Source organism: Puniceibacterium confluentis (assembly GCF_007923445.1).
Taxonomy (GTDB): Bacteria; Pseudomonadota; Alphaproteobacteria; order Rhodobacterales; family Rhodobacteraceae; genus Puniceibacterium; species Puniceibacterium confluentis.
The window spans coordinates 1-56,510 of record NZ_VOJI01000010.1 but is presented as its reverse complement, the minus strand read 5'-3'; the positions used below and the strand labels follow the sequence as shown (position 1 = coordinate 56,510).

The window sequence follows — 56,510 nt, the reverse complement described above, 5'->3', positions numbered from 1 at the left end:
GGCTCTTGCCGGCCCTTGGGTGCGGTTGTCGTGGGTGTCTGCCTCTATTCTGCGGCCACCATGTCGGCATAGGTTTCATCGGCGGCGGCCAGGCCGTAGCCGCCACCGCCGGGGGTGATGACCTCGAGCCATTCTCCGGCGCGCAGCACGCCCTGGCCGCGGTCGAATGCCGGAGTTTCGGCACCGGTGACATAGCCACCGTGCCCGCCCGGCCCGCCGCCCTGAAGACCCCAGGAGCGGGAGAGGTTGCGCGAGATGTCGACGCGGACCATGCAATCCTCGGTCGCACGGTAGACCCGGCGCAGGCCCATGCCGCCCCGGTGCCTGCCCGTGCCGGCCGAGCCGTCGACCAGTTCATAACGCTCGAGGATCAGCGGATATTCCACCTCAAGAGCCTCGACCGGCAAGTTGGATGTGTTTGTGGCGTGTACGTGGATTCCGTCCAGCCCGTCGGCGTCGGGGCGCGCGCCGCCGCCGCCGCCTATGGTTTCAAGGTAGACCCAATAGGTGCCCTTGTCCGGGCCGCTTTGCCGGGTGCCGGAGAACAGCGCCACGGTGCAGGTCGAATTGGTGCAGGCCGACACCCGTTCGGGCACGGCCTGCGCGATGGCACCCAGGATCAGGTCGGCGACCCGCTGGCAGGTCTGCACCCGGCCGTTGACCGCCGCTGGATGCACACAGCTCAGGATCGAGCCCTGTGGTGCCGTGACGGTGATCGGACGGGCCAGCCCGGCATTGGGCAGCACGGTTGGATCGACCACGGATTTCACGATGTAATAGACCGTGGCCAGCAGCGCCGTGCGGGTCATGTTGATGCCCGAGCGCACCTGCGGCGGTGCGTCGAAGGCCAGCGTGATGTCACTGCCCGAAATCGTCACCGTGACCGACAATGGAATGGTTTCGTCAAAATCCAGCGTGTCAAAGACATCGTCAAAGCGCCAGCACCCATCCGGCAGCGCCGCGATCCCGGCCCGCATCTTGCGTTCGGCATATTCCAGCAACGCCTCGCCCGAAGCGAGCACGGTGTCCAGCCCGTGGCGGGCGCAGAGTTCCTGAAACCGTTGCACACCGACACGGTTCGCCGCCATCTGCGCGCGCAGGTCGGACAGTCGTTCGCGCGGCACCTGGCAGTTGAGCAGGATGAGCTCCTGCACGTCCTTTTGCAGCACCCCTTCGCGGTACAGCCGGATCGGCGGAATCCTCAGGCCTTCCTGATAGATATGGGCATGGGCGCGGTCGACGAAATCCGAGTGGTGCGCCAGGTTGACCGTCCAGGCGACCAGCGCGCCCTCAATGAAGATCGGCTCGGCCAGCACGATGTCGGGCAGGTGGGTGCCGCCGCCGCGATAGGCGTCATTGCCGATGAACACGTCGCCGGGACGCATGTCGGCGGGATCGTGATCGGCCAGCAGCATCGGGATGAAATCCAGAAAACTGCCCAGATGCACCGGGATATGTTCGGCCTGGCACAGCGTGCGTCCCTGGCGGTCGAACAGCGCGGTCGAGCAGTCGCGGCGTTCCTTGATGTTGGTGGAATACGAGGCCCGCACCAGGGCCTCTCCGGTTTCCTCGACGATGGAGGAGAGGGCGGCGCCGATGACTTCGACCGTGATCGGGTCCAGCGCGGGTGTGGCGTTATCTGACATCGGAAAGCTCCAGCACGAGGTTGTCGATCTCGTCCACGCGGACGGTCACGCCCGGGGGCACAAGGGTTGTGGTGTCCATCTGCTCGACGATCGCCGGGCCGGCAAACACCATGCCCGGCGCAAGGCGGTCGCGGGCGTACAGCGTGCTGTCGGTGAAGGCACGGGTTTCGGGAAACCAGACCGCGCGGCTGCCGGCGACGGCGCCCGACGCATCGGCGCCCCCCAGCGGCCGCACAGGCAGCTCGGCCTTTTGCACCAGCCCCAGCGCCTCGGCGCGGAAGGTCACGCACAGGATGCGTTCCTCGGGCACCGCGAAGCCGTACATGCGCTCGTGCGCGGCGGCAAAGCCCTGCTTGAGCCTGACAATCGTGTCGGCGGTGATCGCGCCGTCGGGCACGGCGATCGACAGTTCGTAGTTCTGCCCTTCGTACCGCAAATCGACCCTGCGGTTGCTGCGCCGCTGATCCTCGGGAAGCCCCTCGCTTTCGAACCATTTCGCCGCTTCGGCGCCGACATGCGCGACCGCATCGCTGATCGCGGAGAGTTCGCTGTCCTGCAGCGGGATCAGCCTTGTGGTCGAAAAATCAGCGCGCAGGTCCGTCAACAGCAGTCCCATCGCACAGAGGATGCCGGGGTTGCGCGGGATGATCACCCGCGCCATCCCCAATTCCTGCGCCAGCCGCACGGCGTGCAGCGGCCCGGCGCCGCCAAAGGCCATCAGCGCGTAGCCGCGCGGGTCATGCCCCCGCTGGACCGAGATCACCCGGATCGCCTTGGCCATGTTGGCGGTCACCACCGAGATGATGCCCTGCGCCGTGTCCATCACGTCCATGCCCAGACGTTCGGCCATGGCGCTGATCGCCGCGACGGCCAGATCGCGCCGGACCTCCATCCGCCCGTCCAGAAGGTGCGTGGGGTTCAGCACCTGCAACACGATGTTGGCGTCGGTCACGGTGGGTTCGCTCGCACCGCGCCCGTAGCAGACCGGCCCGGGATCGGCGCCGGCGCTTTCCGGTCCGACCTTGAGCAGGCCGCCGGAATCGATCGAGGCGATCGAGCCGCCACCGGCGCCGACGGTATGGATGTCCAGCATCGGCGCCTTGATCGGGTAGCCGTGCACGGTGGCTTCGTTCACCTGCGCTGTACGGCCCTGCGCCATCAGCGCCACGTCGGACGAGGTGCCGCCCATGTCAAAGGTGATGATATCTGGGTATCCGGCCTGTGCGCCGATGGCCTGGGCGGCAACCACACCGGTGGACGGCCCCGAGAGCACGGCCCTCACCGGGGTCTGCGCCGCCACCTCGAACCGTACGACACCGCCGTTCGACTGGGTCAGATGCGGAGGCACCGGCAGGCCGAGGTCCTGCAGTCGCGGCGTCAGACGGCTGATATACCGGTGCATGATCGGACCCAGATAGGCGTTGACCGTCGCCGTCGAAAGCCGCTCGAATTCGCGGAACTCCGGCGCAATTTCATGGCTGGCACAGATAAAGGCGTCGGGCAGTTCCTGTTCGACGATGCGCCGCGCCTGCTGTTCGTGCACCGGATTGACAAAGGCATAGAGGAAACAGATTGCGACCGCCTCGACCCCGGCCGCTTTCAGGGCGCGGGCTGCGGAGCGGACGGCGTCCTCGTCCAGCGGTCGGGCAATTTCGCCATCCTGAAGAATGCGTTCGGGAAGTTCGAACCGCAGGGCGCGCGGTACCAGGGTCGGTGGCTTGCTGGCGAAGAGGTCATAGAGGTCCGGCCGTTTCTGGCGGCCGATTTCCAGCAGGTCGCGGAAACCTTCCGTGGTGAGCAGCCCCACCCGTGCACCACGCTGGGTGATCAGGGCGTTTGTCGCGACGGTCGTGCCGTGCCCCAGATACGAGATGGCCGCGGCCGCATTGTCGGCGCCGCAGGCGTCCATGCCTTCCTCGACGCCCTGTGCGATGCCGCGGGACGGATCGTCCGGGGTCGAAGAGACTTTCCAGACGGCGATCCGGCCCGTGTTCTGGTTGAACATGCAGACGTCGGTGAATGTGCCGCCGGAATCGACTCCGACCCGCCAGACGCCGTCCCCTCCGATTTTCTGCGATCCGTCCATCATTTCCCGGTTGCCTCTTTCGTGTGTTCCTGAAGTATACAAGAAGAATACGTCGCGTCTGTCCAGAAGAAAGCTATCTCGGGGCTATGTGCGGTGTCGATTTCCCGGCGAGGTGATGAATGTATAGACATGACAAGAAAATTCCCGACGACAGCGGGACCCAACCGGCCTCGGCTGCGGACACCGCAACCGGGGTGACCGCGCGCGAACGTGCTTATGACGGGATTCGCACCGGCATACTCAGCGGCACCTTCGCCCCCGGCCGCTTTATCGAAGAGGCGATCGCCTGTGAGCTGACCGGGGTGTCCCGCTCGCCGGTCCGCGAGGCCCTGAGCAGGCTTGCCGCCGAGGGCTATCTGGAATTGCATCCGCGACGGGGCGCGATGGTCAAACTGCTGTCCGCAGCCGAGTTCGAGGATCTTTGCGAAGTCCGCCACATGATCGAAAGCCGCGCAGTCAGGCGCATCTGCCGCGACCGCCGTCCGGTTCCGGACGAGTTGAACATGCTGTGTGACGCGCAGACCGCGTTGCCCGATGACGACCTTCTGGCCAGTGTCGAGATCAACAGGCGATTTCACCAGGCGATTGTCGCGGCCTCTGGCAACAGCGTTCTGGTGCAGGTGTTTGACAATTTGCAGGCCAACCTGACCCGGGTCGCCATGATGTCGCTGAAGCTCGGGATCGGTCAGAATGACGTGATCGTCCGCGAACACCGGGCGCTTGTTGCGGCATTGAGGGATCATGACGAAGACCGCGCCCAGAGCATCCTCGACCGGCACCTCATCGGCATGCCGCAACTCAAGGCGTCGCTGCCGGGCTGATGCCCGTGTGTGAGACGAGGCGTTTTTCGGCAAGGTCCGGGAATCTCCAGTGCTGCGGCCAGGGTTCGGCATGACAAATGCTCCACCGCAACGGACACCTGCATCGGGGGCAGCGTCCAATCCAAAAAACTTTGCCGGCACGAGAAAAAACTTATCAATCTCCGGAACCCGTCCCACCGGCCAGATCAGGCGCAATGGTCCGGAAAGCTCGCAGGGCTGGTCGCCGGAAATCGGCGGGCGTGCCTCGGGAACGACCCCCGGCACAGGAGCCGTGGTGTTAGCGCCGCGCGCCTGGAACCCTGCGGCGCTCCGGTCCGTCGACCGGAACCCCCTGGTCAGTGATTGAAGTTAGATGCCCGGCTTCGCCAGTTGGATTCGCGGTTCAATGCCACTGGCTCCCGGGTGTCGCCAGATTCACGGTTGCCATCGCCACCGGTCTTGCAGACCGCTGCGCGCAGGTCCGCGCCATGGATCAGTGAGGGCAGGGTGGGGCGGTGTCGCTCAGGCACGGGGCCGGTCGGAGCCGGCCCCGCGACGTCTCAGCCGAACAGGAAGTCGCCTGCGTCCAGTTGCGTCGCGGTGACGCCGGCGAGCTGGATGATATGGCCCGATACGCTGATTTCGACACCGACGCCGTCGTAGATCTCGATCGCGCTCAGGTTCAGCGCGGCAAAGGACTGGACCCCTGTCAGGCGGATCTGATCTTCGCCGACCGTGAAATCGTCGATGGTGTCGATCTCGCCGACGCGCAGCGCATTGAAGATGAACAGGTCCCTGCCTTCGCCGCCGAACAGCGTGTCATTGCCGGTGCCGCCATTGATGCTGTCGGTGCCGGTGCCTCCGATGATCAGATCGTTGCGGCCACCGCCAGCCAGGAAGTTCGACCCGGCCACGCCGTAGAGCACATCGTCGCCCTCGCCGCCGCCGAGGGTGTCGTCGCCTTCGCCTGCATAAAGTGTATCGCGCCCGGTGCCGCCACCCAGCGAATCGTCACCCGCACCGCCATAGACAACGTCGTTGCCAAAGCTTCCGGCAACCGTGTCGTTGCCCGACATCCCGTCCAGCACGTCGTCGTCCGCGCCGCCGCTGACGGCATCCGCGCCCGCGCCTGCCTGCACACTGTCCCGGCCCTCGCCGCCGCCGATCACATCGTTGCCCAGGCCGCCAATGATGACATCGTCGCCAAGGCCGCCGCCCAGCGAATCATTGCCTTCGCCGCCGTCGACAAGGTCGTTCCCCGACCCGCCGCCCAGTTGGTCACTGCCAAAGCCGCCCCGGACGGTGTCGTTGCCATCGCCGCCCGCCAGCCTGTCGTTGCCTTCGCCACCGTCAATCCTGTCATTGCCGTCGCCGCCGTTGATCAGATCGCCGGCGGACCCGCCGGTGATCGTCTCGTCGCCAGCGGAGCCGGTGAGGATGACGGGGGGATCGGTCAGGGTTCCGACGGTCGCCACCTGAACGGTGCCATCGACCGCCGTCACCACAAACTCTGCCCGGCTGAAGTCACCGACAAGAGTGGTCACCGCCTCGGCCGTGCCATCGCCGTCGGTATCGACGGTCAGAACGGCGGTGCGCGCATCCGACTCGATGCGGAGTGCCGAAACGTCGAAGCTCTGGGTGTAGATCAGTCTGTCGTCGTCCGCCCAGCCGGTGATCACGTCCTTGTCGACCTGGGCCAGCGTGCCGCTGACAGTGTCGCGTCCACCCGCCAGTTCGACGATCTCCGGCGTGGTGCCCAGTCGGATCTGATCCGCCCGGCTGGTGCCGGTGACATTGACGAAGCTGCCAAAGGTGCGAACATCGGATGCCGCCAGATTGCCGACAAACAGGCCGGAATCGTAAGCGCTGTCGCCGGTGTCGGCGATGCCGATGACCACGGTGTTCGTCCCCTGCTGCACCGGCGCCAGCACCGTCAGAAGCCCGGTAAAGCCGTCATATTCGGTGTCAAAGGTCTTGTCGGCATTGCTAATATAGGCACCCGGGGTGGTGGTGCTGTCGTTTATGGTGGCCAGGTTCCGGTCAGGGTCATTGATGTAGGGGCCGTAGTTCACGCCGTTGACGATGATGGCGGTGAAATCGACGAACAGTCCCTGCACAGGTCCGAGGTATTCGTCCGACCCGATGAACAGATCAAGGCTCAGGGTGGACAGCCCGCCCAGTTCGTGCCCCTCGAAGGTGAAGGTCAGGACGGCGGCGTCGTTGGTGGTGGGTGCTGTGGCAAAGATCTCTGCGGCAGCCTGGTCAAGCAGGTCGCTGCCGGCGGTGCGGTTGTTGATGCTATAGCTGCCGGTCGTGTTCTGCCAGCCGGGCCCGCCGCCGGTGGACAGGAAGATGCCGTTGTCGATCCCGACCGAGGTGGTGCCGTCGGTGATGAGATACCCCCCGGGCAGCAGTCCGATCGCGTCCGGCGCACCGACATATGCGATGCTGTCCAGCGTGACGCCGCCCTGGGCGAACAGCGCGCTAGCAATCGCCGGATCGCTGCGGCTGGTGATGGCGTCTCCGACCGGAGCGAGCACATCCTCCAACGGACTGGCGTCAACGGTGTCGCTGCCCGAACCGGTGCCCGGAGAGTTGAAGTCGTTCTCGGGCGCGGCGATCTGGGTGATATCGGTGATGTCCAGCGATACGTCGTCAAAGATGAATGTCTCGATCCCGGAATAGCGGTCGTCGCCCTGCGCCGAGACGATGCGAAAGCCCGAGTCGGTGCTGTAAATGTCCGCGTCCAGCAGGTCCACGCCGATCACCGCCACGTCGCTGCCTGCGCCACCGTCGATGACGTCGTTGCCCAGGCCGCCCAGGAAGGTGTCGGCGCCCGCGCCGCCGGTCAGCGTGTCGCCAAAATCCGAGCCCTCGAACACTTCGATCCCGGTGAAAAGTCCGGTCGCGGTCCCGAATGTATAACTGCCCGCCTGTGGGTCGGACTGGGACACGGTCAGGGTCAGCGGCCCGGTCAGTTGCGCGCCCGAGAACATGTCGCGTCCCGCGCCGCCCAACAGGCTGTCGGCGCCAGAGCCGACATACAGCGTGTCGTTGCCCGCACCACCGTCCAGCAGATCGGCCCCGGCGCCAGCGCTCAGCACATCGTCACCCGATGCGCCGCGCAGCGTTTCGCTGCCGACATTGCCGGTGATGGTGTCGCCATTGGCCGAGCCGAGCACGACCTCGATTCCCTCGAAGCTGCTGATCGTGTCGGCCAAGGGTGACAGGTCGGAGGTTCCGTTGGCAATCACCGTGCCGTCGCCGTCGGCGCTGAAGGTGATCTGCAGGCCCATGCCCCCCAGAACCGCGCCAAGCCCGGCGCCTCCGCCATCAAGGGTGTCGATGCCCGCATCCGCGACATCCACCGCCAGATCGCCAAACAGCCTGTCTTCGCCCCGGCTCAGGATCAGCAGGTCGTTGCCCAGGCCGCCGAACAGCGTGTCCGCCCCGTCCTGTCCGTCCAGAGTGTCATTGCCGCTGCCACCGATCAGCACGTCCCCGCCACTGTCGCCGCGGATCAGGTCGTTGCCGCCGGCACCGTCTATCTGGTCGAACAGGTCCGTCCCGGTCAGGGTATCGTCGCTGTTGGTGCCGCTGATGTAATTGTCGGGCACCGGGACAAAGCTGCCGTCATCCGGATCCGGCAGCGCCACCTGCAGTATGTCGGCGAGCCCGAGTGTCACATTGCGGAAGGCAAAGGTTTCGAACCCGGTGTAGAGGTCATTGCCCTGGTCCGAGACGATGCGCAGTCCGGTTTCCGTGCGGTAGATCGAACTTTGCAGAAAGCTGGCACCGATCACCGCCACGTCGGTGCCGGCCCCGCCGGACAGGGTGTCGTCGCCGGCGCCGCCGATCATCGTCTCGTTGGCCGCGCCGCCGGTCATTCTGTCGGCGAGCGAGGAACCTTCAAAGATTTCGATCCCCGAAAAGGTATTGACGGCGTCGCCGGTGGCAAAGCTGCCGGAACTGCCCACCGCGGTGTTGCCCGACGTGACCGTGACCACCAGCCCCTGTTCCAGCAACGAGCCGCTCATCTGGTCGATACCGTCGCCGCCAAGCACGGTGTCCAACCCCTCGCCCAGACGCAGGGTGTCGTTGCCGGCACCGCCGTCCAGCAGGTCATCCCCTGCACCTGCGGTCAGCAGATCGTCGCCCGCGCCACCGCGCAGGGTTTCAGAGCCGTCGTGACCGGTGAGCGTGTCGTCGTGGACGGTGCCAAGCACCACCTCGATGCCGCGCAGACTGGCCAGCGTTTCGACCCGTTCCGGCACGGGGCCGGTGCCGTCGTCCACCATCACGTAGGTCGGCGCCTCGACCAGCCCGTCACCGTCCCCGGTAAAGGTGACCTGAATCCCGGCCGTGTTGCCGTTCAGGTCGTGGCCGTTTTCGAGCAGGGCCTGAAGTTCGGCCGAGGTGGCATCCAGCGTGTCGATGCCCTCGTCCTGCGGCGGCAGGGGCAGGGGCAGATCACCGTACAGCACGTCGCTGCCGGTGCTCAGCAGCAGGGTGTCGTCACCCAGGCCGCCAAAGAGCGAATCCGATCCGCCGCCGCCATCCAGACGGTCGTTGCCCGCGCCGCCGATCAGAAAATCATTGTTGGCCGCGCCGGTGATCAGGTCGTCGCCACCGTCACCGGATATGGTGTCCGCCGCAGCGGTGCCGGTCAGCGTGTCGCTTTCTGCGGTTCCGCTGATTGTCGGCTGCGGGGTGAGGTTGCCGTTGACCGGGGCGGGCCTTGCGATCAGATCCATCGCCAGGACATCCAGGCTGGCGGTCAGAATATCGCCGACCATGAAATCAAACTGTTCGATGCCGTCAAACAGATCGTCGCCGTCGACCGAAAGAACCCGGTATCCCCCGGTTTCGGTGTGGTAGATGGTGACAGACTGTATATCGGCGGCGATGATAACCCGGTCCGCGCCGGCTCCGCCGCGGATCACGTCATCGCCCAGCCCGCCGGTCAGGATATCCGCACCGCGCCCACCGGTCAGAGTATCGGCCGAGACGGTGCCCACCAACGCCTCGATCCCGGTGAACGTCCCCGAGGCCGTTCCAGATACATAGCTGCCCGCGCCATAGTCGTCGCTGTTGGGGTCGCTGTCGTCCAGCGTGATCACCACGCCTTCGGTCAGTTCGAAGGCCGAAAGGGTGTCGCTGCCCGTTCCGCCGGACAGTGTGTCCATCCCCTGGCTGAGATACAGCAGATCGTTGCCGCTCCAGCCCGATACAAAGTCATCCCCCAGCCCGCCGGACAGGGTATCGTCCTGCGCGTCACCGAATATCTGGTCGTTTTCATCGCCGCCGATCAGACTGTCCGCCTGACTGGTGCCCAGAAACAGCGCCTGCTTCACCAGGGCACCGTCCGGTGTCCCGGGATCAGGTTCCGGAGACCGGTCATCTGCATTGTCGGCGGTTACGGATTTCGAAAGACCAGAGGCGGTATGGGCGGTGATGCGGGACATGGCTGCTCTCTTTGCTCGGGCCGCCCGGTGCCGAATGCAGAACGGCGCGCCATTGGCCGCCATCCCGTCTGTCGACCGGACACGATGTTTTTATGCCCTAAGTCGTAGAAAGGAAGGTGAGGTTCTGTCAAACTCCAAAACGGTCACGGCATTGAAATTCGGGCGCCGACACCTACAGGACACAGCATGCCGCCAGCCGCTCCTATGGGCCGCCGGGGGTCCGTTGCATGTGCCAGTGAACCGCAACCCATTGATATACATGGGCAATAGGGTGGAGCGCGCCCCGTGATCACCGGCTGTTGCACCGCGAAACCCGGCAGAACGATGCAGGCCGTTCCGCACCCTGCCACCTCTGTCGAAACCGATCCACCGGTGCATCGGCTGCGGGAAGGTGCCAAGGCTCATCGCTTTTCGGCCCGAGCCGGCAGCGCTTGCAGAATGGGCTGTTGGCCATGTCCGGTCGGGGAAATGGCCAAAAAGACCGGTGTCTGCGACCGTGCCCCGCGCGCAGGTGCGCCATGCTTCGTGCATGTCACCCGGGGGGGGGCGGTCGCCTGCGACCGGGTTCAGCTCATGCCCTGTTTCCAGCGGCCTTTGAGCAGGCGCAGATGGAAGGGCGGGAACTTGACCAGTTCCTCCATCAGGGCCAGAGAAAAGACCCAGCCGACCGGCGCACCGATGAAGACCAGCGCGGCGGTCGCCGGCACCCGGAACAGCCACTGCGACCAGACAAAGATGTGCATCACATAGATCGTTTCGCCGCCCGCGCGCAGGGTGTTGCCGCAAATTGCGTTTGACCCCTTGGGAAAGGGCAGGAGCAGCAACGTCGGCAGAAACAACATCAGTGCGGCGCGGGTCTGCGGCTGAAGATCGCTGTAGATCCACCCCGAGGCCAGACAGACACCAAGATAGATCGCCGCCACCACCGCAGAGGCCACAAAGGCGCCTCTCCAGGCCTGGCGCAGGAAATGATCCAGAATGTCGCCCTTTGCGCCACGGCCGAGGAACTGCGCCACCAGGATGCCGGTGGCCTGCGCCCAGCAGATGCCAAAGGTGCCCGCCACCTGAATCCACGGCTGGATCAGGGTCATGGCGGCAAAGTCGGTGACGCTGAGGCGGGCATAGATCAGCGTGCAGACGCTGTTGGCAAGGTGGGCGCTGATAAAGGTCGCCGCGACAGGCAGCGAAAACGCCAGATGGCGACGCAGGGCACACCAGAGCGTGCCATGCAGCCAGCCCGGCACCCGCAGGGACCGGCCGTTCATCCGCATCAGGTGGTGTGCGAGATACCAGGTGCGGAACAGGGCGGAAACCGCGCTGCCCAGGGCGGCGCCCATCACGCCGAGGGCGGGAAACCCGAACAGTCCGTAGATCAGCACAAGGCTGACGACGATGTTGACCGGGACCGCGAAAAGATAGCTGTAGAACGGCTGCCTTGTCTCGCCGCAGCCGTTGAAATGCGCCGACAGGCTTTGCCCGGCGGCCTCGGCCAGCACGACGAGGGTGAAGGCCGCCAGATAGCGTTTCGCCTCGGATCCGATCCAGGGCGTATGCGCGCCGCCGTCGATGATCGGCGCCGCAAGCACCAGCGCCGCGCCCAGCCCGATCAGCGCGGCGCCAAGGTTGATGATCAGCCCGCACCAGAACCCGGTCTTGAGCGCGACCGGCTGGCCGGTGCCAAAGCCCTGTGCCACGAGGATCTGCGTGGCCTGCGAAAACGCCAGCAGAACACCCAGAAGCAGCCCGCCGATGGCACCGGCAAGCCCCATCGCCGCCAGCGCCTCTTCCCCCAGGCCGGCGATCAGCAGGGCGTCGATCACAACGATCCCGTGCAACATCATCGCCCGCAGGGTCATCGGCCAGGCCATGTCAAAGATGGCCCGGACCGGCGACAGCGGTTGTCCCGCGTCAGCCGTGGTCAAGGTGCAATTCCTTTTGGTCAGAGGTCAGCGGCACTGTGGCCTCACTGGGGCACAGATGTCGGCGATCAGCACGTCCAGCGCCACAGCGGCAATGCTCATGCAGAGGCGGCGGACGATTTCGAGCCGGGACTCGATGGTGCGGACAAAGCGTGATCGCGGCGTCATCTAGGCCCTCAGCGGCTGGGAAACATCGCCAAAGGCCATCGGAACGGCGTTGCCGCACGTCGCCTCGACCATCGTCACGGACCGTTTGTTGCTCAGGACGCGGACTTTCATGCCGTCGACATTGTGGTCGGTCTGAGCGCCCGGAGCGCCGTTGGGATAGGTCCTGGCGGTGATCCTGCCTCCGGTCCTGCCCGCGACTTCGCTGGCAAAGCCCTTCATCGTGACGGACACCGGATCACCCGCGACATGGATGTTCCGGTCGCGCTGCTCGGTCGGCGATGTGGCAGTCGCAAAAACGTCAGTGCCGCACCAAAAGCGGCGAGATTTACCCGAGTTTTACAAAAGTTCATGGTTGCTCCCTGATCCCTTTTTCGCGCTCGCGGCCCCGGTGGGGTGCAGCGGGCGGACCGGGTCGGCACAGCCGAAACGACACGTTCTGCAATCTGGTATACTAGTATTGTAATGTTTGGAAGGCAAAATTCCGTCCGCGGACAGGTTTTCCGGTGCGCAGAGTGCTGATGTGCAACGCGCAGCGCGTCCGCTGCCGCGAATGTCGGCGCATCCGCTGCAAACGTGGCAAAAGCGCAGGACGGGCGCCCGGCGGGGGTCGTCTAGTCTTCGTCGGACTCGAAATAGGCGGCGTTGTGCTGCTGGATCGACTCGATCGTTGAATCAAGGCGGGACAGATGCAGCATGCCGATCTCCACCGCCTCTTCGGCCTTGCCAGCGATGACCATGGCCGCGATTTTTTCATGGTCGTCGATCAGGGTGGGCAGCCGGTCCTCTTGTGACAGACCGAGCACACAGAGCCGGTCGACCTTGGCCTTTGCCTCGGTGATGATGTCAAAGGCGTAACCGACTCCGGCGATTTCACACAGCAACTTGTGAAACTCGTAGTCAAGCGCGTTGAACGCGCGGTGATCGGACCGGGTGGTCAGCAGGGCGCGCTGCCGGTCAAGGCTGGTCTCAAGCTGTTTGGCGCCCTTGTCATCGCAGAGCCGTGACGCACGGCGCAGGACCTCGGAATCCACCGCGGCGCGGACAAAACGGGCCTTTTCGATCGAGCGCATCGAAAACCGCTTTACCTCGGTCGCCTTTTGCGGACGGATCAGCAGCAGGTCCAGATTTGCAAGGCGGCTGAATGCGTCCCGCACCGGTTGACGCGACACTCCGAAACGGGCCGCGATGTCAGCCTCGGATATCTTTGTTCCGGGGAGCAGGCGCAGCGACGTGATTTCTTCGTACAGGTGATTGGCGACCACATCCACACCGGTCCGCCGATCCCAATTCTGTGTCGTATCTGCCATCTCACTCACTCCAACGCTGAAATATTGTAGCCAGATATCCGGGCACTGGCCAGCCTTCCGACGGGTCGCATCGCATCCAACTTACCATCTTGGCACCTTTCGCACGTAGTCCGGAACGTACTTCTTCATCTCGTCGGTGTCGTCACGGTCGGCAACCATCGCGCGGTTGTAGAGGCTGTTCAGATCGGCCAGTGCCTCCCGGTCCAATTCGACGCCCAGCCCGGGGGTCTTGGGCACCTGCAGCCTGCCGTCCACGAACACCGGGCGCCCGCCCTTGACGATTTCCCGCGATGACCAGGGGTAATGTGTGTCGCAGTCATAGCTCAGCCCCGGTGTCGCGGCGGCCACATGAATCATCGCCGCCAGCGATATGCCAAGATGCGAGTTGGAATGCATCGACACGCCCAGACCGGCGGCACGGCAGATCTCGCCCAAGCGGATCGATCCGGTTGCGCCCCGCCAGTAGTGCGGGTCCGACAACACGATCTGTACTGCATCCTTCCTGACCGCTTCGATCACCTGTTCGAATTCCACCACCACCAGATTGGTGGCCAGCGGCATGTCGGTCCGGGCCGACAACTCGGCCATCGCGTCCATGCCCCGCACCGGATCTTCCAGATATTCCAGAACACCGGCAAGCTTGTCGATCACCCGCAGGGCGGTGGGGACAGTCCAGGCGCCCATCGGGTCGATGCGCAGGGGATGCTGCGGAAAGGCCTCGCGCAGCTTCAGCATGGTCTCGATTTCCTGATCCGGGTCCAGCACCCCGCCCTTGAGCTTGAGCGATTGGAAGCCGTGGTCATCAACCAGCCAGCGCGCCTGCGCGACCAGCGCATCGGGGGTCATGACCTCGCCCAAAATGTCGGGGCCGAACGTCAGGTCCCGCTTGGCGAACTTGAAAAACAGATACCCCCCAAAGGAGACGGTGTCGCGCACCGCGCCCCCCAGCAGATCGTGCAGCGGTCGCCCGGCCTGCTGCCCCTGCAGGTCCAGGCAGGCGATCTCGAAGGCGCTGTAGACCACGTCGACCACCCGGTGGTCGGCCAGCGCCGTGGGCGCGTTGACGCCGCCGGCATCAGGCAGTGCCATCTCAACCCGGCGCCGCAGATCGTTCAGGTGCCACGGGTCCAGCCCGTCGAGGGTGGGGGCCACGGCCTTCAGCCCATTCAGGGTGCGTGTGGCACCATAGGTTTCCCCAAGTCCGACCCGTCCGCAATCCGTGTGCAGCTCGATGACAGAGCGCAGAAATACCGATTGATGCACCCCCTTGGTGTTGGCCAGCGGCACGTCCGGCACGGCAATCGGCGTCACCCTGATTTCGACAATTCGCATGCGTTCCCTCCCGCGGAAGCTTTCGAGTCTCACCTTCGTTATATTAATACTAGTATCCCAGTTTGTAAACTAGTATACCAGAATGATCGGGAGAGCGAATCGCAGACAGGCTCCTCCGGTTCCGATTGCTGCCGGATGGCGGCGGGGGCTGGTGGGCAGATGCGACAATTCAAAGGGAGGGGCACCATGTCTGGGGTTCGATTGGACGGCATCGTCAAGGCGTATGGGGCGTTGCAGGTTGTGCATGGCATTGATCTTGAAATCGCGGACAAGGAGTTTGTCGTTCTCGTCGGGCCGTCGGGCTGTGGCAAGTCCACAACCCTGCGGATGATTGCCGGGCTCGAGGAAATCTCGGACGGCACGCTGAGCATCGACGACCGGGTGGTGAACCGGGTTGCCCCCAAGGATCGCGATGTCGCGATGGTGTTTCAGAACTACGCGCTTTACCCGCATCTGAACGTCGCCGAAAACATCGCGTTCGGCCTGCGGATCCGCAAGGAAAGCAAGGAAGTCATCGCCTCTTCGGTCGATGAAGTCGGCACCATCCTGGGCCTTACCCCCTATCTTGAACGCCGCCCCGCCGATCTTTCCGGCGGCCAGCGCCAGCGGGTCGCCATGGGCCGCGCCATCGTGCGCCGCCCCAAGGTGTTCCTGTTCGACGAACCGCTGTCCAATCTGGATGCCAAGCTGCGCACCCAGATGCGCGCGGAAATCAAGCGCCTGCACAAACGCCTGGGCGCAACCAGCATATATGTGACCCACGATCAGGTCGAGGCGATGACCCTGGCCGACCGCATCGTCGTCATGCACGACGGACGGATCGAACAGATCGGCTCTCCGATGGAGCTGTTCCTGAACCCGGCGAACACCTTTGTCGCGGGGTTCCTGGGTTCACCGCCGATGAACATGGTCGAGGCAAAGATCGTCGCCGGCGATCAGGGCCCGGTGGCAGAGTTTGACGGTCAGCGCGTGCCACTGGCAAAGGTTCCGTCGCTGCAGAACGCGGTGGGGCAGGAGGTCATCCTGGGCATCCGCCCCGAATTCGTCACCGTCGCCGATGAAACCGTCCCCGGGCGCATCGGCATCGACGTCGATCTGGTGGAAACACTGGGCTCCGAGGCCCTGATCCACGCCAGCCTGATGGGCGCCCCGTTTGTCATCCGCACCGAAACGGTCGGGCAGGGGGGCGTACTGGAGGCCATTTCCGGCTTTACCATCAAACCGCACCTGATCCGCGTGTTTGACGCCAAAACCGGTGTGGCGCTGCCCGGTCAGGTGCACGAGCAATGACCACCGAACTGGATCCAACCGTCGGCCAGACGGAAGAACTGGTCATCGAGGCGCGCGAAGCGCAGCGTCAACGCCGCTCGGGCCGCATCCAGCGCGTCGGCGACCATCTGAGACGCGAATGGCAGCTCTATGTCCTGCTGTTGCCGACCATCATCTGGCTGCTCGTCTTCCTGTACAAGCCGATGTACGGCCTGCAGATCGCGTTCAAGGACTACAGTGTGTTCCGTGGAGTCGCGGGCAGCCCCTGGGTCGGCCTGGAACATTTCCACACCCTGTTCGGAAACGACCAGTTCCTGCGCGCGTTGCGCAACACCATCTACCTCAGCATGTTGAGCCTGCTGTTCGGCTTTCCCATGCCGATCCTGCTGGCGCTGATGTTCAACGAGGTGCTGAACCAGACCTTCAAGAAGACTGCGCAGACCATCGTCTATCTGCCGCACTTTATCTCGTCCGTGATCATCGCGGGCATCGTCATCACGGCGTTCTCGCCAAGCGCGGGCATCGTCAACACGATCATGGGCTGGTTCGGTCTGGACCCGATCTATTTCCTGACCAAGTCTGAATGGTTCCGGCCGATCTTTGTCGGCACCACCATCTGGCAGGAGGCGGGCTTTCAATCCATCGTCTATCTGGCCGCGATCGCCGGTATCTCGCCCACGCTCTATGAAAGCGCGGTCGTGGACGGCGCCAGCCGCTGGCAGATGATGTGGAAGATCACCCTGCCGTCGATCCTGCCCACGATCATCATCATGCTGATCATCCGCATCGGCAACATGCTCGAAATCAGCTTCGAGATGATCATCCTGCTCTATCAGCCTGCCACCTACGAGACGGCGGATGTGGTCAACACCTTCATCTACCGGCAGGGCATCCAGGGCGGACAATACGATCTTGCCGCCGCCGCGGGCCTGTTCAACGCCGTTGTCGCCTTTGTCCTCGTGATGAGCGCCAACACCATTTCCAAGCGCTATTCGCGCACATCGCTGTGGTGAGGAGGCAGACCAATGCTGAACATGAATCTCTATTCGCGCGGCGACAAGGCCTTTGTGATCCTGAACATGGTGCTGCTTGCACTGTTCACCCTCTCGACCCTGTACCCGTTCATCTACATCGCGTCATTGTCGATGAGCACAGGGTTCGAGGCCCGGGCCGGCAACGTGATCCTGACTCCGGTGGGCTTTACCCTCGAGGCCTACAAGCAGGTGCTGTCCGAACCGATGTTCTGGATCAGCTACAAGAACACCTTCATCTACACGATCTTCGGCACGCTGATGAGCCTCGCCTTCATCATCCCCGGCGCCTATGCGCTGTCGCGTTCCCAGCTGTACGGGCGGCGGTTCTGGAACCTGATGGTGGCCTTCACCATGTGGTTCAACGCCGGTCTGATCCCGTTCTTCCTGAACATGCGGGATCTGGGCCTGCTCGACAGTTACATCGGCATCATCATCGGCTTTGCGGTCAACGGCTTCAACATCATCCTGCTGCGCAATTTCTTCGAAGGCATTCCGCAGTCGTTCGAGGAAGCGGCCCGGATGGACGGCGCCAACGAATTCCAGGTGCTCTGGAAGGTCTACATGCCGCTGAGCAAACCGGCCATCGCCACCGTCGCGCTGTTCTGCATCGTGTCGCGCTGGAACGGCTTCTTCTGGGCGATGGTGCTGCTGCAGGACGAGGAAAAGATCCCGCTTCAGGTCTATCTGCGCCATGTCATCGTCGAACTGTCCGATGACGAGGAATTCGCCAACACCCTTCTGACCTCGGCCTATTCGTTCGAAACGGTCAGCGCCGCGATCATCGTCTGCTCGATCATCCCGATCCTGCTGATTTACCCGTTCCTGCAGAAATACTTCAACAAGGGCATTCTTCTCGGAGGAGTGAAGGAATGACCAACATGCGCAACAGGGAGGACACCATGCGTAAACTGACCCTCACCACCGCCATCCTGGCCACCACTGCACTGACCGCACCGGCCTTTGCCGACAGCCACCTGAAAGTTGTCGACAAGCCGCTGGAACTGAGCATTCACATGCACTGGCCCCGCGCTCAGGGTTACGGTGTCGGCGGCTCGCCGAGCGAGATCTATCCGGTCGAACAAGCCGCGCGCGAAATGACCAACGTGTCTCTGGTCGACGCGACCGCGGGACGCAACAGCACCGACAGCAACGAAGCGATGAACCTGCTGATCGCACAGGGCAACATGCCCGACATCGTCGGCGGTCACCTGATCCAGCAACCGGTGAACCAGTACGGCCCCGAGGGCGCGTTCGTGCCGCTCAACGATCTGGTCAAAGAGCACGCACCGCACATCCAGGCCTTCTGGGATGCCAACCCCGATCTGGTGCAGGCGATCTCGGCCTATGACGGCAACTATTATTACATCCCCTACCTGCCCGATGGCAAATTCGGCCGGGCCTGGTACATCCGTCAGGACTGGCTTGACGCACTGGGGCTTGAGCAGCCGCAGAATGTCGACGAGCTGCACGCCGTTCTTACCGCCTTTCGCAATGACGACCCGAACGGCAACGGCCTGAAGGACGAAATCCCCTATTTTGCCCGCCAGTGGGAAGAGGTGAACCGCCTGCTCACGCTCTGGGATGCGCGGTCTTCCGGCTCGGACACCTACCATGACTTCTACGTCAATGATGCGGGCAGCGTTGTGCACCCCTACGCTCAGGACGCATACCGCGACGCGCTGTCCAATGTGGCGCAGTGGTACGAGGAAGGTCTGATCGACCCGGAAATCTTTACCCGCGGCTCGTCCTCGCGTGACTATCTGCTGTCGGAAAACCTTGGCGGCATGACCCACGACTGGTTTGCCTCGACCTCGGGATACAACGATGCGCTCGCGGACAAGGTCGCAGGCTTCAACTTCATTCCCTTCCTGCCGCCGGCGTCCGAAGCCGGTGTGCGGATGGAAGAGCACCGCCGCATCCCGATCAAGCCGGACGGCTGGGCCATCAGCTACACCAACGAGAATCCGGTCGAGACGATCAAGTACTTCGACTTCTGGTTCACCGACGAGGGCCGCAACCTTGCCAACTTTGGCGTGGAGGGCAAGACCTGGGATCTGGTGGACGGCGAGCCGATCTACAAACCCGAAGTGCTGAACAGCGACAGCCCGGTGAACAGCCAGATGTATCTGGAAGGCGCACAGATCCAGCGCGGCTATTTCCAGGATTACCGCTACGAATGGCAGTGGACGTCGCAGGCCGCCCGCGAAGGCATCGAGTTGTACGATGCCAACGACCTGCTGATCGACCAGTTCCTGGGCGTGTCCTTCAACCAGGACGAACAGAAGGTCTATGACAAGTACTGGCCGTCGCTGCGCACCTACATGCTCGAACGCCAGCAGGCGTGGATTCTGGGCTCGGGTGAAGTGAAGGCCGACTGGGACGATTACGTGAAGACGCTGAACCGCATGGGTTACGAGGACGTGATCACCGTCCTGAACTCGGCCTACCAGCGCCAGTACAACTAGGGCCGGTTTCTCCTGACCGACCCTGGCCGAGAGGCGCGGCGTTGTGCCGCCGCGCCTCTCACTTCTGCCCGCTCACGCCCAGCAAGGATGTTTGACCATGTCCACGGACACCCGCACCCGCCAGACCCTGCCCCCGCTCGACGAACCCAGGTCCGGCCGCCTGACAATCCAGTACCAGCCGGATGCGGACACCCGGACCGTCGAGAACCCGCCGCGATTCACCTGGTTGCCGGTCATCGAGGACGAGGCCCGGTATGTCCTGCGCCTGTCGAGCGATCCGGGCTTTGATGCCAAGACGACGCGGACATTTGCCGGCATCCCGCTGAACTTCTTTACCCCGGATGAAGTGCTGGCCCCTGGGGATTATCACTGGTCCTACGCGGTCTGCGATCCCGTCACCGGCAAACCCGCCACCGGCTGGAGCAGGCCCCGGACGTTTTCGATCACGGCGGACCTGCCGGAAACGCCGCTGCCCGCTCGCGACAAACGGTATGCCGACGCGACCCTCGCGCATCCGCGTCTGTGGTTGTCGCCGGACCGGCTGGGCGCGTTCCGCACGGCGGTGAAGGACGATCCGGACCATTGCAGCTGGTCAAACTTCTATCAGAAATCCGTCCTGCCCTGGATGGACCGCGACATCACGCCCGAACCCGCAGGCTATCCCGGTCACAAGCGCACCGCCCCGGTCTGGCGTCAGACCTATATCGACCTGCAGGAAGTGATGTATGCCATCCGTCATCTCGCCATCGGCGGGCAGGTGACCGAAGATCCCGGGATGCTGGCCCGCGCCAAGGACTGGCTGCTGTCGGTCGCGGAATGGGATCCGATGGGCACCACCTCGCGCGCCTATACCGACGAATGGGCCTACCGGGTGACCAATGCGCTGGCCTGGGGCTATGACTGGCTCTACGACCAGATGACCGACGAGGAACGCGCCAAGGTTCGCGCCGCGCTGCTGGAGCGCACCCGCGACATCGCCGAACACGCAATCATCAACGCCAAGATCCACCTGTTTCCCTATGACAGCCATGCCGTGCGCTCGGTGTCGCTGACGCTGGTGCCGGCCTGCATTGCGCTTCTGAGCGAGGAAGAGGACGACGAGGCCCGCGACTGGCTGAACTACTGCATCGAGTTCCTGTCCACCGTCTATTCGCCCTGGGGTGACAGCGACGGCGGCTGGGCCGAGGGCACGAACTACTGGATGATGGGCATGGCCTATCTGATCGAAGCCGCCAACCGGATCAAATCCTTCACCGGCATCGACCTCTACAAGCGACCGTTCTTTCGCAACACCGGGGACTTTCCGCTGTTCTGCAAGGCGCCGAACACCCGGCGTGCCACCTTTGGCGATGACAGCACCCAGGGCGATCTGCCCTGCATCAAGACCGGGATCAATCTGCGGCAATACGCCGGTGTGACCGGCAACGGCGCCTATCAGTGGTATCACGAGGAACTGGCCCGCCTGAACCCCGGCACCGAGAGCGCGTTCTACAACTGGGGCTGGTGGGACACCAACTTTGACGAACTGACCTACCGTACCGATTTCCCCGAAGTCGCGGCAACGGCGCCCGAAGGCGGCTTGCGCTGGTTCAAGGGCATCGGCTGGGTCGGGGTGCAGCACGCGATGGCGGATCCGGACAACCACATCCAGTTCGTGATGAAGTCCTCTCCCTTCGGCTCGATCAGCCACAGCCACGGCGACCAGAATGCCTTTTGCATGGCGGCCTTCGGCGAAGACATGGCGATCCAGTCGGGATACTACGTGGCGTTCAACTCGACCATGCACCAGAACTGGCGCCGCCAGACCCGGTCGAAAAACGCCATCCTCATCAATGGCAAAGGCCAGTATGCCGACAAGGACAAGGCCAAGGCGATGGCCTCGACCGGCAGGATCGTCGCGGCGGAACAGCGCGAAGATCACATCTATATCAAGGGTGACGCAACCGCGGCCTACCAGAGCCTGTCGCCCGAAGTGACCCTGGCCGAACGCGAAGTCTATTTTGTGCGTGGCAGCTATTTCGTGATCGTTGACAAGGTCGATGCGCAGACCCCGGTGACGCTGGACTGGCTGTTGCACGCCAATGCACCCTACGAGCTGGGCAAGACCACGTTCCGCTATACCGGAGAGCGGGCGGGGTTTTACGGCCAGGTTGTCTGGTCCGAGGCGGGCAAGCCGGATCTCACCCAGGAAACCGGGTTCCCCGGCGTCGATCCCGCGGATTACGAAGGTCTGCCGGTCAGCACCTGCCTGCACGCGCAGTATCCGGCGGCCACACGCCATCGCATCGCGACACTGCTGGTGCCCTACCGGCTTGGCGACCCCAAGCGGATCTTCAATTTCATGGATGACCAGGGCTACGACGCCGACCTCTATTTCACCGACCCGGACGAAAAGACCTTCAAGGTGGTGATGAAAAAGCTGGCGAACACCTGAGCGATGGATGCCTTCGGCCAGCGCCAAAGGGTTTGCGAACCCGAAGCCGCTGGCGCGCACATCCCCGGGCGAACCGAAAATCCGAATAATCAGAAAAAACGGAAGGAAGACAGATGAAACTCCAAGGCAAAACAGCGATCGTCACCGGCGGCGGACGTGACATCGGGCGCGCCTGCGCGGTCCGGCTTGCGGCCGAAGGCGCCAATGTCGCGATCAATTACTATTCCAGTGCCGACGGCGCCAATGCCACGGTGGACGAGATCACCGCCGCAGGCGGCAAAGCCTTTGCGCTTCGGAGCGACCTGAACACCCAGGAAGGCGTCGACGCACTGGTTGCCAAGACCGTGGCGGAATTCGGCGGCATCGACATCCTGGTGAACAACACCGGCGGGCTGATCGCGCGCAAGACCATCGCGGACATGTCGCTTGCGCATTGGCAATCTGTGCTGGACCTCAACCTGACCAGCACCTTCCTGATGATCAAGGCCTGCCTGCCGCATCTCAAGTCCGGCGCGATTGTCAACCTTGCCAGCCAGGCGGGACGCGACGGCGGCGGACCGGGTTCGGTCGCATATGCCGCCTCCAAAGGCGCGGTGATGACGATGACCCGCGGTCTGGCGAAAGAGCTGGCGCCGAACGTGCGGGTGAACGCCATCTGCCCGGGCATGATCGACACCGATTTCCACAACATCTTCACCAAGCCGGAAGTGCGCAAGAACGTCGAGGCGGCCACCCCGTTGAAACGCCAGGGCGTGCCGTGCGATATCGCCAACATGGTCTATTTCCTGGCAAGCGATGAATCGTCTTTTGTGACGGGGAGCAATTTCGACATCAACGGCGGCATGCTGTTCAGCTGACCCTGTCTGCCCCGGCGCGCGACTCCCCTGTCTTCGTCGCGCGCCGGGCGGATCCGGCTAAAGGAAGTCGGCCCGCCTGGGGGTAAAGCTGTCCACCAGGCAGCCGGGTTCAAGGCAAACACAGCCATGCCGCGCCCCGGATGGCACCACGAAACTGTCGCCTTTGGCCACGTCAAAGTCCTTTCCGTCCACGGAAAACCGGAACCGGCCGCTTTCCACATAGGTCGATTGCACATGCGGATGTTCGTGCAGGGCACCCTGGGCACCGGCCTCTTCAAACCGGAAGGCCACAACCATCAGATCCGGGTGATCCGACAGCACCTGACGCGTCACATGCGCGCCGGTGGAGATTACAGGGTAGGTGCTCATGCGTGCCAACTCCTCTTGCGGACTGCCTTGGTTTCGCGCCTGACCCGCCCTGGTCGAAGCGGGGGCAATGGCACTGAACCGGATCTTACTGCAGATATTTTCACAGACCACCCCAGGTGGCACACCCCGCTTTCCGGAGCGGGGTCCAACCGGCCAGCCCGGTGGTGTCGATCAGCGAATGCAGGGTGGAACTTTTGCCCGCTGCCGACCCGGTGTGGCCAACGCTCCGGGGGGAGGTGTTCCGTATGGACGCGGGGCGGCCCGGGCCGTTATGCTGCGGGCGTGGATGCGGCGCACTGGAGGTGGCTGATTGCTTGAATCGATGATCTCGGACGGTCCTGCCGGCCGTTCCGTGCGGCACGGCGCGATGTCTTGCGTGGCCTGCCAATGAAGGTGCACATCCTTGACGACTGGTTCGACACGCTGCGCACATTGCCGTGTTTCGCCAAACTCGCGGACCATGACGTGACGGTCTGGACCGACCACGAACCCGACCCCGCCCGGCTCGCGGCACGGGTCAAAGAGGCCGAATGCCTGGTGCTGTTCCGGGAACGCACCCGGATCGGCGCGGATCTGCTTGACCGTCTGCCGAACCTCAGGCTGATCTCGCAACGCAGCGTCTACCCGCATGTGGATGTCGACGCCTGCACCGCGAACCGGGTGCTGCTCTGCTCGAACATGCACAGCGACACCCCGTCTTATGCCGCGGCGGAAATGACACTGGCACTGATCCTCTCGAGTTACCGGCAGATCCCGCAGCAGGCGGCATCGCTGTCGGCGGGGCAGTGGCAAATGGGCGTTGGCCGCACCCTGCGCGGACGCACCCTCGGGCTTTATGGCCATGGCCGGATCGCCGGAGCGGTTGCGGTCTATGCCCAGGCTCTGGGCATGAGGGTCGTATGGTGGGGGTCAGAGGCCGGCCGTGCCCGCGCCGCCGCGGAGGGCGCGACAGTGGCCGCCAGCCGCCACGCCTTTTTTGCCGACAGCGACATCGTGAGCCTGCATGTCCGCCTGAAGCCCGAAACCAGGGGGATCATCACCGCAGATGATCTGGCGGCGATGCCGCCGCGCAGCCTGCTGGTGAACACCTCCCGCGCGGGGCTGATCGCTCCTGGCGTGCTTGAGGCCGAGATTGCCCGGAACCGCATTCACGCGGCGGTGGATGTGTTCGACCACGAGCCGATGGTCGACACCTCTTCTGTGCTTGTGACCCATCCGAACGTGCTCGCGACGCCCCACATCGGCTATGTGACCGAAGATGAATTCGACCTGCAGTTCAGCGACATCTTCGACCAGGTCAACGCCTATGCCGCCGGCGCGCCGATCCATGTGATCAATCCCTTCTGAACAGCCGCGCAAACAATGGTGCGCCCAGGATCACCAGGAAGATCCGCAGCACGTGGTGGGCAATCACAAAGGCCATGTCCGCCCCCACCACCAGCGCCAGAACCGTCAGTTCCGCCTGACCGCCGGGCGCAAAGGCCAGCAGGGTTTCCATCCCCGGCGCAAGCCCCAGGCTGTAGATGCCCTCTACAAACACGAGCGTCAGCACGATCAGGATGCCGCAGAACCCGGCGCCGGCAACCAGATCCCGGCGTATTTCGGCCAGCGTGACGCCTGCGTATTTCACCCCGACACCCATGCCGATAAAGAACTGTGCGGCCCAGATCGCTTCGGCCGGCGGGCGGTGCTGCAACACTCCGGCGAGCGATGCGATGGCGGCCGCGATCAGCGGCCCCAGGATGTTGGCGCCAAACAGCCCGGAATACTTTGCCCCCTGCCAGCCCGCCAAAGCGCACACCAGCATGATCAGCAACTGCGACGGCGCGATGCTTGCAGCCGGGGCGCCGGGCGGTCGGGTCAGGTCGGCCCCCCAGATGCCATGCAGCAATGCAGGCAGAATGACGACAATCACCAGCACCCGGGTCGCGTGGATCAGTGACAGGGTGCGGGCATTGGCGCCGGCTTCTTCGCCGAACACGATCATGTCCTGCAACCCGCCCGGCATGGCGGCATAATAGCTGGTGGCAAAATCATAGCCCCAGATCCGATGGAAATAGGGAACGCCCAGCAGTCCGATCGCGAAGGTCATCACCGGAATCAGCAGCAGCGTCGGCCACATCGTCGCCATGGACGCGAGCAGGGCGGTGGTAAAGGTGGCCCCGACCGCGACGCCCAGAATGGTCCGCATCGCGGCGTTCAGAACCGGGATTCCCTGCATCGGCATCCCTGCCAGCGCGGCAATCATGCAGGCGCTGATCGGACCCAGCAGCCAGGGCAGCGGCAGACCAAAAAACATGAACACTGCGACGCCGCAGAGGGCAAGCGCGAAGGTTGCCAGTGTGCGCTTCATCCGCGCATCACCTGCAGCCGATGCCGCAGCGAGGTTTGCAAATGGGCCTCGCTGGCCGCGCCAGCGGCCTTGCTGTCGCCAAGCCGGATGGCCTCGATGATGTCCTGATGCTGGCGGGTGACGGTGGCGATGCGCGCCTCGTCCACCAGTGTTGTCGGGCCCAGCAGCAGCAGTGCGTTGTTCAGCGCGCGGGCCGATTCCAGCAGGAACCGGTTGCGGGTCGCCAGATAGATGCAGCGGTGAAACTTCTGATTCAGCGCCGCCGCCTGCGCCGGACCGGACGCCGAGGCGATGGTGGCGTTTATGTCGCCAAGTTCGTCAATCTCGGCCCCGGTGCCGTGCTTCGCCGCCATTTCGGCGGCGGTACGCTCCAGCACAAGGCGCATCTCGTAGAGTTCCACCACCTCGGCGTGGGACAGGCTGCGGATCACAGCGCCCAGCCGGGGACGGTGCTCGACAATGCCATCCGCCTCCAGCTTGCGCAACGCTTCGCGGATCGGCGTGCGGGACAAGGCCAGACGCTGGGAGATTTCGACCTCTCGCAGCCGGTCGCCGGGGCGGAACTGCCCTTTGCGGATGGCTTGCAGCAGCGTCGCATATGCGACCTCTCCCTGTGACATCTCCGGCGATTGACTGTCCAAAATATAGCTCCGCATTAATTTGTATCCGACTGGATACATAATGATTGGTATAGCGGCGGTGACCCCCATGTCAAATCGGGTTTTCGCGGACGGCAGGGCTGCCGAAAACAATGTCGTGAAGCGGGCTATGGCGGCGCCGCGCATGTCGGCGCCCCGTTGGCCTGTGGCGTCGCGACCTGTGCTGAATGCCGGTGCCAGGAGTCCGGGCGCCCGCGGTCCGCAACCGGACAGGTGACGGGGTCACTTCTGCGCAAAACAGGCGCCGGGCCGGAATCGTGGACTTCCCTGGCCGTTCGTCCCGCCGGAAAAAGCAGGAAATTACCTTGATTCCGTGTCGCCGTCGGTCACCTGCGACAGGGTTTGTAGCCAGCATTCTCTGGCCGCCCTCAAGGCATCGGCCACCTCCTCCGGATTCCCGGCGGCGCTTTCCAGGGCCTGCAATTGCACATTGAGCGCCTGCGCGCCCAATACCGCGGCAACGCCCGCCAGCCGGTGCGCCTGAAGGGCGAGATCGTCTGGAGGTGCGCTGAAAAACCGGACCGCATCCTGAATGAACGCGTCATTCAACTGGGCGAATTTGTGCTCTCCCACTGCTGCGCGCAACTCGGCGCGGATCCGCGACGCCAGCAAGGGCGTGGACCGTGCCTGCCACGCAGCCACCTGGCCGGACTGGAAAGTGTCGCTGCCGGAAGCCTTGAGCGCGCGGGCGATCATCCGGCGCAACACCGCCTGTGTCACCGGCTTTTGCAGCACTTCGGTCATCCCGGCGTTGCGGAACCGCTCGACCTCGGCGGGCTGGGCGTGGGCGGTCAGGCCCAGGATCGGCGACTGTGCGGATGGCCCGCCGCCAGCCCGGATTTCACGGGTGGCGCGCACACCGTCCATCTGCGGCATGCTCACATCCATGAGGATCAGATCAAAGCGCGCGCACTCGGCCTCGGCCACGCCCTTGGCGCCATCCGTGGCCTCGGTCACGACGTGGCCGTCGCTTTCCAGCATGTCGCGCGCCACGAAGCGGTTGATCTGATCATCTTCGACCAGCAAGACCCGCAGCCCCCGCGGCACATCGCAGTCAGGCTCTTTGGCGCCATCGACCGGCGGGGCCAGCGGCAGGCGGATCCAGAACAGGCTGCCCTCGCCGGGCTCGCTTTCGACCCCGATCTCGCCTGCCATCGCCTGCACCATGCGCCGCGTGATGCCCAGGCCCAGCCCGGTGCCGCCGTTTGACCGCCTGTACGAGGCATCCAGGGTGACAAAATCCTCGAAGATCCGGGCGCGGTTGACTTCGGTGATGCCGATTCCGGTATCAATCACCCGCAATTCGACCAGCGACAGCCCGTCCAGCGCCTCGGCCTCGACCGTCACGGTGCCGTTTTCAGTGAATTTCAATGCGTTGCCAATCAGGTTCAGAAGCATCTGACGCAACCGCAGCGGATCGCCCCAGGCCTGCGCCAGAGCTGCCTCCGGGGCGCCGGCGATCAGCTGGTTGCCGTGCTGCTCTGCCTGTCCCGCCTGCGCTTCGACCAGTTCGGCTATCAGCGCGTTCAGGTCCAGCGGTTCCGGCAGCACCGTCAGCTGCCCGGCTTCGGCCTGGGCAATGCCCAGCACGTCCTCGACATGGCGCAGCAGCAACTGCCCCGACCGCTCCATGATCGCGGCATACCGCTTCATCCGGTCGTTCAGTTCCTCGCGCCGCAACAGATCCAGCGTCCCAAGCAAACCGTTCAGAGGCGTGCGCATCTCGTGGCTCATCACGGCCAGCAGATCGGCCTTGGCCTGATCGCCGGCAACGGCAATGTCATGGGCGCGGCGCAGCGCCTTTTCGGCGGCCACCCGGTTCGAGATGTTGCGCACAAAGGCGACGTGGATTGGTGAATCCGGACCTTCGGCAGCCGAGACCGACATTTCGATCGGAAACGCCGCCCCGTCGCTGTGGCGCGCCTGACACTGGACCAGGCCCTGACCGCTGAGCGGGGCCAATCCCCCGGGCAGGGCGTCGGGCATCACCAGATCGCTCAGAGACAGCTCCAGCAGCGAGTCGCGGGGATAGCCGAACATGCGTTCCGCCGCGGTATTGCAGCCACGCAGCACACCGTTGCGGTCGGTCACAAGTATTCCGTCCAGCGCTGTGGTCAGAATGGCCTGTAACCGCGACCGGGTCTGCCGCTCGGATTCCGCGACCCGGTGGTTCAGCAGGTTCAGCCGCATCAACGCCATGACGGTGATCCCCAGAAGCGCCACCAGCGCCACCGTGAGCGCCGCGACCCGGCGCAGAGTGGCCGCCACCTTTTCGCGCCGCACGTCCGAGATCTCGGCAAAATGCGCGATGCCTTGCAGGGCGATGTCGCGCAGGTCGTGCCGCGCGGTTTCAGCCTGGCTCGACAGACGCGTCAGCAAGGGCCGCAGTTGCGCCTCGGGTCCGTCGATCAGCGGAGCGGTGTTCATGAGAAAGGTCTCGACCCGCGCCAGACCCTTTGCCACTTCCGGGTCGGTGCGCAAGCCCGCAAACAGCGGCCCCTCCTCCAACACTTTGACCCGGCTGTAGAGCAGATCGAACCGCAGCCGTACCAGATCGAGCGGGACGTCCGGCGCGTGCGACGCTGTCAGCGCTTCCTGTGACAGGGCGATGGCTTCGACCTCAGCCTGGCTCAGTGCCCATTCGATGTTGTCGGACCCTGTGGTCGCCAATGCCTGCAGCTCTTTGCGCACCGATGCGCCAAGCACCAGGATGCCTGCCACCATCAGGCCCGCCGCCAATGTCAGCGCGGCGCGCCGCAGCAACTGCGGCATGTTCTGCCGGGCGAGAATGGGTGGCATCCGGCGGCTCCCCTGTTATGGGCGCTGCACGTCGATCCGGTTCAATTGCCAGACGCTGCGCGCAAAGGTCACTTCGGATTGATACGCCGGATCGGTATCATAAGGATAGACCAGCCACAGCGGACCCTTGTCACGCAGGCTCATGCTTTTGCCATTGCGCGACCACGCAATCAGCGGGCCGCCGGGCACGGCTTCGTCCACGGGGATCTCGATGCTGTAATTGTTCACCGCCTGCGCGTTCAGCGTGCCGTCGCGCACACCGAGTTCGGCCAGCAGCGCGGCAAGGGTGACCCCCTCAAATCGTTGCCGCCCGTCGTTCCAGATTGTCGCGGTCTCAAATGCCGTCACGCCGATCTGGCGCAGCATTGCCAGGTCGAACTCGGCAGACCCGTCGTGATTGGTGGATTCGATCGCGCCGGTAATCGTCAGCAGAACCTGTCCCTCGGGCTGCGGCAAGGTCTCTGCCGCGGCTGATCCGCTGCAAAGGGCCATGCACATGGCCAATGTGACGCCACGTTGTCTCAATTAAGCCTGTCCTTCCGGTCACTGCCACTTTGGCACAGCATAGGAACTATATCACCTATCCAAAAGTCGTTTAACGACTATGCTTTAGGACAGGGTGTGCGCGCTGCCAGAGTCCCTTCCCGAACGCGGTTTGACCCTGGATTCGGCCGGGCCGTCACAAAATATTCGTTTCCTTGCATGGGTGGTTTGTTTACAGCCGGGTTCTAAGTTGGCTGTCGTGACTGGATGACCGGAGGAAAAACCGCAGATGCGCATTCTCGTTGCAGATGACCACGATCTTGTACGAGAGACCATCGCCGCGTATCTGCATGGCGACGACATTCAGGATGTGCGTTCGGTCGCGTCTCTGGACGAGGCGATCGCAGAGGTGCGGCGCAGTGGCGCCTTCGACCTTGTGCTGCTCGATTATGCCATGCCGGGAATGAACGGGCTGGAGGGGCTGACGCAGATGATTGCTGCGAACGATGGCCATCCGGTTGCCATTCTGTCCGGAACAGCCAAACGCCAGGTGGCCGAGCGGGCGCTGCAGGCCGGTGCCCGTGGCTTTATTCCCAAGACTCTGGGGGCACGGTCGTTGTTGTCTGCCGCGCGGTTCATGGCGGCGGGCGAAATCTATGCACCGGTTGCGTTTCTGACAGCCGAGCCGGACGAGCCACCGACCATCGTGTTGTCCGGTCGCGAATCTCAGGTGCTTGCCGGAATCTGCGCCGGCCAGTCGAACAAGGAAATCGCCCGCGACCATGCGCTGCAAGAGGTCACGGTCAAGTTGTACGTCAAGACCCTGAGCCGCAAGCTTGGCGCCCGCAACCGTACCCACGCCGCCATGCTGGCCCGCGACCTCGACCTGATCTGAAGGCGGCGGACAGGGCGCCCAGACCGTTCCCCCCCGGTCCGCGCCGCCTAGTCTGCGCCATCGCCCCGGATCGCGCCGGCGGCCTGTTCCAGCGCACTGACAAACATCTGCCGGGCGCGCGATGGCGTGTCGTCCGGTCGCGTCATCAGCCCGACCGGCCCGTCCGTCAGCGTGGTGTCCAGCGGCAGGGCACACAGCCGCGCCTCGGCGATATCCTGCGCCACGACGCCCTCGGAAATGATCCAGACCGCATCCGATGCGCGGACGAAATTGCGCCCGAAAGCTCCCGAAACCGACTCGATGCGGTTGCGCAGCGGTGGCACCCCCTGCGCGATCAGCAACCGCTCGACCAAGGGCCTGATGGCGGCATCGGCGGGTGGATGAATCACCGGCCATTGTGCGATGGAGGCCAGTTCCAGCGCGTTGCGCGCCAGCAACGGGTGCCCGGGGCGCACCACGAACACGACCCGTTCCAGATACAGCTGGGTAAAGGACAGCCCCATCATGGTCCCGGGCGCGCCCAGCCGCCCGATCACCAGGTCAACGGTGCCCGCGCGAAGCTGCGCTGTCAGATGCCCGTGTGGCCCGTCCTGCAATTCCAGCACCACATCCGGTGCCAGGGTGCGGAACCTGGCCACCGCGTGGGGCAGCAGCCGCGCCGCCACGCTTGGCAAGGTTCCGACTCGCAATACCGCGCCGCCGGATTCGCGCAGCGATGCCACGCCATCCACGCCGCGTTGCAGGGCGGCCAGGCTCATCTCGGCGAACTCCAGGAACACCCGGCCTTCGGGCGTCAGCCGCACGCCGCCCCGGTCGCGCAGCATCAGGGTGGCGCCGAGGATCTCCTCCAGCTCTTTCAGCGTTTTCGACAGCGCCGGCTGGGTCAGGTTCAGCACCGTGCAGGCGCGCTTCAGGCTGCCGTGCCGCTGGATGGTGGCAAAACACTCGATGTGGCGAAACTTGATGCGACGGTCAATCATTTTACTTGTCCATTTCGGCAATCAATTGGCATGAAATGTCATTTTACATATCATTACGGTTCAGTATCTACTGCCTTAACGGAGGATACTATGCAAACCCAAGTCGTCATTATCGGTGGAGGCCCATCGGGGCTCCTGCTTGCGCAACTGTTGCATGTGCAGGGGATCGAGGTGGTCGTTCTGGAACGCAAGACGCGCGAATATGTGTTGGGTCGCATCCGCGCCGGTGTGCTGGAACGGGGGCTGATTTCGCTGCTTGCGCAAGCGCAGGTCGAGACCCGCATCGACACCGAGGGCTTTCGCCACGACGGTACGGTCATCAGCTATGACGACCAGCATTTCCGCATCAATTTCACCGAACACACCGAACACCCCGTGGTGGTCTACGGGCAGACCGAAGTCACACGCGACCTGTACGATGCCCGCGAAAAGACCGGCGGAACGACGTTTTTCAATGTCGAGGACGTGCAGATCCACAATGCCGAGCTTGACGGCGCAACCCGCGCGCGCGTGACCTTTTCCTGTGGCGGCACCGAGCATGACATCACCTGCGACTACATCGCGGGCTGTGACGGATTTCACGGCGTCTCGCGCCAGTCGATCCCGCAGGACAAGCGCCGGACCTTTGAAAAGGTCTACCCCTTCGGCTGGCTCGGCATTCTGTCACAGACGGCGCCGGTACATCACGAACTGATCTACGCCAATTCGCCGCAGGGCTTTGCGCTCTGCTCGATGCGCAACGACCACCTGTCCCGCTACTATGTGCAGGCGCCGGTGGATGACGATATCGCCGACTGGTCCGACGACCGGTTCTGGGACACCCTGAGCCAACGCATCCCGCCGGAATTCGCCGCCAAGCTGCAGACCGGCCCGTCGATCGAGAAATCCATCGCGCCGCTGCGCTCCTTTGTGGTCGAACCGATGCAGTATGGCCGCCTGTTCCTGTGCGGAGATGCCGCCCATATCGTGCCGCCCACCGGCGCCAAGGGGCTGAACACCGCAGCGTCGGATGTGCACTACCTTTATCAGGCGCTCAGGGCGCGGTTTGCCGACAACGACAGCCGACCGCTGGCGCAGTACTCCGCCACCGCCCTGGCCCGCGTCTGGAAGGCCGAGCGTTTCTCGTGGTGGATGACCTCGACGCTGCACCGCTTTCCGCAGATGAGCGCGTTCGACCTGCGGATGCAACGTGCGGAACTGGAATTCCTGCGCTCGAACCCCGCCGCACAGGCGGCGATGGCGCAGAACTATGTTGGACTGCCCTATTGAAAGGCCCGCTGATGACTGAACGATATGACACCGGCATGACCGTGCGCCGGTCGGTGCTGGGCGACGCCCATGTCGACCGCGCCGAAGCCGCGAAATCCGATTTTGACAAGCCATTCCAGACGCTAATCACCGAAAGCGCCTGGGGCACGGTCTGGGCGTCGGACAACATCACGCGCCGCGAGCGCTCGATGCTCACCCTGGCACTGCTGGCCGCGACCGGCAATTTCGAAGAAATCCCGATGCACATCCGCGCCTGCGCCCGGACCGGGGCCAGCAAGTCCGACGTGCAGGAAGCGTTTCAGCACGTGGCGATCTACGCCGGAGTGCCCAAGGCCAACCATGCGATCAAACTGGCCAAACAGACCTGGTCGGAAATGGAGGAGAACACATGACCGGATTTATCCCCCGTGACCGGCGCTGGCACCCGCCCGCGCTGACGCCGGGCTACAAGACCTCGGTCAAACGCTCGCCGTCGTTTGCACCGCTGAGCTTTCCGACCTCGCCGTCCGAGGAATCCGGGCCGGTGTTCCGCGACGACATGCTGGGGCCGCAGGACGGCGACCTGATCCACAACTTTGCCAAACCGGGCGAAAGTGCGGTGGGGCCGCGCATCATCGTCCATGGCCGGGTGCTGGATGAATGCGGCCGTCCGGTGCCCAATACCCTGGTCGAGGTCTGGCAGGCCAATGCCGGTGGCCGATACCGCCACAAGAAGGAAAGCTATCTCGCCCCGCTTGACCCGAATTTCGGCGGTTGCGGGCGGGTGGTGACCGACGAACACGGGTTCTACGAATTCCGCACCATCCAGCCGGGGCCCTATCCCTGGCCCAACACGATGGCCGACTGGCGCCCGGCGCATATCCATTTTTCCGTCTTCGGCCACAGCTTTGCCCAACGGCTGATCACCCAGATGTACTTTGAAGGTGACCCGCTGATCTGGAAGTGTCCCATCGTCGACACCATCCCGTCGCGCGCCGGGATCGAATCGCTGGTGGCGGCACTGGACATGTCGCGGGCGATCCCGATGGACAGTCTGGCCTACAAGTTCGACATCGTGCTGCGTGGCCGCCGCCAGACGCATTTTGAAAACCGGCCGGAGGGACTTTGAATGGTACAGAAGCTCGACATTCTGCGCGAAAGCCCGTCCCAGACGGCGGGGCCTTACGTCCACATCGGCTGCACGCCCAACTTTTCGGGCATCACCGGCATCTACCCCGAGGATCTGGGCACAAGGATGATCACCGGCGATGCCGCCGGCGAACGCATCACCATCAAGGGCACGGTGCATGACGGCGCCGGAACCGCGTTGCGTGACGCGCTGGTCGAGGTCTGGCAGGCAGACGCGGCGGGCAAATTCGCCGGGCAGGGCGGCGACGCGGCCTTTACCGGCTGGGGCCGGTCTGCCGGTGACATGGCGACGGGTGAATTCACCTTTGAAACGGTGAAGCCCGGGGCGGTTTCCTGGCCGGATGGCCGCAAACAGGCGCCGCACGTGACCTTCTGGATCGTGGCGCGCGGCATCAACCTTGGCCTGCACACGCGGATGTACTTTGCCGACGAAGACGCGGCCAACGCCCAGGATCCGATCCTGTCCCGACTCGAGCACAGCCAGCGCATTCCCACCCTGCTGGCCCAGCCCGAAGGCAATGGCGTGTACCGTTTCGACATCCACCTGCAAGGCGCGCAGGAAACCATCTTTTTTGACATCTGAGAGCTGAACATGACCAAACCCTGCATCATATGTGTCGCGATCACCGGGTCGGTGCCCAAAAAAGCCGACAACCCCGCGGTGCCGATTACAATTACCGAACAGATCGAAAGCACCCAGGAAGCGTTCGAGGCCGGGGCCAGCATTGCCCACTGCCATGTGCGCAACGATGACGAAACCACCACCTCGGACCCGGAAAAGTTTGGGCTGCTGCTCGACGGCCTGCGCAAACACTGCCCCGGCATGATCGTGCAGCTGTCCACCGGCGGCCGATCGGGGGCCGGGCAGGCCCGGGGGGGCATGTTGTCCCTGCGTCCCGACATGGCGTCCCTGTCGGTCGGCTCGAACAACTTTCCGTCGCGGGTCTACGAAAACCCGCCGGATCTGGTCGACTGGCTGGCCGCGGAAATGAGGACCTACAACGTCAAGCCCGAGATCGAGGCGTTTGACCTGTCGCACATCCACAAGGCGGCAGAGATGAACCGCGACGGGCGGATTCCGGGTCGGCTGTATGTGCAGTTCGTGATGGGGGTGAAGAATGCCATGCCCGCCGACCGCGACACCTTTGAGTTCTACATCAAGACCGTCGAGCGGCTGGCCCCGGATGCGGATTGGTGCGCTGCCGGCATCGGCCGCCATCAGGCCGAGATCAACGAATGGTCCATTGAGCTGGGCGGGCACACCCGTACCGGTCTCGAAGACAACGTCCGCATCGACCGCGACACCCTTGCGCCGTCAAACGCGGCACTTGTCGAGCGGGCTGTGCGGTTGTGCGAGAAATACGCACGCCCGGTGGCGACTTTCCAGCAGGCGCGCGACATCCTGGGATTGGCCGCGGCCTGAGCCCTGCCGACGTGGCGGCGTCGCCTGGCCGCTGTTTGCTCCGGTCCGGGCCATCGCGGCTCCGGGCCAGAGCGTCTAGGGCCAGAGCGTCTAGGGCCGGACGTCACGCGAAAAGTTCTCGCGCCAGCGGCGGATGAACTGCGCCCGTTTCTGCTGGTCCAGCGCCACGATCAGTGCCGGTGACAGCCCGATCGGCCGCAGCGCCGTTTCCGACACCGGGGCGCGTTCCTCGGCGCTGGCCTTGTCGGTCAGCGGATTGATCAGCAGCACGTCCGTCAGCACGTCGCGTCCGGCGTCGGAGAGCAGAAAGTCGAGCAGCGCCGCCGCCTGCTGCCGGTGCACGGCCTGTTTCGGGATCATCAGTGCCCGCGACAACACCAGAGTGTAGTCCTGCGGCAGCACGATGCCGATGCGCGGGTCGGCCTGCGCCGCCACCTGGGCATAAGACCCCAGCACATTGTAGGCGATGAGGTATGTCCCCTCGGCCACCCCGGCGATGATCTCGGCGGAACAGCAGGTCGCCACCGCGCCGGTGCGCCCCAGACTTTCCAGCAGGGCGCCAAAGGTCGTGGCTTCGCGGGCATCGGAAAAGGCAAACAGATACCCCAGCCCCGACGCCTCGACATCGTAGGTGGCAACCCGGCCGGCATACCGCGAGTCCGGCGGGCGCAGCAGGTCAAGCAGGTCAAACCGGGTCAGCGGCACTTCACCGGCGGGCACCAGGTCGCGGTTGTAGGCCATCACCGCCGCCTCGCGGGTGATCCCCCACAACTCGTCACGCCAGCGCAGCGCGGCGGGCAGGGCGGTTGTCTGGCTTGAAACATGCGGCGCGGCGCAGGCATTGTTCACCAGCTGCACCATCTGGTGCACCCCCGACGAAATCACCACATCCGCACCTGCCCGGTCCGCCGAACAGTCCGCGAGGCTGAGGTCGAACAGGGCGTTCGATCCCCATTGCTCGTAGTCGACCGCCAGACCGGGCCGGGTGGCCAGATATGCGTCGATCACCGGGCCGAAGACGGCGATATCGGTGGTGGAGCGGACCAGCAGGCGCACCGGTGCCGCCGCGTCGCCAAAGCTCCGGCGCTCTTCCTGCGCGGTTGCGGGCAGCGACAGCAGGCACAGCCAGAGTGTCAGCCATCTCATGACGCGCCCTCCGCCAGCGGCAGCACCAGCGCGGCGCGAAAACCGGTCTCGACCCGCTCCAGTGCCAATGCGCCGCCGTAGGCCTGCGCCACCGCTGCGGCAATCGCCAGCCCAAGTCCTGACCCGTCCCCCCGCGACACGCTGTCATGGGCAAAGCGGCTGCCGAGACGGGTGATGTATTCCGGCGCCGGACCGCTGCCGCCGTCCTCGACCCAGAGCAGCGCCTGTCCCCCCGCAACCGAGGCACCGACCCGCACCGGCGCCGCGCCGTGTTTCACCGCATTGCCCAGCAGGTTCTTGGCCGCTTCGGTCAGCGACAGCAGATCGCCCAGCACCGGCACCGCATCCTCGCCGATGATCAGCCGGATCTCGACCCCCGGGGCCGTCAGCGCAAAATCCCCCGCCTCGACCACCTCGAGGGCGGCGTCGCGCAGGTCCACGGTCTCGCGGCGCTGCGATTCGGCGCGATGGATCACCAGCGCCCGGCTCAGCATCTGGTCCAGCAGGTGGCCCAGATCGACGGTGCGCCGGTGTATCCGCGTCACGATGGCGTCACGTCGGGCGCCGTCGGGTTCGCCCGCCACCAGATCGGCCTGCGCCCGCAGCGCCGCCACCGGCGTGCGCAGCTGATGCGCGGTGTCCGAGATCAGCCCCCGCATCGCGCGCACCTGCTGGTCGATCCGGCCCATGAAACCGTTCAACGCCCCCACCATCGCTTCGGCTTCTCTGGGCACCGGCGCCCGGATCGGCGTGAGGTCATAGGGGTCGCGCTGCGCCACCGCCTCGGCCAGACGGTCCAGCGGCCGTAGCGCCGAACGCACCACAAAGACCGCAAGCAGCGACATCAGCACCCCGGCTCCGGCCAGCAGCACCAGCGCACGCCGGGTGATGTCCAGCGCCAGCGCCCGCCGCGCCCGCAGGGTCTGGCCGACAATCACCTCGACCGGGCCCGAGATGTTGCGTTCTGCAAACCGCCGGGTGATCGCGGCATAGCGCGCAGGTTCTCCGGAAAACGCCGCGTCGTAGAACGCAGGGCTTGCCCCCGCGGTTTCGGGCGGGTCGGGCAGGTCGCCATAACCGGTCAGAACCGCACCGGTGGGCCCGGTCACGCGGTAGGCGATGCGGTCATCCGGCGCCAGCGCCAGCAGCTGAAACGCCGAGACCGGCAGATCCACCACAAGGTTGCCGCCGTCGACCGAAATCGACGCCGCAATATCGGCGGCCGCGCCGACCAGCAGCCGGTCATAGGCATCCTGTGCCGCCTGCCGCCCATACGCAAAGGCCGCGACCGACACCAGGACGCCGCCCACCGCCAGCAGCAGCGCCACCGCCAGCGCCACGCGGGCGACCAGCGACATCTGCCAGCGCGGGATGTGGCTATTCATCGACCAGAATCCGGTAACCAAGCCCGCGCTGGGTCTCTATCCGCACGTCGCTTGCCGCCAGCTTCTTGCGCAGCCGCGCGATGTAGAGCTCGACCGCGTTCAGACCCACATCGGCATCGTCGAACGAGAACAGCCGCTCATACAGCCGCTCCTTGTCCATCAGGGTGCCACGGTTGCGGATCAGCAGGCCCAGCAGCGCGAATTCCCGCCGGGTCAGGGGCAGCGGCTGTCCCCGCAGCGTCACCACGCGCGCCGTGGGGTTGAACACCAGATCGCCCAGAGTGACATCTTCGCTTTTCGGACCCTGCTCGCGGCGGCACAGCGCATGGATACGCGCCTCGAGTTCCCGCTGATCAAAGGGTTTCACCAGGTAGTCGTCGGCGCCAAGGTTGAGCGCCGACACCCGGTCATCGACCGAAAACAGCGCGGTGAGCATGATCACCGGCGTGCGCAGACCGCGCCCGCGCAGCTCTTGCAGCAGTTCGGTGCCCAACCCGTCGGGCAGATTGATGTCCAGCACGATCACGTCATAGCCCTGCACGGCGACAAAGCCGCGCGCCTCGTCCAGGTCCGTGGCCATGTCGCAGGCCATGCCCGAACGGTTGAGCTGAATGGCAATGGCCTCGGCGACGTCGCGCGTATCCTCGACCAGCAACACCCGCATGTCCTCCCCCCCAAATGGTCCGATCCCGACGCCTGCGGCTTTCCGGCGACAGGCGTGACAGGGTGTGACAGGTTGGTGACAGGTTCAAGGCCTATCAACCGGCCACCGTACGACGCGAGGAGACCGGGGCCGCCCCGGAGCGCCGCACCGGACCTGCCGGGTCGCCCGGCCAACACCGACTTGGAGGAGTCACACATATGAACATGACAACACCCCGCCTGACGCTTGCCGCGGCCTTTCTGGGCCTGTCTGCCCTCACCGCCGGCGCGCAGGGTTTCACCCCCGAGAACCCCGAATGCATCGCCCCGGCCAACCCCGGCGGCGGCTGGGATTTCACCTGCCGCCAGGTCGGCAAGTCGCTGCAGGACCAGGGCCTGCTGGACAAGACCGTGCAGGTCGTCAACCTCGCCGGTGGCGGCGGTGGCGTGGCCTATGCAGAGGTCGTGAACAAGCGCAATGACGACAATGACCTGATCGTTGCCGCCTCTTCGGCCACAGCGACCCGTCTCGCTCAGGGGGCCTATCCGGGCAACACCATGGATCAGGTCCGCTGGCTGGCGTCGGTCGGCGCGGACTATGGCGTCATCGCCGTGGCTGCCGACAGCGAGGTCGCGACCCTGCCGGATCTGCTCGAGATCATGAAGAACGATGCCACCGCGATTTCCGTGGCCGGCGGTTCGGCAGTCGGCGGCTGGGATCACCTGAAGGTGCTGATCGCCGCGAATGCCTATGGCATCGAAGACGTGCGCACGATCAAGTACATCGCCTTTGATGGCGGCGGCGAGGCCGTGACCCAGCTTCTGGCCGGATCGGTGCAGGCCTTCACCGGCGATCTCTCGGAAGCCAAGGGCTTTGTCGATTCGGGTGACATCAAGGTGATCGCGGTGCTGGCGCCCGAACGTCTGGGCGGCGCCTTTGCCGACATCCCGACCGCGCGCGAACAGGGCGTGGACGCCATCGGCGCCAACTGGCGCGGTTTCTACGCTCCGGGCGGCATGTCGGACGAGGCCTACAACAGCTGGGTCGAAAAGATCGCGACGCTCTATGCCTCGGACGAATGGAAAGCCACGATGGAAGCCAACGGTCTTGCCCCGCTCGACCTGCAGGGCGACGCGTTCCAGGCCTTTGTTGCCGACTCGGTCAGCCAGATCCAGGCGATCTCCAAGGAAATCGGGATCATCAAGTAAGCGCAGCCGCTGCGCAGGCGCCCGGGGGGAAACCCTTGGGCGCCGTTCTTTTTCATGACCTGCCACCCTCCGTCCGCGGCCCGTCCTGCGAGCGCCGTACAGAAAGAGACCCTCATGAGTGATCGTATCTTTGGCGTGATCGGGCTGTTGCTGTCCGTATTTTACATCTGGGCCGCCCTGATCATCGAGGAAAGCTTCCTCTCAGACGCCGTTGGCCCCAAGGCCTTTCCCATCATCATCGCCTGCGTTCTGGGGCTGGCGTCAGCCGTCATCGCGCTGCGTCCCGACCCCGAACCGGTCTGGCCCAGCCTTGCCCGGCTGGCCGAGATCCTTGCCGCGGTTGTGGTGATGTTCCTCTATGCCATGCTGCTGCCCGAGCTGGGCTTTGTCTTTGCCACCATGCTGGCGGCGACCTACCTGTCCTGGCGTCTGGGCTCGACCATCCTGGGGTCGGTTCTGACCGGCGTCGGCACGTCGGTCGGCATCTATGTCATCTTTCACCTTGTTCTGGGTCTGTCGCTGGCGCGCGGCCCGTTCGGCTTCTGATCGGAGACCTTCATGGACACGCTCTCATCCCTGGCCGACGGCTTTGCCATCGCCATCACCTGGCAGAACATCCTGCTGGCCCTGCTGGGCTGTTTCCTCGGCACCGTCATGGGCGCCCTCCCGGGGCTTGGCCCGTCGAACGGCGTCGCCATCCTGATTCCGCTGGCCTTCACTCTGGGTCTGGGCGCGACCCCGTCGCTGATCCTGCTCACCTCGGTCTATTACGGGGCGATGTATGGCGGGCGGATTTCGTCGATCCTGCTCAACATCCCGGGGGACGAACCGGCGATGATGACCTGCCTTGACGGCTATCCCATGGCACAGAAGGGTCAGGCCGGCGAAGCGCTGGCGATCTCGGGCATCGCCTCTTTTGTCGGTTCGTTCTTTGCGACCTGGGGGCTGATCTTTCTCGCTCCGCAGCTGGTCAAGATCGCGCTGCTGTTCGGACCGGCCGAATACTTTGCGCTGTTTGCACTGGCCTTTGCCACCCTGGGCGGGGTGAGTTCGTCCAACCAGGCGAAATCGGCCTTTGCCGCGGCGCTTGGCCTTGGCCTTGCGATGATCGGCGTTGACACCCAGACCGGGGTGCCGCGCTTTACCTTCGGCGAGGTGCACCTGTACGACGGTCTCGACTTCCTTGTCGCCATCGTCGGCCTGTTCGCCCTGTCCGAGGTGTTCATCTTTCTCGAACACCGTCACGGCGATGCTGACGCCGCCAGCAAGAAGGTGGTGATCGGCCGCCTGACGCCGCCGCTGTCGATGGTCAAGAAGTGTACACCCACCATGCTGCGCTCGACCTTCCTGGGGTTTCTCGCCGGAGTCCTTCCGGGGGCCGGTGCATCGCTCGGCTCTTTCATCTCGTATTCCATGGAGAAGAAGCTCGTCGACAAGGACGGCACCTTTGGCAAGGGCGACCCGCGCGGCGTCGCGGCCCCCGAGGCCGGCAACAATGCCGCCGCCGGTGGCGCGCTGGTGCCGATGCTGGCGCTGGGGGTGCCGGGGTCGGGCACCACGGCGGTTCTTCTCGCGGTGCTGCTGTCGCTCAATATCACGCCGGGGCCGCTGCTGTTCACCCAGAACCCGGATGTGGTCTGGGGCCTGATCGCGGCGCTGTTCATCGCCAATTTCATGCTGCTGGCGATGAATATCCCGATGGTCGGCCTGTTCACCCGCATCCTGATGGTGCCGCCGAAGGTGCTGATGCCGCTGGTTGCGATGGTAAGCTTTGTCGGTATCTACGGCATTTCCGGCTCGACCTTCGATCTGCAGGTGATGATCGGCTTTGGGGTGATGGGCTGGGTGCTGCGCAAGCTTGACGTGCCGCTGGTCCCGATCATTCTTGGCACGCTGCTGGGCAATGCGATGGAATCCAACATGCGCCGCGCCATCACCATCGACGATGGCAACTGGTGGACGCTGGTGGACAGCCCGCTGTCGCTGACACTCTGGACGATCGCGGCCATCGGATTCATCCTGCCGGTGCTGGTCGGCAAGGTGATCCGCTCGAAGATGCGCCGGGACGAGGAATCGTCGCTGTCTGACTGATCGCGGCAACCGGACGTGAGACGGGCGCGCCAATTGCTGGCGCGCCCTTTTTCGTTCCGGTACCGCGGAATTTCGGGTCAAGTCAGGTCAGGGCGAGTGAGACTGTGCCAAGCCCCTCGATCCGGTAGCCCATCGCCAATGCCCCACCGCGATCAGGGCATCGGCAAAGGTGTCGAGGTCGCTCATGTCGTCTGCTGCAACAGGGTCAAAAGGCGGCGCGCCGCCTCGGGTATCGGCGCGACAAGGGCACAGGGCGCAACCGGGCGCAAGCGGTCCGCCGCTTCGCCCAGAGGGCCGCCGCCGATGATCACCGCCCTGGCCCCGGCGGCATGGGCGCGCTGCATCGCCCGCAGCAGCGCCGCGTCCAGAGCCTGCGCGTTCCGGGACAGCGTCGCCGTATCGCCGTCGGCAAGAAAGGTGCCCAGATAGGCGCCGCCGGGGGCCGCGGCCTGCATCAGCGCGTCGATCGACGGCACCAGCGCCGGCGTATGGGTCACGACGGCATAGGCCCGCCCGCCCGCGGCTGCCGCCTGCGCCGCCGCAGCACCGATGCCGACCACCGGCACCGTCAGGCGGGCTGCCAGCGCCGCGCGCCCCGGGTCGCCGAAGGCCGAGACGATCACCCCGGAGACGCCCTCGGGTATCGCGGCCGCCGCCACCTGTTCGGAGGCGCGCGCCACAAGTTGCGGGGTCATCAGCAAAGGCGGAGACGACGGCGCGGTCCAGCCTTCGACTCCGGCCAGGGTGCGCGCGGCGATGGCGACCATTGACCGGGTGGTTGCGGCGCAGCCGTTCGGGTTCATCAGCAGCACACGCGGCGCGGGGGCAGGGGTCACGACAGTTCCACCACGGCCTCGACCTCGACCAGCGCATTGGCGGGCAGCGAGGTGACGTTGACCGCCGTGCGCGCATGGCGTCCCGCGTCGCCCCAGAGGTCGATGAACAGCTGTGAGGCACCGTTCACAATCATCGGCCCGTCAGGATAGCCCGGATCGGCGGCGACATAGCCGCCCAGCCTGATCACCTGCCGCACCCGCGAGAGTGACCCCGCCACGGCCCGGATCGAGAACAGCAGGTTCAGCGCGCACATCCGGGCCGCCTCCTGCCCGATGGCGGTATCGAACCCCGCGCCAACCGGGCCAAAGTATTTCGGCAGCCCTTCCCATTCACATATCTGCCCCGAGAGGAACAGCAGGTTGCCGGTGATCTTGCCGGGCAGGAACAGGGCGCGGGATGGCGCCGAGGGCGGCAGCGCCAGACCCAGTGCGTTCAGGCGGGTTTCAATCGGGCAGCTCACGGGAACCTCTCTTGCGACAAGTGTCTGGCCCGGGTGATCGGCGTCCGGACCACCCGCGCCGGGCCCGGCAGCGGACTGGTTGCGATGGCGGTCACCGGCGCGGCCGCGCGGGGCATGGAACGGTGGCCGTGGCCTGTGGTCATCCGCACGGGCTCACTCCGCCGGAACCGGGGCGTTGGCGTGGATGCAGGCGACCCGGCGGCGGTCGTTCGGCACGTGCACCGGCGGCAGGGCGGCACGACAGGCCGCTTCGGCCAGCGGACAGCGCGGTGCGAAAGAACAGCTGTCGGGCCGGGTGTCCAGGGGGGGCGGCGCGCCCGGGATGGCGTTCAGCCGCGCCCCGCGTGCAACGTCGTGCAGGTTCGCCGCCAGCAGGCCGCGGGTGTAGGGGTGACGCGGATCCTTGATGATCTCGGAGGTGGTGCCCTCTTCGACGATCTGCCCGGCGTACATCACCGCGATGCGTTCGGACACTTCGACCGCGACGCCGATGTCGTGGGTGACAAAGATTACCCCCATGCCGAATTCGCGCTGCAGATCGCGCAGCAGCAACAAGATCTGGATCTGCACCGTCGCGTCCAGCGCCGTCGTCGGCTCGTCCGCCAGCAGCAGCCGGGGGCGACAGGCCAGCGCCAGAGCGATCATCACCCGTTGCAGCATGCCGCCCGACAGTTCGTGCGGATAGTTGCGCAGGCGGCGTTCGGGTGAAGGGATGCGCACCCGGCGCAGCATGTCCAGCGCCGTGGACAGCGCCTCTTCGCGGCGCACCTTCTTGTGGCGCATCACCGCCTCAGCGATCTGGTCGCCGACGGTATAGACCGGGTCCAGCGCCAGTCCGGGTTCCTGAAACACCATCGACACTTCTTCGCCGCGATAGGCCTGCAAGGTCTTGCCCGACAGGGTCAGTACATCCACGCCGTTGACCTCGATCGCACCGTCGATCCGGCTGCGCTTTGGTGGCAGCAGCCGCAGCAACGTCTTGAGCGTCACCGACTTGCCCGAGCCCGACTCGCCCAGCAGCGCGAGGGTTTCGTTCTGCTTCAGCGTCAGGGTCAGGTCGTTGATCGCATGCACCGTGCGCGCCCCGGTGAAACGCACGTCGAGATTGCGGATTTCGACAAGGTTCTCGCTCATGCCAGCACGTCCTTCCCGGCCTTCGAGTGCCCCGATCCGAGGTCGTGCAGGTGACAGGCCGCCAGATGTTCCGAGCCCACAGACAGCGGTCGCAGGGTCGGGACCCGGGTCTTGCAGGCCGATTCGGCCAGACGGCAGCGGGTGTGGAAACGGCAGCCTGACGGCGGGTTGATCGGGTTGGGCGGATCCCCCGACAGCGGCGGCTCCAGCGTGCGGTTGTCCGGGTCCATCGAAGGCATCGCGGAAAACAGTGACCGGGTGTAGGGGTGGGCCTGACGGCTCCAGATCTGATCGACCGGGGCAACCTCGACCACTTCGCCCAGATACATCACCAGAATCCGGTCGGAAATATAGCGCACCACGTTCAGATCGTGGCTGATGAAGATATAGGTCAGGCCGAATTCGCGCCGCAGATCGGCAAGCAGGTTCAGCACCTGCGCCTCGACGGATTTGTCCAGAGCCGAGACGGCCTCGTCCAGCACCACCAGCCGCGGCGACATGGCCAGAGCGCGGGCGATGTTGATGCGCTGGCGCTGGCCGCCCGACACCTCGTGCGGATACCTTTGCGCGAAACGGTCGGGGGACAGGCCCACCCGCTCCATCAGGCGGCGGGCGCGCCCGACCGGGTCGGGCAGGCCCTGAATGCGGGCGCCGAATGCGATGGATTCCTCGATCGTCAGGCGCGGATTGAGCGAAGCATAGCTGTCCTGGAACACCATCTGCACGCCGCGTCTGAGGTCGCGCAGCGACAGGGTGCCGCCGAGGTCCTGACCATCATAGATGATCTCGCCCCTGTCCTTGTCGATCAGGCCGATCAGCAGCCGGGCGGTGGTGGATTTGCCGCAGCCCGATTCACCGACGATGCCAAGGGTTTCGCCCTTCTTCACCTCGAACGAGACGCCGTCGACGGCCTGCACCACGGCCTTCCTGCCGCCGAGGATGCCGCCGCGCACCGGGAAATACTTTTGCAGGTCGCGCACGATCAGCAGCGGCTGCGCCGGGCCGCCCTTGTCGGGGGCGGTATCGGGCAGGGTTTCAGTCACGGACATTCATCGCACTCCTCACGCCATCGCTCAGCAGGTTCAGGCAGAGCGAGGTGACAAAGATCATCAGGCCGGGCAGTGCCGACAGCCAGGGGTTCACATAGATCGCCGAGCGCAGGGTGTTCAGCATCAGACCCCATTCGGGTTCCGGCGGACGCACGCCGATGCCCAGGAACGACAGACCCGCCGCCAGGATCATGCAGACCGACGTCAGCGAGGTGGCATAGACAAAGATCGGCGACAGCACATTGCCGATGACATGCACCCTGATGACGGTCAGGGCGTTGGCACCCGACGCGCGCGCCGCGTCGATGTAATCCAGCGCCCGGACCCCCGAGGTGACGGCTTCGGACACCCGGGTGATGGGGGGGATGAAAACGATTGTCAGCGAGACCAGAGAGTTCACGATCCCCGCCCCCAGGGCGCCCGAGATGGCGATGGCCAGCAGCACCGAGGGGAAGGCAAAGAACACATCGACCGTGCGCATGATTCCCGTGTTGATCCAGCCGCCGGCGTACCCCGCAACAATGCCCAGCGTGCCGCCGATGAAAAAGGCCAGCACCACCGGCGTGAGACCGATGAACAGCGTCAGGCGCCCGCCATAGATCAGCCGGGCGAACATGTCGCGGCCCTGTTCGTCGGTGCCAAGGATGTGCCCCGGGGTCCCGATGGGCTTGAGCCGGGCGATCATCGACCCCTTGTAGGGATCGGCAAGGCCCAGCCAGGGAGCGAACGCCGCCGACAGGATCAGCAACAGGATCACGCCAAGGCAGATCAGTGTCAGCGGATCGCGCAGCAGGCGCGCGCCGACACCGGACCAGTAGCCTTGGCCCGACACGGTCGCCGGTGCGTCCAGGACGGTGACATCGACAGCGGTCATGTCTCAGCTCCTTTTGATGCGCGGGTCGATGGCGGCCTGCGCCACGTCGACCACAAGGTTCATCGTCACGAAGAACAGCGCCAGTACCAGAATTGTGCCCTGCAGCAGCGGCAGGTCGCGCTGGAAGATGGCATTGGACAGCAGAAAGCCCGAGCCGGGCCAGTTGAACACCGTCTCGATCAGGATCGAGCCACCCAGAAGATAGCCCAGCTGCAAGCCCATGACCGACAGCGCGGTGGCGGCGGCGTTGCGTGCCACATGGCGCAGGACGTCGCCGCGGCTCATGCCCTTGGCATAGAGCGCCTGGACAAAATCCATGGTCAGCAGATCGCCGGCCAGCGCCCGCACCGTTCGGGCCACGATGCCGATCGGCACAACGGCCAGGGTCACAGCGGGCAGCACAAGGTGGCGAATGTGCAGCCAGTCCCAGGACCAGTCCTGCGACCCGCCGGGGCCCGCCCCCATCGACGGCAGCCAGCCGAGATTGACGGAAAAGATGATGACCAGCACGATGCCCAGCCAGTAATTCGGCACCGAGACACCTGCGATCGAGATCGCCGTGACGGCGCGATCCAGCAGGGTGTCGCGGAAATAACCGGCCAGAAAGCCCAGGAAAATGCCGATGGGAAAGGCGACGACGGCGGCACTGAGCGCCAGGATCAGGGAATTTTGCACGGCGCCGAAAACTTCGCCCGCAACCGGGCGGCCGCTGGCGATGCTTTTGCCCATGTCCCCCTGTGCAAGGTTGGAAATCCAGATGGCGTACTGCACCGGCAACGGCTTATCGAGGCCGTAGATCGCCCGCATCGCGGCCTGTTCGTCGGCGGTGGCGTCCACCGGCATGATTGCGGTCAACGGATCACCCGGGGCGATCTGGACCAGCAGGAAGCAGATGACCGAGACGCCGAAGGCGACCGGCAGCATCAGGATCACGCGGCGCAGGAAATAGCTGAACACGGGGGGGCTCCTTCAGGTAAAAGCCCCCCGCCACGGCGCGCGCGGCGGGGGGCGGGGTCAGATCATTCCATCGAGATCGACGAGAAGTTCTGATACCAGTTCTGCGCCTGCACGAAGCCTTTGACCTTCGGGCTCATCGCGCGCGGGGCCACGTCGTGGGTGACCATCAGGAACAGCGCCTCGTTCACGAATTTCTCGTGGGTCTGGCGCAGCACCGCGTCCTGTTCCTCGGGGTCGAAAGTGGTCTTGATCTGGTCGAACAGCGCCTGCATCTCGGGATCGCAGTAATGGCCCCAGTTGGTGCCGTTCGGGGCGATCAGATCGCAGGACAGGTGGCGGATCAGGCCGGTGAACGGGTCCTGGATGAAGTAGGTGAAGTTGATCGATTCAGATCCTTCGACCGCCGCATCCCCGGCGCCTGCGCGCCACAGGTTGATCATCTGGTTCCACTCGACAACCATGAACTCGACCTCGATGCCGACTTCGGCCAGGCTTTGCTGAAGGTATTCGTTCATCGGCAGCGGCAGCATCTGGCCCGAGCCCGAGGGCGAAATCAGCGCCTTGACCTTGAGCGGATTGTCCACGCTGTAGCCGGCCTCGGCCAACAGGGCCTTGGCGGCGTCGGGGTCGTAGGTCACGTCAAAGGTCGGTTCGCCGAACCACTGCGACGATGGCGGTAGAAAGCCCTTGGCCGGGACCATGAGGCCCCCCAGCAGGGCGCCCATGCCTTCGCGGTCGATGGCAAGGTTCGCCGCCTTGCGCACACGGATGTCGTTCCAGGGCGACCCGTCCAGCCGCGACAGGTGCCAGGTCCAGTTGTGCGGATAGGCGTTGGACGAAATGACGAAACCATTGCCGGACATCGCCGGGATGGTGTCGGGTGCGGGGGCCTCGATCCAGTCGACCTGACCGGACAGCAGGGCCGCGGCGCGGGCATTCGGCTCGGGCAGCGGGATCAGGACCATCTTGTCGAGCTTGGGCACCCGGGTTTCGTCCCAGTAATCGGGGTTCGGCACCAGTTCGGCCCGCTCGCGCGGCACAAAGGTGTCCAGCTTCCAGGGGCCGGTGCCCGACGGCGCGTTGGCGACCTTTTCCCAGTCCTTGTCCATCGCCTCGAACTGCGCCTTTGACGACATCAGGATCCAGGCCAGCTGGTAGGGCAGGGTGGCGTCCGGAGTCTTGGTCACGATCTCGAGTGTCAGATCATCCACGGCAGTGTAGCTGGCCACGGCGGGAATGCGCGACTTGCCCTGCGCGGCCTGGCGCGAATCGTATTGCTCGGAACTGTCGTCCAGCAGCTTGTCAAAGTTCCAGACCACGACCTCGGCAGTCAGCGGGCTGCCATCGTGGAAGGTGACACCTTCGCGCAGCTTGAAGGTCCACTTGGTCTTGTCCTCGGCATCGACGGCCCATTCCGTGGCAAGGCCCGGGATCAGCACCGAAGGTTTGTCCGAACTGCTCAGGTCCCACTCGATCAGGGAATCATAGACCGTGTAGCCCATGAAACGCATGCCTTCGCCACCCTGGTCGGTCTGGCCCGTGGTCAGCGGAATGTCGGCGGCGGTCATGCCGACGCGCAGGATACCCTGGGCGGCGGCGCCCTGTGCAACTGTCAGACCCGCGGCCAGCATGAGGGCTGCGAACCTTCCCTTGAAATGTCTCATATGTAAGCTCCATGTCGTTTCGGGGCCATGCGAGCTGCCCCTTGCGCAAGACCCTGCGCGAGGCGGAAAAATCATTCCCGCCCGAATGATCCCGAGCGGGCATCGCGGCCCCTGCGAATCGGTGGGTCTGCCCGCTTTCTGTGCTTTGCGGGGGGCTTTGATGAAGTCTTGGGCGCTGCGGCGACCGGGTTTGGTGGAGACTGCAAGAAACGCCAGCTTTCGGACGGCATTTCGGAACCACGGCTCCTGTGCGGTCGCGCCGCGCGCCGGACCGCCGAGCGGTGTGCTGCCCAAGGGCTGGCGGAAACACCGGGCGGACACCGCGCGGACTGCCCGCCCGATCCTGTGCCGGTTACGTCGCAATGCCCGGCGCCGCGAGCCGGGTATAGACATCGGGGCGGCGGTGTTTGGCAAAGTCGAAGATGTTGGCGCGGATTTCCGCACAGCGATCCAGATCGCAGTCGGCCACGATCACCTCATCACCCAGCGTTGCCGCCTGCGCCACGATTTCACCGGTGGGCGCAACAATCGCCGACCCGCCGATCAGATCGCAGCCTTCCTCGACCCCCGCCTTGGCGACGCCGATCACCCACATGCCGTTGGCATAGGCGCCGGCCTGCAGGCTGAGGTGGTTGTGAAAGTCCTGAAGGTGGTCATGTTCCGGCGCGGGCGGGTAGTGGCGCGGTGTGTTGTACCCGATCAGCACCATCTCGGCACCGCTCAGCGCCAGTTCGCGATAGGTTTCGGGCCAGCGTCGATCATTGCAGATCGCCTGTCCGATCCTGCCGCCAAGTGCTTTGACAGACTGAAATCCGAACGGGCCGGGTTCAAAGTACCGTTTTTCCAGATGCTGGAACGGGCGCCAGGGCTCGTGTTCGGAATGCCCCGGCAGATGCACCTTGCGGTAGTGGTCGACGATTTGGCCGGTTCCGTCCACCAGTATCGCGGTATTGTAGCGGCATGTTCTGCCGTCCTGCTGCAGGACCTCGGCGTAGCCAAAGGAAAAGGCAACGCCAAGCGCGCGGGCGCGCGCGAACAGTGGCGCGGTGGCGGCATTCGGCATCTCGGTTTCAAAGAAGGCATCGACATCGGCCTGATCCGGCAGGAACCAGCGCGGGAAAAAGCTGGTCAGCGCCAGTTCGGGAAACACCACCAGTTCCGCGCCCTGTGCCGCCGCCTGGTCCAGCAGCGCGATCATCCGCGCCACGACAGTGGCGCGCGGCATATCGCGTGGGTTCGGGCCCATCTGCGCCGCGGCTGTGCGGATCACCCGGCTCATGTCCGGCTTTCGACACTGGCGGTCAGTGGGGCGGAGATGCGGGCGGGTTGGGGCAAGGGTCTGACTCCACATGATTTTCAGGGAAATCTTTCTTGCAGAGGTTGCACGGGATCAAGAGCGATTGCCTGCGGGGCCTCGGGTTTTGCGCCCGGGCACCGGCAATGGTCAGAAATTCGGCACGATCCCGCCCTGATCGGCGGCTGCTGCGGGCAACCATTGCGTCGGTGCCGGTGCCAACGGCGGCAGGCCCTCGTCGGCGCGGCGCTCGGCCTGCACTTCGTCTCTTGGTCGCCAGGGATAAGCGGTATCTTCGGGCACCGGCCCCCAGTAGAGCGCACCGCCGTAACGCCAGGGGTCGAGCACCAGGCCCATTTCCAGCGGGTCGCCTCTGGCGGTGAGGATGACCGAACTGTGTTCGATCCGGAAGGCGACCTTGTAGTTGGCGATGGCATAGCGAATGTCCAGCGTGCGGAACCGTTCCTGCTCCAGCCGGGCCCCCAGATCCCGCGACCAGTGCCAGCACAGCCCGCGCGGCTTCAGCCCGGCATTCACTTTGGAATTATGGGTGAGCGGCGAATCCTCGATTTCATAGGCCACGGCCAGCTGTCGCGGATATTCCACGGCCAGACGGGCGGCACGGCGCGCCTCCCGGGGGTCAACCCCAGGGCCGAGAGCGGCGATGGCGCGGCTGAGTTCGGCGATCTTCTCGGCGTCGGGCTGATCCGGGACCGGCGGAGTCACGCTGCAGGCGGAGGTGACGAGCAGGGCCGTCAGGCAGGCCAGTTTGCGCAGGGTCATCGAAAGGGTCATGCAGCCGTCTATTGATACGAGTCCAAATCCACCGTGGCGGCGAATCCAGGCCCGGCGCGCCCTTGCCGCCGTGCGGCTTCAGGCCCGCTCGTCCTTGGGAGACCCCATGACCACGTATGAGGTAATCGCATTGACCTGCGGCAAGGTTCCCAGAACTTCGGTATGAAAATGTTTGTAAGCCGCCAGGTCCGCGGCCTCGATCCGCAGAAGGTACTCTACGGCGCCGGTGATGTTGTGGCATTCCCGCACCTCGGGGCTCTGGGCGATGGCGCGTTCAAACGCCTCCTGCGCGGCCTTTGTGTGCTGGTTCAGACCGACGGTGACATAGGCGACAAAACCGACGCCGGTCTTGTCGGGCGACAGCACCGCGCGGTAACCGGTGATGACGCCGGCACGTTCCAGAGCGGTGACCCGGCGCAGGCAGGCCGAAGGCGAAAGTCCCACCGCTTCGGCCAGCGCCAGGTTGCTGATCCGTCCGTCGCGGGTGAGGGCGCGCAATATATGTTGGTCAATGCTGTCCATCGCGCCGGTATATTGCGCTCTGCCGGGCATTTCGACAAAAATTGCAATTCAATGCGACTGAGGCTAGCGGATAATGCAGGCATGATACCTGAAATCCTCCCTGCTTTGCTGCTGTTTGCTCTGGTGACTGTGATCACCCCGGGGCCCAACAACCTGATGCTGATGGCGTCAGGGGCAAACTTTGGCCTGCGCCGCTCGGTGCCGCATATGTTCGGCGTCGGGCTGGGGTTCCCGATGATGGTGGTGCTGGTGGGTCTGGGGGTGATGCAGCTCTTTGACCTCTGGCCGCAAAGCTACCTGGTGCTGAAAATCGCCTCGGCCGCCTACATGCTGTATCTCGCCTGGAAGATTGCCCATGCCGCCGCGCCCAGGGACACCGGCGCGACCGGCAGACCGCTGAGTTTTTTCCAGGCAGCGGCGTTTCAGTGGGTCAACCCAAAGGCCTGGTCGATGGGACTGTCTGCGATCACACTCTATGCGGCAGGGCGCGATCTGGCGGCGGTGCTCTGGGTGGCGGGGGCCTATGTCGTCTGCGCGGTGCTGTCGACAACGCTCTGGACCCTGGCGGGGCAGCAGCTGCGCCGCCTGCTGCGGGCACCCGCGCGGCTGCGGGCGTTCAACTGGCTGATGGCCGGGTTGCTGGTCGCCTCGCTATTGCCGGTGCTGTTTCGCTGACTTTGTCGGCGCGCCGCCTTGTCGCGCACCGGGCAGAGAGTTGCAAAGCCCGTCGCGTGCGTTCATATGACGCGTGACACCGAAGCGGAGCCTGTCACATGACGCACTACCTCGATTTTGAGAAACCTCTGGCCGAGATCGAAGGCAAGGCCGAAGAGCTGCGCGCGATGGCGCGGGGCAACGAAGAGATGGACATCGAGGCCGAAGCGGCGGCACTGGACCGCAAGGCATCGGATCTGCTGAAGGATCTGTACAAAAAGCTGACGCCCTGGCGCAAGTGTCAGGTGGCGCGGCACCCCGACCGGCCACATTGCAGCGACTATATCGAGGCGCTGTTTCAGGAATACATGCCGCTGGCCGGCGATCGCAAGTTCGCCGAAGACGAGGCGGTGCTGGGCGGGCTGGCGCGGTTCAATGACCGGCCCGTCGTGGTGATCGGCCATGAAAAGGGCAATGACACCAACAGCCGAATCCAGCGTAATTTTGGCATGGCCCGGCCCGAAGGGTACCGCAAGGCGGTGCGCCTGATGGAAATGGCCGACCGCTTCGGTCTGCCGGTGATCACGCTTGTCGATACACCCGGCGCCTATCCGGGCAAAGGGGCCGAAGAGCGCGGCCAGTCCGAAGCGATCGCCCGCGCGACCGAGACCTGCCTGCAGATCGGTGTGCCGCTGGTGTCGCTGATCATCGGCGAAGGTGGCTCCGGCGGGGCGGTGGCCTTTGCCACGGCGAACCGTGTCGCGATGCTGGAGCATTCGGTCTATTCGGTGATTTCCCCCGAGGGCTGCGCGTCCATCCTGTGGAAGGACGCCGAAAAGATGCGCGAGGCCGCCGAGGCGCTGCGGCTGACCGCGCAGGATCTGCTCAAGCTGGGCGTGACCGATCGGGTGATCCGCGAGCCGCTGGGTGGCGCGCACCGCGACCCCGAGGCCACGCTCGAAGCTGTCCGCGACGGTCTGGGCGCGATGCTCGACGAGTTGGTCGACATGAAGCCCAAGGCACTGATCCGTGACCGTCGCGACAAGTTCCTGACGCTGGGCTCGAAAGGGCTGGCCGCCTGAGGCCTCAAAGGGGCCTGCGCAGATCAACGCGGCCCGGCGCTCTCCGGAAGCGGCGCTGTCCCGTGCTCACCCGGTCACAGCTTCGAAGAGAGTCGGGTGGCGGAGGCGGGTCGCGCGGCAGTCACGACGTGAGCATCCGCAGGCCCTGCGTCACATCCGAGCGCACGGCCAGACGCAGACCCGGTTCGTCGCCGGCCTTGAGGGCGGCAATGATCAATCGGTGGTAGTGCGGCGCCTCGTTGCGACGCATTCTTGTATAGAGCGCGCGCATGGTCGGCCCCAGTTGCAACCAGACCGTTTCGGCCATCGCCAGCATCGCCGGGGCCTGGGCGCGCAGATACAGCGTCCGGTGGAATTCAAGATTGGTGCGGATGTAGCCCACCGCATCGCGATTCGACACGGCATCGGTGATGGTACCGTTGATGGTCTGCAACCGATCGATCAGCGCGATATGCGCGCGGGGCAGGGCGCGGCTGGCCAGTTCCACTTCCAGCAGGGCGCGCAGAGCGGCCAGTTCTTCGATCCGTTCGTTGCTGAGCTCAGGTGTTTGGACACGTCCCGAGTTGGACATTGACAGCGCACCTTCGGCGACCAGCCTCTGGACCGCTTCGCGGGCCGGTGTCATCGACACCTCAAACTCGCGTCCGATCCCGCGCAGGGTCAGCGATTCGCCCGGGCCGATCTGACCCAGCATGATCCGCGACCGCAGCCCGCGATACACGCGGTCATGGGCCGAGATCCGGGCTTCGGGATTTCTTTCTGGCGGGCGCAGGGTGGGCAACATATCTCCGTTGTGATCACAAACCCGGACCGGGTCAATCCTCAAACCGGTAGCGGTGCAACGCGGCGCCCTGTTCGCGCAGCCAGAGGCGCGGCGCCTGCCAGTCCCCGTGAATCCGGGTGACGGTGTCCCAGAAGGCGGGTGAATGATTCATCTCGGCCAGGTGCGCCACCTCATGGGCGGCGACATAGTCGAGCACGGCGCGCGGCGCCAGGATGAGCCTCCAGGAATACATCAGCCCTCCGGCCGCCGTACAGGATCCCCAGCGCGACCGGGTGTCCCGCAGCGTCAGGCGGCTGTAGCGCAGCCCGAGCCTGCTTGCATAGATATCCGAGGCGGCGGCAAGCCGGTCGCGGGCGAGGGCGCGCAGGTGTCCTTGCAGGCGCGCCGCCACCTGGTCCGGTGCGCCCGGCACGCACAGCTCGCACCCCTGGTCCTGCGCGATGGTCCGAACCGCACGCCCGACACCTGACACGATGCGGTGATCGACGCCCTCGACCGGTACCACCGCCCCCAGGGCCACAGGCACGACGCTCAGCTGATCCGCCAGGTGGTGACGCAGCCAGCCCTCCTTCTCTTGCAGGAAGGCCAGCGCCTGTGCCTGAGGCAGGCGTTTGGGCAGTGTCAGCGTGACTCGCCCGTCCAGTTGCGACAGCCGGAGCGAAATGCGACGCGCCCGCGCCGAGCGGCGCAACAGCACCGGGATCGGGGGGTTGCCCCATAGCGTGACATCACCCATATGAACGCCTCGGAGGATTGTGGCCAAGAAGCCTTTGACACTGGCATAGTGTTATGGCAGTTGGCCCGGATCGTCCACAGGACCCGGACCGTCCACAGGACCAATCATTGAGAGGGACTCCCATGCCCAAAGAAGAATGGGGCGTCAAACGCGTCTGCCCGACCACAGGCAAGCGGTTTTATGACCTGAACAAGACCCCGATCATCAGCCCCTACACGGGTGAAGTCGTCGAACTGGACCATGGCAAGCGTGGCCAGATTCTGGCGGACGCTGCGGATGGCGCCTCGCGCAAGTCCAAGGTCGAGGAAAAAGACGACGTCGATGTGCTGGACGATGATGATGATGTCGATGTCGAGCTGGACGATGATGATGTCCTCGAAGACGAGGATGACGACGAGAACGTGTCGCTTGACGACATCAAGGACGTTGCGAGCGACGACGACTGACGTCGCGAAATGAATTGGCGCCGGCCCGGATTTTCCTCTTGATCCCGGCCGCCGCTTTGCGTAATTCAGCGCGCACGGTGCCGGCGACGGCAACTGGAATGGGGCCTTAGCTCAGCTGGGAGAGCGCCTGCATGGCATGCAGGAGGTCAGGGGTTCGATCCCCCTAGGCTCCACCATTTCCTTCAAGACCAATGACTTAGAGACGCTTGAGATGGGTGTGCCACACAGGTGAGGCACAGCGATGCATTTCGACTCATACCTTTCACGCTCCCGCCACGGCATTTTTTACTTCCGCTGGCCTATGCCAAAGCAACCAGATACCACTAAGAGACATACAGTCCGGGTATCACTTCGGACACGCTGTCCTAAGCATGCGGGGTGTCTCGCCCGGCATCTCGCCCTGTGCAGCTCCTCATTTTTTCGAACTGGAGTGCCGACCCACATGCGGCATGATGAACTCCGCAAGCTGATCCATGCCTATTTCGCAGCCAGACTTGCCAAGGCAACAGACCGGCTCGGCGCAGACGGCCCGAGATCCGAATACCTGCGCGCGCCGATCCTGGCCACTCTGAGCCTCGCTGAGGCGTCGTCAGTGGATTACTGGGAGATGACCCAACCGGAAGGTACAGACGCCTTCCTGACCCGGTTCTGTGAGGCCAGCGGTATCCCTCAGTGCGAGGTAGACAACCGCCCGGACCGAATCTTGCAAGAATACCAGATTGCCCACCGCGACATGCTCAGGGCGCTGGAAAAGTTCGAGGCGTCGTTCGGTCGATACGACTACGAAAAATCCACGCCAGAGCCTGACGACGCCCTTGTGGCGGACGAACAAGTGGCAAACAGCGCGACATTGTCGCAAGCCATCACGGTGTACATCACCGAAAACCGCCGTGCAGACAGTTGGCAGCCCGGGACATTCGACAAGAAAGAGGCAGCGCTTGAGGCACTTGTCGAGTTGCTCGGTGAGGACCGCATGATGACTTCAATCACCAAAGCAGACGCACAAGAGGTCAAGCGTGTGCTTTTGGAATTGCCCGCAAACAAGAACAAGAACCCTCACACGAGGCATCTCTCACTGAGAGAAGCCACCACTGTGCGGGACGTAACAAAGCTATCTAGTGTCACCGTTAACGGCTACATCAGCATCTACCAATCGTTCTATGACTGGGCAGCCAAGAATGGTCACGCCCACGTCAACCTTTTTGAAGGTATGCGTGTTGGCAGATCGAACAGCAGGACTACTCCGCAACGCCAAGCCTTCAAGCCCGAGGCACTCAAAGCAGTGCAAGACGAGTTGATACACAACACCAAGGGGCTTGTGAAAAGCGGTAGCCACAAGTGGGCAACACTGATCGCAGTGTACTCAGGAGCACGGCTGAACGAAGTATGCCAACTGGATGTATCCGATCTACAACAGCAGGACGGGACATGGATTTTCAACATGATGGACGAAGGCGAAGGCAACAAGCGTTTCAAGAACGCCGCATCTATACGCAAGGTGCCAGTTCATGCCGAACTCATCAGACTTGGTCTGTGAACAAGCATGCAATTTTGACCCCGTGGCGGGGTGATCGGCGTCCAAAAGTGACCCCCTTATACTGATTTGGAT

50 protein-coding genes and 1 tRNA gene are annotated in these 56,510 nt (G+C 64.5%); 22 read left to right on the top strand and 29 right to left on the bottom strand.

Annotated features, from left to right (window positions below):
* Window positions 1-44 precede the first annotated feature (44 nt).
* Together FOY53_RS12665 and FOY53_RS12660 are read right to left on the bottom strand one after the other, a co-directional pair.
* Window positions 45-1,646 (bottom strand): hydantoinase B/oxoprolinase family protein, encoded by a 1,602-nt coding sequence (locus FOY53_RS12665; protein WP_146589373.1) that lies wholly within the window; start codon window positions 1,644-1,646, stop codon window positions 45-47.
* Window positions 1,636-3,732 carry a hydantoinase/oxoprolinase family protein gene (locus FOY53_RS12660; protein ID WP_246107382.1) on the bottom strand — a complete coding sequence of 699 codons (2,097 nt, stop codon included), beginning with the start codon at window positions 3,730-3,732 and terminating at the stop codon, window positions 1,636-1,638. Before FOY53_RS12660 ends, FOY53_RS12665 begins: the two co-directional genes overlap by 11 nt.
* A gap of 119 nt (window positions 3,733-3,851) precedes the next feature.
* Between FOY53_RS12660 and FOY53_RS12655 the strand changes: the two genes are divergently transcribed.
* Window positions 3,852-4,553 carry a GntR family transcriptional regulator gene (locus FOY53_RS12655; protein WP_146589369.1) on the top strand — a complete coding sequence of 234 codons (702 nt, stop codon included), beginning with the start codon at window positions 3,852-3,854 and terminating at the stop codon, window positions 4,551-4,553.
* 539 nt (window positions 4,554-5,092) lie between these two features.
* Here the strand turns inward: FOY53_RS12655 and FOY53_RS23975 are convergent.
* The 6 genes from FOY53_RS23975 to FOY53_RS12630 all read right to left on the bottom strand — a co-directional run bounded on the left by FOY53_RS23975 (window position 5,093) and on the right by FOY53_RS12630 (window position 14,723).
* On the bottom strand, window positions 5,093-9,997 hold the full coding sequence (locus FOY53_RS23975) for a beta strand repeat-containing protein (protein ID WP_281289567.1): 4,905 nt from the start codon (window positions 9,995-9,997) through the stop codon (window positions 5,093-5,095).
* Between the two features lie 566 nt (window positions 9,998-10,563).
* Window positions 10,564-11,919: an MATE family efflux transporter gene (locus FOY53_RS12645; RefSeq protein WP_146589365.1), complete on the bottom strand. Its 1,356-nt coding sequence runs from the start codon at window positions 11,917-11,919 to the stop codon at window positions 10,564-10,566.
* A gap of 24 nt (window positions 11,920-11,943) precedes the next feature.
* On the bottom strand, window positions 11,944-12,084 hold the full coding sequence (locus FOY53_RS23090) for a hypothetical protein (RefSeq protein ID WP_186766596.1): 141 nt from the start codon (window positions 12,082-12,084) through the stop codon (window positions 11,944-11,946).
* On the bottom strand, window positions 12,085-12,315 hold the full coding sequence (locus FOY53_RS12640) for a hypothetical protein (protein WP_146589363.1): 231 nt from the start codon (window positions 12,313-12,315) through the stop codon (window positions 12,085-12,087).
* Between the two features lie 380 nt (window positions 12,316-12,695).
* Window positions 12,696-13,391 carry a GntR family transcriptional regulator gene (locus FOY53_RS12635; RefSeq protein WP_146589361.1) on the bottom strand — a complete coding sequence of 232 codons (696 nt, stop codon included), beginning with the start codon at window positions 13,389-13,391 and terminating at the stop codon, window positions 12,696-12,698.
* A gap of 81 nt (window positions 13,392-13,472) precedes the next feature.
* A complete protein-coding gene (locus FOY53_RS12630) occupies window positions 13,473-14,723 on the bottom strand; it encodes an enolase C-terminal domain-like protein (RefSeq protein ID WP_146589358.1) in 1,251 nt (416 codons plus the stop codon).
* Window positions 14,724-14,909: 186 nt separating this feature from the next.
* Between FOY53_RS12630 and FOY53_RS12625 the strand changes: the two genes are divergently transcribed.
* From FOY53_RS12625 to FOY53_RS12600, 6 genes are all read left to right on the top strand, one after another.
* Window positions 14,910-16,013 carry an ABC transporter ATP-binding protein gene (locus tag FOY53_RS12625; RefSeq protein ID WP_146589356.1) on the top strand — a complete coding sequence of 368 codons (1,104 nt, stop codon included), beginning with the start codon at window positions 14,910-14,912 and terminating at the stop codon, window positions 16,011-16,013.
* On the top strand, window positions 16,010-17,005 hold the full coding sequence (locus FOY53_RS12620) for an ABC transporter permease (RefSeq protein WP_146589353.1): 996 nt from the start codon (window positions 16,010-16,012) through the stop codon (window positions 17,003-17,005). Before FOY53_RS12625 ends, FOY53_RS12620 begins: the two co-directional genes overlap by 4 nt.
* Before the next feature lie 12 nt (window positions 17,006-17,017).
* A complete protein-coding gene (locus FOY53_RS12615) occupies window positions 17,018-17,899 on the top strand; it encodes a carbohydrate ABC transporter permease (RefSeq protein WP_146589351.1) in 882 nt (293 codons plus the stop codon).
* A gap of 26 nt (window positions 17,900-17,925) precedes the next feature.
* A complete protein-coding gene (locus tag FOY53_RS12610) occupies window positions 17,926-19,491 on the top strand; it encodes an extracellular solute-binding protein (protein WP_186766595.1) in 1,566 nt (521 codons plus the stop codon).
* A gap of 97 nt (window positions 19,492-19,588) precedes the next feature.
* Entirely contained in the window at window positions 19,589-21,925 is a 2,337-nt protein-coding gene (locus FOY53_RS12605) for a heparinase II/III domain-containing protein (protein ID WP_146589349.1), read from the top strand.
* Between the two features lie 113 nt (window positions 21,926-22,038).
* A complete protein-coding gene (locus tag FOY53_RS12600) occupies window positions 22,039-22,782 on the top strand; it encodes an SDR family NAD(P)-dependent oxidoreductase (protein WP_146589347.1) in 744 nt (247 codons plus the stop codon).
* 57 nt (window positions 22,783-22,839) lie between these two features.
* Here the strand turns inward: FOY53_RS12600 and FOY53_RS12595 are convergent, their stop codons facing one another.
* Entirely contained in the window at window positions 22,840-23,151 is a 312-nt protein-coding gene (locus tag FOY53_RS12595) for a cupin domain-containing protein (RefSeq protein WP_146589345.1), read from the bottom strand.
* Window positions 23,152-23,538: 387 nt separating this feature from the next.
* Between FOY53_RS12595 and FOY53_RS12590 the strand changes: the two genes are divergently transcribed.
* On the top strand, window positions 23,539-24,498 hold the full coding sequence (locus FOY53_RS12590; protein WP_146589343.1) for a D-2-hydroxyacid dehydrogenase family protein: 960 nt from the start codon (window positions 23,539-23,541) through the stop codon (window positions 24,496-24,498).
* On the opposite strand, the gene FOY53_RS12585 is transcribed toward FOY53_RS12590, so the two are convergent.
* From FOY53_RS12585 to FOY53_RS12570, 4 genes are all read right to left on the bottom strand, one after another.
* Window positions 24,485-25,504 (bottom strand): AbrB family transcriptional regulator, encoded by a 1,020-nt coding sequence (locus tag FOY53_RS12585; RefSeq protein WP_146589341.1) that lies wholly within the window; start codon window positions 25,502-25,504, stop codon window positions 24,485-24,487. The genes FOY53_RS12590 and FOY53_RS12585 overlap by 14 nt on opposite strands.
* The gene (locus tag FOY53_RS12580; protein WP_246107381.1) at window positions 25,501-26,124 is read right to left on the bottom strand and encodes a GntR family transcriptional regulator; all 624 of its coding nucleotides are present in this window, start codon (window positions 26,122-26,124) and stop codon (window positions 25,501-25,503) included. The genes FOY53_RS12585 and FOY53_RS12580 overlap by 4 nt, the downstream gene beginning before the upstream one ends.
* Window positions 26,125-26,463: 339 nt before the next feature.
* Window positions 26,464-28,962 carry a hybrid sensor histidine kinase/response regulator gene (locus FOY53_RS12575; protein ID WP_146589336.1) on the bottom strand — a complete coding sequence of 833 codons (2,499 nt, stop codon included), beginning with the start codon at window positions 28,960-28,962 and terminating at the stop codon, window positions 26,464-26,466.
* A 15-nt stretch (window positions 28,963-28,977) separates the two neighbouring features.
* Complete coding sequence (locus tag FOY53_RS12570) at window positions 28,978-29,460, bottom strand: putative pterin-binding protein (protein ID WP_146589334.1); 483 nt, start codon at window positions 29,458-29,460, stop codon at window positions 28,978-28,980.
* 274 nt (window positions 29,461-29,734) lie between these two features.
* On the opposite strand from FOY53_RS12570, the gene FOY53_RS12565 reads away from it, so the two are divergent.
* Window positions 29,735-30,340 carry a response regulator transcription factor gene (locus tag FOY53_RS12565; RefSeq protein ID WP_146589332.1) on the top strand — a complete coding sequence of 202 codons (606 nt, stop codon included), beginning with the start codon at window positions 29,735-29,737 and terminating at the stop codon, window positions 30,338-30,340.
* 47 nt (window positions 30,341-30,387) lie between these two features.
* On the opposite strand, the gene pcaQ is transcribed toward FOY53_RS12565, so the two are convergent.
* A complete protein-coding gene (gene pcaQ, locus FOY53_RS12560) occupies window positions 30,388-31,320 on the bottom strand; it encodes a pca operon transcription factor PcaQ (RefSeq protein WP_146589330.1) in 933 nt (310 codons plus the stop codon).
* Window positions 31,321-31,410: 90 nt separating this feature from the next.
* Between pcaQ and pobA the strand changes: the two genes are divergently transcribed.
* Genes pobA through FOY53_RS12535 form a run of 5 tightly spaced genes read left to right on the top strand, consistent with a single transcriptional unit; the run spans window position 31,411 to window position 35,140 of the window.
* The gene (pobA, locus tag FOY53_RS12555) at window positions 31,411-32,589 is read left to right on the top strand and encodes a 4-hydroxybenzoate 3-monooxygenase (protein WP_146589327.1); all 1,179 of its coding nucleotides are present in this window, start codon (window positions 31,411-31,413) and stop codon (window positions 32,587-32,589) included.
* Window positions 32,590-32,600: 11 nt separating this feature from the next.
* Complete coding sequence (gene pcaC, locus FOY53_RS12550) at window positions 32,601-32,981, top strand: 4-carboxymuconolactone decarboxylase (RefSeq protein WP_146589325.1); 381 nt, start codon at window positions 32,601-32,603, stop codon at window positions 32,979-32,981.
* Window positions 32,978-33,697 carry a protocatechuate 3,4-dioxygenase subunit beta gene (gene pcaH / locus FOY53_RS12545; protein WP_146589323.1) on the top strand — a complete coding sequence of 240 codons (720 nt, stop codon included), beginning with the start codon at window positions 32,978-32,980 and terminating at the stop codon, window positions 33,695-33,697. The genes pcaC and pcaH overlap by 4 nt, the downstream gene beginning before the upstream one ends.
* A complete protein-coding gene (gene pcaG / locus FOY53_RS12540; RefSeq protein WP_146589321.1) occupies window positions 33,698-34,300 on the top strand; it encodes a protocatechuate 3,4-dioxygenase subunit alpha in 603 nt (200 codons plus the stop codon).
* A gap of 9 nt (window positions 34,301-34,309) precedes the next feature.
* Window positions 34,310-35,140 (top strand): 3-oxoadipate:acetyl-CoA acetyltransferase, encoded by an 831-nt coding sequence (locus FOY53_RS12535; RefSeq protein WP_146589319.1) that lies wholly within the window; start codon window positions 34,310-34,312, stop codon window positions 35,138-35,140.
* Window positions 35,141-35,230: 90 nt separating this feature from the next.
* Here FOY53_RS12535 and FOY53_RS12530 read toward each other — a convergent pair whose 3' ends face one another.
* The 3 genes from FOY53_RS12530 to FOY53_RS12520 are packed head-to-tail and all read right to left on the bottom strand — an operon-like array spanning window position 35,231 to window position 38,335.
* Entirely contained in the window at window positions 35,231-36,286 is a 1,056-nt protein-coding gene (locus tag FOY53_RS12530) for an ABC transporter substrate-binding protein (RefSeq protein ID WP_146589317.1), read from the bottom strand.
* Entirely contained in the window at window positions 36,283-37,671 is a 1,389-nt protein-coding gene (locus FOY53_RS12525) for a sensor histidine kinase (RefSeq protein ID WP_146589315.1), read from the bottom strand. Before FOY53_RS12525 ends, FOY53_RS12530 begins: the two co-directional genes overlap by 4 nt.
* The gene (locus FOY53_RS12520) at window positions 37,664-38,335 is read right to left on the bottom strand and encodes a response regulator transcription factor (protein ID WP_146589313.1); all 672 of its coding nucleotides are present in this window, start codon (window positions 38,333-38,335) and stop codon (window positions 37,664-37,666) included. The genes FOY53_RS12525 and FOY53_RS12520 overlap by 8 nt, the downstream gene beginning before the upstream one ends.
* A gap of 197 nt (window positions 38,336-38,532) precedes the next feature.
* Between FOY53_RS12520 and FOY53_RS12515 the strand changes: the two genes are divergently transcribed.
* The 3 genes from FOY53_RS12515 (at window position 38,533) to FOY53_RS12505 (ending at window position 41,613) form a co-directional block, all read left to right on the top strand.
* Entirely contained in the window at window positions 38,533-39,522 is a 990-nt protein-coding gene (locus FOY53_RS12515; protein WP_146589311.1) for a Bug family tripartite tricarboxylate transporter substrate binding protein, read from the top strand.
* A 114-nt stretch (window positions 39,523-39,636) separates the two neighbouring features.
* The gene (locus tag FOY53_RS12510) at window positions 39,637-40,068 is read left to right on the top strand and encodes a tripartite tricarboxylate transporter TctB family protein (RefSeq protein WP_146589309.1); all 432 of its coding nucleotides are present in this window, start codon (window positions 39,637-39,639) and stop codon (window positions 40,066-40,068) included.
* Window positions 40,069-40,080: 12 nt separating this feature from the next.
* Window positions 40,081-41,613 carry a tripartite tricarboxylate transporter permease gene (locus tag FOY53_RS12505; RefSeq protein WP_146589307.1) on the top strand — a complete coding sequence of 511 codons (1,533 nt, stop codon included), beginning with the start codon at window positions 40,081-40,083 and terminating at the stop codon, window positions 41,611-41,613.
* A gap of 182 nt (window positions 41,614-41,795) precedes the next feature.
* On the opposite strand, the gene FOY53_RS12500 is transcribed toward FOY53_RS12505, so the two are convergent.
* From FOY53_RS12500 to FOY53_RS12455, 10 genes are all read right to left on the bottom strand, one after another.
* Window positions 41,796-42,449, bottom strand: coding sequence for an aspartate/glutamate racemase family protein (locus FOY53_RS12500; protein WP_246107380.1), 654 nt, complete (start codon window positions 42,447-42,449; stop codon window positions 41,796-41,798).
* Window positions 42,446-42,910 carry a RidA family protein gene (locus tag FOY53_RS12495; RefSeq protein WP_146589304.1) on the bottom strand — a complete coding sequence of 155 codons (465 nt, stop codon included), beginning with the start codon at window positions 42,908-42,910 and terminating at the stop codon, window positions 42,446-42,448. Before FOY53_RS12495 ends, FOY53_RS12500 begins: the two co-directional genes overlap by 4 nt.
* 153 nt (window positions 42,911-43,063) lie before the next feature.
* Complete coding sequence (locus FOY53_RS12490) at window positions 43,064-44,044, bottom strand: ABC transporter ATP-binding protein (RefSeq protein WP_146589303.1); 981 nt, start codon at window positions 44,042-44,044, stop codon at window positions 43,064-43,066.
* Window positions 44,041-45,093 carry an ABC transporter ATP-binding protein gene (locus FOY53_RS12485; RefSeq protein ID WP_146589301.1) on the bottom strand — a complete coding sequence of 351 codons (1,053 nt, stop codon included), beginning with the start codon at window positions 45,091-45,093 and terminating at the stop codon, window positions 44,041-44,043. Before FOY53_RS12485 ends, FOY53_RS12490 begins: the two co-directional genes overlap by 4 nt.
* The gene (locus tag FOY53_RS12480; protein ID WP_146589299.1) at window positions 45,080-45,967 is read right to left on the bottom strand and encodes an ABC transporter permease; all 888 of its coding nucleotides are present in this window, start codon (window positions 45,965-45,967) and stop codon (window positions 45,080-45,082) included. The genes FOY53_RS12485 and FOY53_RS12480 overlap by 14 nt, the downstream gene beginning before the upstream one ends.
* A gap of 3 nt (window positions 45,968-45,970) precedes the next feature.
* Entirely contained in the window at window positions 45,971-46,924 is a 954-nt protein-coding gene (locus FOY53_RS12475) for an ABC transporter permease (RefSeq protein WP_146589297.1), read from the bottom strand.
* Between the two features lie 62 nt (window positions 46,925-46,986).
* Window positions 46,987-48,588, bottom strand: a complete 1,602-nt coding sequence (locus tag FOY53_RS12470; protein WP_146589295.1) for an ABC transporter substrate-binding protein — start codon at window positions 48,586-48,588, stop codon at window positions 46,987-46,989.
* Between the two features lie 352 nt (window positions 48,589-48,940).
* Window positions 48,941-49,867 (bottom strand): N-carbamoyl-D-amino-acid hydrolase, encoded by a 927-nt coding sequence (locus tag FOY53_RS12465; RefSeq protein ID WP_146589293.1) that lies wholly within the window; start codon window positions 49,865-49,867, stop codon window positions 48,941-48,943.
* A gap of 165 nt (window positions 49,868-50,032) precedes the next feature.
* Complete coding sequence (locus tag FOY53_RS12460; RefSeq protein ID WP_186766594.1) at window positions 50,033-50,677, bottom strand: hypothetical protein; 645 nt, start codon at window positions 50,675-50,677, stop codon at window positions 50,033-50,035.
* Between the two features lie 78 nt (window positions 50,678-50,755).
* Window positions 50,756-51,199 carry an Lrp/AsnC family transcriptional regulator gene (locus tag FOY53_RS12455; protein WP_146589291.1) on the bottom strand — a complete coding sequence of 148 codons (444 nt, stop codon included), beginning with the start codon at window positions 51,197-51,199 and terminating at the stop codon, window positions 50,756-50,758.
* Window positions 51,200-51,280: 81 nt separating this feature from the next.
* On the opposite strand from FOY53_RS12455, the gene FOY53_RS12450 reads away from it, so the two are divergent.
* Together FOY53_RS12450 and FOY53_RS12445 are read left to right on the top strand one after the other, a co-directional pair.
* Window positions 51,281-51,874 (top strand): LysE family translocator, encoded by a 594-nt coding sequence (locus tag FOY53_RS12450; protein WP_146589289.1) that lies wholly within the window; start codon window positions 51,281-51,283, stop codon window positions 51,872-51,874.
* 98 nt (window positions 51,875-51,972) lie between these two features.
* Window positions 51,973-52,935 (top strand): acetyl-CoA carboxylase carboxyltransferase subunit alpha, encoded by a 963-nt coding sequence (locus tag FOY53_RS12445; protein ID WP_146589287.1) that lies wholly within the window; start codon window positions 51,973-51,975, stop codon window positions 52,933-52,935.
* Window positions 52,936-53,056: 121 nt separating this feature from the next.
* Here the strand turns inward: FOY53_RS12445 and FOY53_RS12440 are convergent, their stop codons facing one another.
* Window positions 53,057-53,719, bottom strand: a complete 663-nt coding sequence (locus FOY53_RS12440) for a GntR family transcriptional regulator (RefSeq protein ID WP_146589285.1) — start codon at window positions 53,717-53,719, stop codon at window positions 53,057-53,059.
* A 31-nt stretch (window positions 53,720-53,750) separates the two neighbouring features.
* Window positions 53,751-54,455: a M48 family metallopeptidase gene (locus tag FOY53_RS12435; RefSeq protein WP_146589283.1), complete on the bottom strand. Its 705-nt coding sequence runs from the start codon at window positions 54,453-54,455 to the stop codon at window positions 53,751-53,753.
* 122 nt (window positions 54,456-54,577) lie between these two features.
* Between FOY53_RS12435 and FOY53_RS12430 the strand changes: the two genes are divergently transcribed.
* The 3 genes from FOY53_RS12430 to FOY53_RS12420 all read left to right on the top strand — a co-directional run bounded on the left by FOY53_RS12430 (window position 54,578) and on the right by FOY53_RS12420 (window position 56,438).
* The gene (locus FOY53_RS12430) at window positions 54,578-54,901 is read left to right on the top strand and encodes a TIGR02300 family protein (RefSeq protein WP_146589281.1); all 324 of its coding nucleotides are present in this window, start codon (window positions 54,578-54,580) and stop codon (window positions 54,899-54,901) included.
* A gap of 100 nt (window positions 54,902-55,001) precedes the next feature.
* Window positions 55,002-55,077 (top strand) — tRNA-Ala (locus tag FOY53_RS12425).
* A gap of 266 nt (window positions 55,078-55,343) precedes the next feature.
* Window positions 55,344-56,438, top strand: coding sequence for a site-specific integrase (locus FOY53_RS12420; RefSeq protein WP_186766593.1), 1,095 nt, complete (start codon window positions 55,344-55,346; stop codon window positions 56,436-56,438).
* Window positions 56,439-56,510: the final 72 nt, after the last annotated feature.

What these genes read in the sequence shown, in the direction of transcription:
- FOY53_RS12455 (WP_146589291.1), bottom strand. Translation starts at nt 51,199, where the DNA reads ATGGACAGCATTGACCAACATATATTGCGCGCCCTCACCCGCGACGGA.
- FOY53_RS12635 (WP_146589361.1), bottom strand. Translation starts at nt 13,391, where the DNA reads ATGGCAGATACGACACAGAATTGGGATCGGCGGACCGGTGTGGATGTG.
- FOY53_RS12490 (WP_146589303.1), bottom strand. Translation starts at nt 44,044, where the DNA reads ATGAGCGAGAACCTTGTCGAAATCCGCAATCTCGACGTGCGTTTCACC.
- FOY53_RS12665 (WP_146589373.1), bottom strand. Translation starts at nt 1,646, where the DNA reads ATGTCAGATAACGCCACACCCGCGCTGGACCCGATCACGGTCGAAGTC.
- FOY53_RS12515 (WP_146589311.1), top strand. Translation starts at nt 38,533, where the DNA reads ATGAACATGACAACACCCCGCCTGACGCTTGCCGCGGCCTTTCTGGGC.
- pcaQ (WP_146589330.1), bottom strand. Translation starts at nt 31,320, where the DNA reads ATGATTGACCGTCGCATCAAGTTTCGCCACATCGAGTGTTTTGCCACC.
- FOY53_RS12585 (WP_146589341.1), bottom strand. Translation starts at nt 25,504, where the DNA reads ATGAAGCGCACACTGGCAACCTTCGCGCTTGCCCTCTGCGGCGTCGCA.
- FOY53_RS12505 (WP_146589307.1), top strand. Translation starts at nt 40,081, where the DNA reads ATGGACACGCTCTCATCCCTGGCCGACGGCTTTGCCATCGCCATCACC.
- FOY53_RS12620 (WP_146589353.1), top strand. Translation starts at nt 16,010, where the DNA reads ATGACCACCGAACTGGATCCAACCGTCGGCCAGACGGAAGAACTGGTC.
- FOY53_RS12565 (WP_146589332.1), top strand. Translation starts at nt 29,735, where the DNA reads ATGCGCATTCTCGTTGCAGATGACCACGATCTTGTACGAGAGACCATC.
- FOY53_RS12595 (WP_146589345.1), bottom strand. Translation starts at nt 23,151, where the DNA reads ATGAGCACCTACCCTGTAATCTCCACCGGCGCGCATGTGACGCGTCAG.
- FOY53_RS12575 (WP_146589336.1), bottom strand. Translation starts at nt 28,962, where the DNA reads ATGCCACCCATTCTCGCCCGGCAGAACATGCCGCAGTTGCTGCGGCGC.
- FOY53_RS12480 (WP_146589299.1), bottom strand. Translation starts at nt 45,967, where the DNA reads ATGACCGCTGTCGATGTCACCGTCCTGGACGCACCGGCGACCGTGTCG.
- FOY53_RS12460 (WP_186766594.1), bottom strand. Translation starts at nt 50,677, where the DNA reads ATGACCCTTTCGATGACCCTGCGCAAACTGGCCTGCCTGACGGCCCTG.
- FOY53_RS12420 (WP_186766593.1), top strand. Translation starts at nt 55,344, where the DNA reads ATGCGGCATGATGAACTCCGCAAGCTGATCCATGCCTATTTCGCAGCC.
- FOY53_RS12580 (WP_246107381.1), bottom strand. Translation starts at nt 26,124, where the DNA reads ATGTCACAGGGAGAGGTCGCATATGCGACGCTGCTGCAAGCCATCCGC.
- FOY53_RS12525 (WP_146589315.1), bottom strand. Translation starts at nt 37,671, where the DNA reads ATGAATAGCCACATCCCGCGCTGGCAGATGTCGCTGGTCGCCCGCGTG.
- FOY53_RS12615 (WP_146589351.1), top strand. Translation starts at nt 17,018, where the DNA reads ATGCTGAACATGAATCTCTATTCGCGCGGCGACAAGGCCTTTGTGATC.
- pcaH (WP_146589323.1), top strand. Translation starts at nt 32,978, where the DNA reads ATGACCGGATTTATCCCCCGTGACCGGCGCTGGCACCCGCCCGCGCTG.
- FOY53_RS12470 (WP_146589295.1), bottom strand. Translation starts at nt 48,588, where the DNA reads ATGAGACATTTCAAGGGAAGGTTCGCAGCCCTCATGCTGGCCGCGGGT.
- FOY53_RS12590 (WP_146589343.1), top strand. Translation starts at nt 23,539, where the DNA reads ATGAAGGTGCACATCCTTGACGACTGGTTCGACACGCTGCGCACATTG.
- FOY53_RS12445 (WP_146589287.1), top strand. Translation starts at nt 51,973, where the DNA reads ATGACGCACTACCTCGATTTTGAGAAACCTCTGGCCGAGATCGAAGGC.
- FOY53_RS12610 (WP_186766595.1), top strand. Translation starts at nt 17,926, where the DNA reads ATGCGTAAACTGACCCTCACCACCGCCATCCTGGCCACCACTGCACTG.
- pobA (WP_146589327.1), top strand. Translation starts at nt 31,411, where the DNA reads ATGCAAACCCAAGTCGTCATTATCGGTGGAGGCCCATCGGGGCTCCTG.
- pcaC (WP_146589325.1), top strand. Translation starts at nt 32,601, where the DNA reads ATGACTGAACGATATGACACCGGCATGACCGTGCGCCGGTCGGTGCTG.
- FOY53_RS23975 (WP_281289567.1), bottom strand. Translation starts at nt 9,997, where the DNA reads ATGTCCCGCATCACCGCCCATACCGCCTCTGGTCTTTCGAAATCCGTA.
- FOY53_RS12430 (WP_146589281.1), top strand. Translation starts at nt 54,578, where the DNA reads ATGCCCAAAGAAGAATGGGGCGTCAAACGCGTCTGCCCGACCACAGGC.
- FOY53_RS12630 (WP_146589358.1), bottom strand. Translation starts at nt 14,723, where the DNA reads ATGCGAATTGTCGAAATCAGGGTGACGCCGATTGCCGTGCCGGACGTG.
- FOY53_RS12600 (WP_146589347.1), top strand. Translation starts at nt 22,039, where the DNA reads ATGAAACTCCAAGGCAAAACAGCGATCGTCACCGGCGGCGGACGTGAC.
- FOY53_RS12530 (WP_146589317.1), bottom strand. Translation starts at nt 36,286, where the DNA reads ATGAGATGGCTGACACTCTGGCTGTGCCTGCTGTCGCTGCCCGCAACC.
- FOY53_RS12535 (WP_146589319.1), top strand. Translation starts at nt 34,310, where the DNA reads ATGACCAAACCCTGCATCATATGTGTCGCGATCACCGGGTCGGTGCCC.
- FOY53_RS12570 (WP_146589334.1), bottom strand. Translation starts at nt 29,460, where the DNA reads ATGTGCATGGCCCTTTGCAGCGGATCAGCCGCGGCAGAGACCTTGCCG.
- FOY53_RS23090 (WP_186766596.1), bottom strand. Translation starts at nt 12,084, where the DNA reads ATGACGCCGCGATCACGCTTTGTCCGCACCATCGAGTCCCGGCTCGAA.
- FOY53_RS12510 (WP_146589309.1), top strand. Translation starts at nt 39,637, where the DNA reads ATGAGTGATCGTATCTTTGGCGTGATCGGGCTGTTGCTGTCCGTATTT.
- FOY53_RS12605 (WP_146589349.1), top strand. Translation starts at nt 19,589, where the DNA reads ATGTCCACGGACACCCGCACCCGCCAGACCCTGCCCCCGCTCGACGAA.
- pcaG (WP_146589321.1), top strand. Translation starts at nt 33,698, where the DNA reads ATGGTACAGAAGCTCGACATTCTGCGCGAAAGCCCGTCCCAGACGGCG.
- FOY53_RS12435 (WP_146589283.1), bottom strand. Translation starts at nt 54,455, where the DNA reads ATGGGTGATGTCACGCTATGGGGCAACCCCCCGATCCCGGTGCTGTTG.
- FOY53_RS12450 (WP_146589289.1), top strand. Translation starts at nt 51,281, where the DNA reads ATGATACCTGAAATCCTCCCTGCTTTGCTGCTGTTTGCTCTGGTGACT.
- FOY53_RS12625 (WP_146589356.1), top strand. Translation starts at nt 14,910, where the DNA reads ATGTCTGGGGTTCGATTGGACGGCATCGTCAAGGCGTATGGGGCGTTG.
- FOY53_RS12520 (WP_146589313.1), bottom strand. Translation starts at nt 38,335, where the DNA reads ATGCGGGTGTTGCTGGTCGAGGATACGCGCGACGTCGCCGAGGCCATT.
- FOY53_RS12485 (WP_146589301.1), bottom strand. Translation starts at nt 45,093, where the DNA reads ATGTCCGTGACTGAAACCCTGCCCGATACCGCCCCCGACAAGGGCGGC.
- FOY53_RS12660 (WP_246107382.1), bottom strand. Translation starts at nt 3,732, where the DNA reads ATGGACGGATCGCAGAAAATCGGAGGGGACGGCGTCTGGCGGGTCGGA.
- FOY53_RS12440 (WP_146589285.1), bottom strand. Translation starts at nt 53,719, where the DNA reads ATGTTGCCCACCCTGCGCCCGCCAGAAAGAAATCCCGAAGCCCGGATC.
- FOY53_RS12655 (WP_146589369.1), top strand. Translation starts at nt 3,852, where the DNA reads ATGTATAGACATGACAAGAAAATTCCCGACGACAGCGGGACCCAACCG.
- FOY53_RS12465 (WP_146589293.1), bottom strand. Translation starts at nt 49,867, where the DNA reads ATGAGCCGGGTGATCCGCACAGCCGCGGCGCAGATGGGCCCGAACCCA.